Here is a 48,304-nt window from a genome sequence, read left to right as displayed (position 1 = left end):
CACGCTGACCACCCACGCCCCCGCGATGGTGGTGGTCGGGCGCATGGACGAGGGCATGAGCCACCTGATCCTGCTCGCCGTGCCGCTGTTCGTGTTCCTCGGCCTGCTCATCGAGATGACCGGCATGGCCCGCGCCATGGTCGGGTTCCTGGCGAGCCTGCTCGGCCATGTCCGTGGCGGCCTGCACTACGTGCTGGTCGGCGCGATGTACCTCGTGTCGGGCATCTCCGGGTCGAAGGCCGCCGACATGGCCGCCGTCGCCCCCGTGCTGTTCCCCGAGATGAAGGCCCGGGGCGCCAGGGAAGGCGACCTCGTGGCGCTGCTCGCCACCACCGGCGCGCAGACCGAGACGATCCCGCCCTCCATCGTGCTGATCACCATCGGCTCGGTCACCGGCGTGTCGATCACGGCCCTGTTCACCGGCGGCCTGCTGCCCGGCCTCGTGCTCGCCGCGACCCTCTGCGCGCTGGTCTGGTGGCGCTACCGCGGCGAGGACCTCAGCCACGTCGCCCGGCCGTCCGGACGCATCATCGGCCGCGCCTTCCTGGTGGCGATCCCGGCGCTGGCCCTGCCGTTCGTGATCCGCTTCGCCGTGGTCGAGGGCATCGCCACCGCCACCGAGGTGTCCACCATCGGCATCGTCTACGCGGCGCTGGCGGGGCTGCTGATCTACCGGCAGTTCGACTGGCGGCGGCTCTACCCGATGCTGGTGACCACCGCCACGCTGTCGGGGGCGATCCTGCTGATCATCGGCGCGGCCACCGGAATGGCCTGGGCGCTGACACAGTCGGGCTTCTCGCAGACGCTGGCCGAGGTGATGAAGAGCCTGCCGGGCGGCGCGCTCGGCTTCCTGTTCGTCTCGGCCCTCGCCTTCATCGTCCTGGGCTCGGTGCTGGAGGGCATCCCGGCGATCGTGCTGTTCGGCCCGCTGCTGTTCCCGATCGCCCGGGCGGTCGGGGTGCACGAGGTCCACTACGCCATGGTGGTGATCCTCGCGATGGGCATCGGCCTGTTCGCCCCGCCCTTCGGCGTCGGCTACTACGCGGCCTGCGCCATCAGCCGGATCCACCCCGATGCCGGGATGCGCCCGATCGTCGGCTACATCGTGGCCCTGCTGGTCGGGCTCCTCGTCATCATCCTCGTCCCCTGGTTCTCGATCGGCTTCCTCTGAGGCCGATCGATCGGGACGGGCGTGCCGGGCGCGGTCAGATCATGCCGGCGCCGCCGGTGCGGACGATCCGGTCGCGCTGCTCGGCGTAGCGCCCGGCGGCGGCGCGGCGCACGGCGACGCCGAGGCGGCCGGCGATCTGCGCGAGGAGCGGCGCGGCGCTGTCGGAGCGGAAGCCGACGAGGTTCGCGAGGGTGGTCATGGAGCCCGATCCCGGTCATGCCCAGGCGCATCGCCCGGCTTGCTGCAGCGCAATATGATCCTGCCGGCCCCGACGCGTGAGGGGTTTCGCGCGTGGGCTGTCATGCAGCGACGTCATGAGGCGGGTCGGGTACCGCAACCGGTTTGTGCCCCACGCCGGGATTGGGGCTGTCGCCGCGGGTGCGGCGCAGCAAACGCGGTGCGTGCGGTGCGGCGGGTGCGATGCGCCCGAGCGGCCACCCGGTTTCCGGGCAGCGGGCCGGCGGCGGCCTCCGGGCGGGCACCGCGACGCGATCCGGCCGGCGCCCCACGCCGTGCCGGCGCGCCCCGGTCACCGCGCTCGCGACGACGGGATGGCGTCGGGCCGAAGCCTTAGCCGCGCGGCGTCGAGGCCGGGTTCTCGAGGGGTAGGTCGCCCCGCGCCTCGAGGCCCTCGCGGATCGCGCGCTTCGTCACCTTGCCGTAGCCGGATTTCGGCAGGGCCTCCCAGAAGAACACCCGCCGGGGCAGCTTGTAGCGGGCGATCGCGGCCGACAGCCACGCGATCAGCTCGCCCTCCGCCACCGGCGCCCCGGGCCGCGCGACGCAGACCGCCACACCGACCTCGCCCCAGGCCGGGTCCGGCACGCCGAGGATCGCGGCCTCCGAGATCGCCGGATGCGTCAGGAGCTTCTCCTCGATCTCGCGCGGGTACACGTTCGAGCCGCCGGAGATGTACATGTCGGAGGCGCGGCCGGTGATGAACAGGAAGCCTTCCGCGTCGCAATGGCCGAGGTCGCCGGTCCGGAACCAGCCGTCGCGGAACGCCGCCGCGTTGGCCTCCGGGTTGTCGTAGTAGCCGGCGAACACCGCCGGGCCGCAGACGCAGATCTCGCCGGTCTCGCCCGGCGGGAGCGCACGCCCCGCCGCGTCCTGGATCTGGACCTGCATGCCGGTGCGCTCGATCCCGCAGGTGCCGACCTTGACGTCGGGCCCGTCCTCGGCCGCGTGCAGGCGGGGCGGCAGCACGGTGATGTTGCCGGTCACCTCGCCGAGCCCGAAATACTGCACCAGCACCGGGCCCAGGACCCGCAGCGCGTGCTGCTGATCCGCCCGGTACATCGGGGCGCCCGCGTAGATCACGTGCCGCAGGCTGGAATGGTCGTGGGCCGCGACCGCCGGATGCTCGGTCAGCAGCTTCACGATGGTGGGCACGGTGAACAGGTTGGTGATGCGCCAGCGCTCCACGAGCGCCCAGACCTCCTCGGGGTCCAGGCGGGCGCCGCCGGTCAGCACCGTCTTCGTGCCGGCCGCGACCTGGGCCAACTGGTGGATGCCGGCGCCGTGCGAGAGCGGCGCGACGACGAGGGACGCGTCGGCCTCGGTGGTGCCCGGCATCAGGTCGCAGAGGTGGTTGGTGACCACGAAGGCCATCTGGCCGTGGGTGAGGACCGCCGCCTTCGGGCGCCCGGTCGTGCCCGAGGTGAAGAAGAACCAGCACGGATCGTCGTGCTCCACGTCGGCGGTGGGCGCGGCCTCGCCCAGGTGCTCCGCGACGAGGCCGTCGTAATCCGTCCCGAAGGCCCGGCCGCCGATCTCGACGACGAGGCCGAGGTCCGGGCAGGACGCCCGCACGGCGGCGGCGTGGTCCGGAAAGCCGGCGTCGCAGATCAGCGCGGAGGCGCCGCTGGCGCGCGCGAGGTAGGACACTTCCGCGGGCGTCTGCCGGAAGTTCGTCGGCACCCAGACGGCGCCGATCCGGAAGCAGGCGAACATCGACTCGAACAGCGGGTTGCCGTTGCGCGCCTGGACCAGCACGCGGTCGCCCTTGGCGATGCCGCGGGCGGCGAGCGCCGCCGCCGCGGCGTCGACCCGGGCGTCGAGTTCCGCCCAGGTCCAGGACCGCGCCCCCCAGGCGAGGCCCACCGCGTCCGGGAAGCGGCGCGCGGACCGGCGCAGGAAGTGGGCGAGGTTCATGACCCGCCGGGAGCACGGCGCGACGCCGCCGCGCGGCGGCGTCGCGGTCCCCATCAGGTGAGCTTCCCGCAGGCCTTCTCCAGCAGCGACCAGCCCTCGTCGCCGTACCGGCCCTTCCACTCGGCGTAGAAGCCGGCCTTGCGCAGCTTCTCGCGGAAGGGTTCGGGGTCGGGCTTGTTGAAGACCATGCCGTTCTTCGAGAGGTCCGCCTGCAGGTTGGCGTTGAGCTGGGCGACGTCCGCGCGCTCCTTCAGCCCGGCGGCGTCGATGTGGCGGGCCACCATCGTGCGCAGGTCCGGCGGAAGGCGCTCCCAGGCGCGCCGGTTCGCCAGGAACCAGTAGCCGTCCCACATGTGGTTGGTGAGCGAGCAGTATTTCTGCACCTCGTAGAACTTGGTCGTGGAGATCACCGCCAGCGGGTTCTCCTGGCCCTCGACGATCTTGGTCTGCAGGGCCGAGTAGGTCTCGTTCAGGTTGATCGAGGCGGGGGCGGCGTCGAACGCCTTGAACATCGAGGTCCAGAGCGGCGAGACCGGGACGCGGATCCGGAAGCCCTTGAAGTCGTCGGGCGTAGCGATCGGCCGGGTCGACGAGGTGGTCTGGCGGTAGCCGTTGTCCCAGATCTTCTCCATGGCGACGAGGCCGGCCTTGGCGATCTGCTGCCGGACCCAGGCGCCGAGCTCGCCGTCCATGGCCGGCCAGACGGCCTCGTAGTTCGGGAAGGCGTAGCCGATGCCGTTGATCGACGCGTTCGGCACCAGCGTCGAGAGGATCAGCGGCGACATCGTGAAGAACTCGACGCTGCCCGAGCGGAGCTGGCTCAACGTGTCGGTGTCGGAGCCGAGCTGGCTCGTCGGGAAGATCTTGAGGTCGAACCGGCCGCCGCTCTCCGTGCGCAGGGCCTCGGCCATCTCGCGGGCGCGGATGTTCATCGGGTGCGTGTCGGGCAGGTTGTTGGCGTACTTGTAGGTGAAGTCCGCCCGTTGCGCCCGGGCCACGTGCGGCGCCGCCACGGTGCCGGCGAGGAGCGCCGTCGAGCCGGTCGCCAGGAATCGCCGGCGGGACAGGGCATAGCGGGACAGAAGCATGGCGGCCTTTCCTGAGCGGGCACGACAGGCCCGACGTTTCCTCCGGTCCGCGTCGTTCGTGCGCGGACTCGATCTGCAGGGTACGGCCTCTAGCCGCTGGCCACGCGCAGTCAACGGGGCGCCGGGGGCGGCCCTATCGGATCGGGGGACTTTCGTAACGGGTGCCGCGCCCAAGCCCCGGCCGCGCCCCCGCGACCGGCCGGGAGGGTCCGGCGCCCGGAGGCGCCGGGCCGTCCTCCCCGCCCGGCCCGGTCAGGCGGCGGCCTTCCGGGGCGCCCCCGAGAGGGCGTCGATCAGCTCGGCCTTGACGGCCTCGGCCCGGGCATTGGGAATCTGGCAGGTCCCGGCCGCCCGGTGACCGCCGCCGCCGTAGCCGAGGCAGAGGGCGCCGACATCGACCTGCGAGCCGCGATCCAGGATCGACTTGCCGATGGCGAAGACGGTGTTCTGCTGCTTCAGGCCCCACATGACGTGGGCCGAGACGTCGCAGTCGGGAAACAGGGCGTAAACCGCGAAGCGGTTTCCGGCGTAGATGACCGCCTCGTCGCGCAGGTCGATCAGGGCCAGCTTGCCGTGCACCGACGTGCAGCGGCGGAGCTGCGCCGCGAAGGGCTCCCGGTGGGCCTCGTAGAGCTCGACGCGCTCCCGGACGTCCGGAAGGGCCAGGACCTCCGCGATGCCGTGGTCGCGGCACTGCTCGATGAGCTGCATCATCAGCTCGTAGTTCGAGATCCGGAAGTCGCGGAACCGGCCGAGCCCCGTGCGCGAATCCATGAGGAAGTTCAGCAGCACCCATCCCTGCGGGTCGAGGATCTCCGCGCGGGTGAACTGCGCGGCGTCGGCCTTGTCGACCGCCGCCATGAGTTCGTCGCTGACCCGCGGGAAGGAGGCGGCGCCGAAATGCCGATAGACGACCCGGGCCGCCGAGGGCGCCGTCGGGTCGATGATGTGGTTCGGCAGGTCCCGCCCGGCATTGCGCGTCGTCTCGCTCGAATGGTGGTCGAAGGCGAGGTGGCAGCCCGCCACGTAGGGCAGGTTGGTGATGATGTCGCGGTCCGTGACGGGCACGAGGCCGTCCTGCATGTCCTTGGGATGGACGAACTTGATGTCGTCGATCAGGTCGAGTTCGCGCAGCAGCATGCCGCAGACGAGACCGTCGAAGTCGCTGCGTGTCACCAGACGGAATTTCTGCTTCGGCATCACGGGTCCCTGCTCAAACGGATGCGGGACTGTCCCAGCGCAGGCTGAAGGTCCGGTTACGGCCGCCCGATCCGTCGCGGGCGTGGTTTACAGTCGATGTCGCGGCCGGCCGGATCGGACCGCGCGGGGAGGATCCGTCGTCCTCCCCGCGCGGCGACAGCCTCTCCGCGCCAGCCGCGGTCCGGCCTCAGAGCCGTCCGGGCACCGCCTCGCGCAGGACCCGCTCGGCGGCGGCGTCCTCGATCTTGTTGATCAGCCGGCTCGCCTCGTGCTCGTCGCGCAGGGTCTTGGCCAGCGTGAAGGTCGTGCCGGTCAGGAAGATCGCCGCCATGGCGAGGTAGCCCTTGATCCAGATGTCGGCGGGCAGGAAGAAGATTCCCATCGCCAGCATGGCGGCGGCGGCGGCGAAGCTGACCAGCGTGAAGGTCTTCCAGGCGGCGGTATGGGGCATCTGCGGTACCATCTCGTGGGCTCCTCGCGTGCAGGCGGGTGTGAAGGCGGGCGATGAGGGCGGGTGAGGGCGGGGCGGTCAGGCCTGCGCCCTGAGGCGGTCGAGGACCGCCCGGGGGTCCGTGCGGCGGCGGCCGTAGCCGGCCGCGTCGAGGTCGGCCTCGACCCCGGCGGCCGCGGCGGCCTCCAGCTCCGCCAGGGCGTCGGCGACGTCCGCCTCCGCGGCCTGGCGCTCGCGCAGGCGCGCCAGCGTGCGTTCGGCCTCCGCGAATGCTCCGGCCGACAGGGTCGTGACCCGGCGGCCCTCCAGCCCGGCCCGCCGCAGCGCCTCGGTGGTGCGGGCGGTCTGGAGGCCGCGGTCGAGGTCCCGCAGCCGCTCGGTGCCCTGCGCCACGAGGCGCTTGAGCCGCTCGGTCTCGGCGGCGAAGCGGCCCGCGGCCTCCCGCCGGTCGGCCCGCTCGTCCTCCAGGGCCGCGATCAGGCTCGCCGCCTCGGTCCCGAGATCGTCGCGCCCGTCCCTGAGGGCCCGTCGGGCCCCGTCCGACAGGGTGTCGACGCGGGCGGTGATCGCGTCGAGCGCCCGGGCCTCCGCGGCATGGTAGGCGAGCGCCACGGCGAGTTCCCGGCGCGCGGTGGCGAGCGCCCCCGCGGCGTCGCGGATCTGCTGGCGCAGGATCGTCACGGCGTTCGCGTCGTGGATCGCCTGGGCGTTGTCGGCGATCGCGCCCCGCATCAGGATGGAGAGGGTTCGCATCACGGCTCACCTCGCGGAAGGGCGCTCCGGACCCGCTCCGGATTTTGTTGAACGCCGTTCATGAAACAATTAATCATGGGCCGGTCCCATCCGCAAGGCTTAAAATGAACGCCGTTCAGAAAAAATTGCGCGGCCGGCCGCGCAAGGGGCAGACCGACCGCGCCGCGGATCGGCGGGCTCTGATCGACGCGGCGGTGGCGATCCTGAACGCGGGCGGCGCGGGGGCGCTGACGGCCCGCGCCGTCGCGGAGCGGGCGGGCACCGCGGTCGGCTCGGTCTACACGCAGTTCGACAGCCTGGAGCTGCTGCGGCTGGAGGCCAGCGCGGTCACCATGCACCGCCTGCGGGATGCCCTGGCGGCGGCGCTGGCCGCCTGCCCGGCGGTCGGGACGGCGGACCGGCTCCTGTGCCTGGCCGACGCGTATCTCGCCTTCGCGGCCGCGAACCACCCGGCCTGGGCGGCGATCTTCGAGCGGCGCACGGTGGCGGCGCCCGACGCGGTGCAGGCGGACATCGCGGTCCTGTTCGGGATCCTGGAGGACGTGCTGCGCGACGGCGGCCGGCTCGCCGAGGCGGAGATCCCCGTCATGGCCCGGGCGCTGTGGTCCAGCGTCCACGGCATGGCCTATCTGGCCGATCTCGGCAGCCTCGGGCCCCTCGGCGTGGACGACGTGCGCCCGATGATCGACGCCCTGGTGCGCGCCGCGGTGCGAGGCTTCCCGGGCGGGGAGGGGCCGGGGGCGCATCAAGGGGGTCGGTGAGGCCGGCGGTCCACACGTCCCGTCCGGAGCGGGGAGCGCGGGGCGTTCCCCGAGCAGGCCCCGAGCGCGCGATGTCGGCCCGGGGCGCGGGGCGCGCCCGGCGCGCCGCCGCGTGAGATTTCCTGACACGACGCGTGAGACATCGGGAATTGTCCGGCTCGAACCCCGGGACTAGGGTCGGCCGGCTGCGGAAGGTATGCGCGGGGTACGGCGTGGGCGACGCGATCATCCGGACCGGCCAGTGCCATTGCGGCGCCGTGCGCTTCGCGGTCACGCTCAGCGACGGCTTCGACTCGATCCGCCGCTGCACCTGCTCCTTCTGCCGGATGCGTGGCGCCGTCGTCGGCATGGCCGAGATGGGCGGGATCACGATCCTGCAGGGCGCGGAGACGCTGACGCGCTACCGCTTCCACACCCGGTCGGCGGAGCACTTCTTCTGCGCCCGCTGCGGGATCTACACGCATCATCAGCGCCGCTCGGACCGGAACCTGTACGCCGTCAACGTGGCGTGCCTCGACGGGGTAAGCCCCTTCGACTTCCCCGAGGTGCCGGTCGTGGACGGGGTCAACCACACGAGCGACACCGGCCGGCCGGCCCGGCGCGCCGGCACGCTCCGCTTCATCCGCGCGGGACAGGACCCGCTCCGGCCGCCTTCACGGCCGCCAGGACCGCCTTGACCGTCTTGACCGTCTTGACCGCCGGATCGAGCGCCTCCGAGCCGTGCGCGAGGCCGCGCGGCCGTCAGCACCCGGTCCGAGGCCGCGCCGGCGCCCCGCGCACGATCTCGGGGATCGCCGCGTTCTGCTCCTCCGGGACGGCCGCGACCCCGACCGCGAGGCCGCGCCTCTCCGCGCCGCCACGCGGGGCTGCCTGTCGTCTAATCTGAACCATTCCCGGCTGTCGGAGCGCAGGGTCGTCCGGGGCCCGGATCGCGGCGGCCTGGCCTCGGCCGGGACAGGCGTCCGGCCCGCTCCTCGCTCGGGAAACAGGCCGCGACCCCGCAGGCCCCGTCCGTCAGGCCGCGGGTCTCGGCCACGCGACCCTGCTCGACCTGGAATTTCAGCCTGACGAGCCCGATCCCGAGACCGCGACGATGCCGACCAGCGCGGCGGCCGTGACGGCGTGGCGCTTCGCCCCGATGCCGGTCCTCACCCGCGCCCGGCACTCGGGGATGCACGGCGCGGGACAAGGCAGGTTCTGCGTTAGCGGGGCGTGGCGGCAGGCCTTGCGCGCGCCGGCCCAAGCCTGTCCACTTCCGGTCCGACGAAAGCCCGGCCCCGCCAGGGAGACCGCCGGGCCACAGGGAGAAGCCTCATGGTGCGTACGTCGCGGACGGGTTCGTTGCGGAGGGGCGGCCTTCGGCTCCTCCGGGCCGGGCCGGCCCTCCTGCTCGCCGGGCTGGCCTTCGCCGCCCCCGTCCGGGCCGACGATGCCAAGGTCCGGATCAGCCGGCAGCCGGGCTTCGTCTACCTCCCGGCGGTGCTGGCCGAGCAGCACAAGCTGATCGAGAAGCACGCCAAGGCGGCGGGCCTCGGGGACGTCACGGTGGAGTGGCTGAACCTGACGAGCGGCGCGGCCGGCAACGACGCGCTGCTCTCGGGCAACATCGACATCGTCGACAGCGGCTCCACCAACATGCTGCTGATGAACGACCGGACGCGGGGCGACGTGAAGGGGCTCTGCGGCGTCGGCTCGACGCCGATGCTGCTGCTGACCCGCAACCCGGACGTGAAGACGCTCAGCGACTTCTCCGGCAAGGACAAGATCGCGCTGCCCTCCGTGAAGGTCTCCTCGCAGGCGGTGCTGCTCCAGATCGCCGCCAAGAAGGCCTTCGGGCCCGAGGGCGCGACCAAGCTCGACCCGCTGACCGTCCAGCTCGGCCATCCCGACGCCGTGGCGGCGCTCGCGAGTCCGCACAACGAGGTCAACAGCCACTTCTCGCTGCCGCCGTTCCAGCAGCGCGAGCTGCAGGACCCGGCGATCCACAAGGTCCTCAACTCCTACGAGATGGTGGGCGAGCCGGTGAGCAACGCGATCTTCTACGCCCGGACCGGCTGGTACAACCGCAACCCCAAGCTCGCCGCCGCCATCGTGGCCGCCATCGACGAGGCCAACGCCGAGATTGCCCGGGATCCGCTCAAGGCCGCCAAGGACTACGTGGCGGCCACCAACGAGAAGACCCCGCCCGAGACCCTGGTCGAGATCATGAAGGAGCCGGGGACCAACTTCTCCACCACCCCCTACGGCATCATGCTCCAGGCCCGGCACTTCTACGCGATGAAGACCATCAAGGCCGAGCCCAAGGACTGGAAGGACACGTTCTTCCCGATCGTCCACAACCTGCCGGGAAAGTAGGCCCCCTGGCGGTCGGCTTGCCGCTCAGTGCGCCTCCACGGACCCGGTGGCGCGCGGGGGCTTCCTGAGGATCGCCACCACGGCGAGGCTCGCCACGAGGCTCACGCCAACCAGCCAGAATCCGTCCGCGTAGGCCATGACGTAGGCCTCGCGGCGGACCTGGGCGGCGAGCTGGCCCAGTGCGACGCCCTTGGCGGCCAGCGGGTCGGCGATGCGGGCATGCATCCCGGCGGCCATGGTGGCGAGCCGGTCCTGGGTCCGGGTCGCGTTGACGGTGATCGCCTCGGCCAGCATCGAGAAGTGGAAGTGCTCCCGCCGGTCGATCATGGTCGACAGGAGCGCGATGCCGATCGAGCCGCCGAGGTTGCGCATCATGTTGGACAACGCCGAGGCGTCGGCGGTGTCGCGCGGGCCGAGGCCCACGGTGGAGAGCTGCGAGAGCGGGATCGTGAACAGCGGCTGGCCGATGGCCCGCAGGATCTGCGGCAGGATCAGCTGGTCGGCCCCGACATCGTGGGTCAGGCCGACATTGATCCAGCAGCTCGCGATGAAGAACAGCGTGCCGGTGACGACGAGGAGCCGCGCGTCCACGGCGCGCATGATCAGCGGCATCATCGGGAACAGCAGCAGCTGCGGCAGGCCCGACCACATCACCACGTAGCCGATCTGCTGGGCGTTGTAGCCCTGGATCTGCGCGCAGTAGACCGGGATGATGTAGATCGACCCGTACGAGACCGCGCCCAGCACGGTCATCAGCACGCAGGCGCCGCCGACCGAGCGGTTGGCCAGCACCCGCAGGTTGATGAACGGCCGCTCGGCCATCAACTCGCGGACGATGAAGCCCGTGATGCCGGCCGCGGCCAGGAGGCTGGCCTGGACGATGATGGGGGAGCCGAACCAGTCCTTGCGCTGGCCTTCCTCCAGCACGTAGGTCAGGGCCGGCAGCCCGGTCGCCATCAGGCCGATGCCGATCCAGTCGCCCTTGAGCAGCTCGCCCCAGCGCGCGGGCACCGTCTCGAAGGCGCCGAGCTGGATCGCGGCCGCGATCGGACCGAAGATCAGGTTCAGGTAGAAGATGTAGTGCCAGGACAGGTTGTCGGTGAGCCAGCCGCCGACCGTCGGGCCGATGGCGGGCGCGAAGGTGGCGGTGAGGCCGAACATGGCGATGCCGATCGCCTGCTGGCTCTTCGGCAGCCGCGTGCGCACGATGACGATGGCGGTGGGGATCAGCACGCCGCCGGTGAAGCCCTGGCCGGCCCGGAACAGGATCATCTGGGCGAGCGTGGTCGACAGCGCGCAGGCGAGCGAGAAGGCGGTGAACAGGATCGTGTTCACCGCGAGGTAGCGGCGCAGGCCGATCACCGAGGACAGCCAGCCGGTGAGCGGGATCACGATGATCTCGGCCATCAGGTAGGCGGTGGAGATCCAGCTCCCCTCCTCGGTGGAGGCGCCGAGCGCTCCCTGGATATCGGCGAGCGACGCGTTGGTGATCTGGATGTCGAGGATGGCCGTGAAGGCGCCGAGGATCGCGCCGAACACGGCGAGCCAGTCCCGGGCGCTCGCCTTCGCGTCGGGAATGGGCATGGCCACGGCCGGAACGGGGCCCGTGGCGGCGTTCAGCGGGGCGTCCACCGGGGCGTTCATCGCGGCGCTCACCGGGGCAGGGCCTCGCTGACGAGGGCCACCGGGGCGGGCTTGGGTCCGCGCCGGGCCGGATCGACCGGCTCCACCGGATCCCGGGTGTGGACCGTCGCCTCCGCGGACAGGCCGGGGCGCAGGCGGGCGACGAGCGGATCCGACGGGTCGAGGGCGACGCGCACGGGCACGCGCTGCACCACCTTGGTGAAGTTGCCGGTGGCGTTCTCGGGCGGCAGCAGGGCGAATTGCGACCCCGTGCCCGGGGAGAAGCTCTCGATCCGGCCCTCGAAGTCATGGTCGCTGAGCGCGTCCACCGTGAAGGTGACGCGCGCGCCCTCGACCATGTGCCCGGTCTGGGTCTCCTTGAAGTTCGCCACGAGGTAGATGTCGCGGCCCATGGGCACCAGGGTCAGGAGCCCGGTGCCGGGGGAGACGACCTGCCCGATCCGGAGCGCCCGGTCGCCGGCGACCCCGTCGATCGGCGCCACGATGGTGGTGTAGCTGAGGTCGAGCCTCACGCCCTCGACCTTGGCCAAAGCCCCCGCGAGGCTCGCCCGGGTGCTGGCCTCCAGCGCCTTCAGGCTGTCGATCTGCTTCTGCGCGGCGTCGAGCGACGCGGCGGCCTTGTCGCGGGCGGCGTGGCGCTGGCGCAGGTCGGCATCCGCCTGCTGCTGGCGCTGCACCGTGCCCGAGCCGGTCTGCAGCAGGTTCTGGTAGCGGGTGTATTCCTGCTGCGAGAAGGTCAGCGCGGCCTCGGCATTGGCGAGGTCGGCCTTCGACGACGCGACCTGCGCCTGCTGCTGGATGATCGCCGCGGCGACGCCCAGCACGTGCGCCCTGTCCTTGTCGACCTCGGCCTCGGCCTGCTTGAGCTGGACCCGGTAGGAGCGGTCGTCGAGGCGGGCGATCACGTCGCCGGCCTTGACGGGCTGGTTGTCGCCGACCCGCACCTCCGCGACGATGCCGGCGATGCGCGGCGCCACCGTGACCTTGTCGGACTGAAGGTAGGCGTCGTCGGTGGTCTCGAGGAAGCGCCCGGTCGTCCACCAGTGCCAGCCGTAGCTCCCGGCGCCCCCCAGCGCGAGGAGCCCGACGAGGGGCAGGACGATCCGCGCCCGGCCGCGACGCGGCTTCGCCGCGGGACCGGCCGGTGCGCCGGATGGCGCTGCGCCGCCCGCGATCGGCTCGGCGCTCTTGAAGCGGTCGCTGCGACGTGCGTCCATCGGGTCTGGCCAATATTAAAACGGTACGGTATCGTTTTAATAATGCGAACGGCGAAGGCGGGCAAGGAGGATCGCGGGTGACGGCGACCGAGATCGAGGGGGCGGAGGTCGGGCCGCGGCGGGGCGGGCGGCCCACGCGCGCGGAGGCGACCCGGCGCGAGGTGCACCTGATCGCCGTGGCGACGGCCCTGTTCATGGAGCGCGGTTTCGACGCCACCTCCATCGACGCGGTGGCCGAGGCCGCCGGCATGAGCAAGCCGACGGTCTACGCCCGCTACCGCGACAAGCGGGCCCTGTTCGAGGCGGTCCTGCGCGAGCGGATCGCCGCGTGGCTGGCGCCCCTCGCCGCCGCCGCGGAGGCGCAGGCGGCCCGCGCCGGGGCCGATGTCGGGACCGACGACGTCGAGGCGGCCCTGCACGACCTGAGCCGCACCCTGCTGGCCCACGGGCAGTCGCCGGGGGCCGCGATGCTCAAGCGCAACCTCGTCGCCCAGGCGCTGCAGTTCCCGGAGCTCGCCCGCCTCGCCCACGAGGAGGGCTGGCTGCGGGGCGTGCGCGCCGTGGCGCAGCTCATCGAGGCCTTCGCCCGGCGCGGGCGGATCGCGGCGGCCGATCCCGAGATCGCGGCCGACCTGTTCCTCAGCCTCGTCCTCGGCCGGTCCTCCCAGGCGATCCTCTACGGCATCGCCACGGACCCGGAGACGCAGGAGCGGCGGCGGGCGGCGGCGGTGCGGCTGTTCCTCGACGGGGTGCGGCCGCGCTGACAGGCGACCGGACCGTCGCCGGGGGCCCGGGCCGCGTCCGGTTCGGGCGTGGGAGCGCGTCGGCCGGGCGCACGGCGCGAAGCTGCGCCGTATCCTTGGGGCGCCGAATCTTCAGGACCTGGAGAATCCGCGTCGACGCCCCGAAGCCGCGATTGCGCCCCCTCCGGCCCCGGCCTATAGTGCGGCATCCCCATTCAACAGCGTGAGACGGGACATCCGGATCGGTCATCCGGAGCCCGCGGCCCGATGCCCGGCCCCCGTCCCGCCAGGCCGGAGCACGAGAAGCATGTCCCAGGGTCCGCTGATGCCCAAGGCGACCGCCGTCTGGCTGGTCGAGAACACCTCGCTGGCCTTCGAGCAGATCGCCGATTTCTGCAAGCTGCACCCGCTGGAGGTGAAGGGCATCGCCGACGGCGAGGTCGCGGCCGGCATCAAGGGGCTCGACCCGGTCTCCACCGGCCAGCTCACCCGCGACGAGATCGAGAAGGCCCAGAAGGCGCCGCACTACAAGCTGAAGCCCGCGGTCTCGAAGGTGAAGCTGCCCGAGGTGAAGCGCACCACCAAGGGGCCGCGCTACACGCCGCTGTCCCGCCGGCAGGACCGGCCGAACGCCATCCTGTGGCTGCTGCGCAATCACCCCGAACTGAAGGATTCGCAGATCATCCGGCTCGTGGGCACCACCAAGTCGACGATCCAGCAGATCCGCGAGCGCACCCACTGGAACTCGGGCTCGCTGCAGCCGATGGACCCGGTGACGCTGGGGCTCACCACCCAGATCAACCTCGACTTCGAGGTCCAGCGCGCGGCGGCCGACCGCCCGGCCGCGGTGGCGGCCGAGTCCGGCGCCTCGCTGCTGCCGGCCGAGGTCTCCACGGCCCGCGACGAGCCGGATCACGCGCACGAGGACGCCCATGGCGGCCGCGAGGAGCGGATCGACGCCGATTCGGTCTTCGCCAAGCTCAAGGGCCGGCATCAGGACGAGGACGACGAGGAGTAAGGCGACCCCGCCTTCTCTCCGAGGGCGGGGCCGGGTGGCGGAGACGTCACGTCTCGATGCCCCATCCCTGCCCCATCCCTGCCCCCCGAAGATCCGGTCACGGTCGTGATGGGTTCTCCGGCCTCCGTCATCCCGCCGTCGTTCCGGGGCCGCGGCGCCCGGGATCCAGGGCCACCGCCCGGGCCGGCCCCGCAGCCTCCGCGGCTCTGCCGTCCGGGCCCGCCCGGGGTGCCCCGGAACGGCGGGGCGCAGAGGTGGCCGCCCGAGCGGCGCCCGGCAGCGCACCGGATTGCCCGCGGCGTCCCGCGTCCTGGCGGCTCACTCCGGCAGCGGCCTGCCCGCGGTCTCCGGCATGAACCACGGCACCACGAGACCGATCCCGTAGACGCTCGACATCGTCAGCGCCGCCGCGGCCACGCCCCCGAAGGAGGTGACGATCTGCCCGGCGATGATCGGGAAGATCCAGGCGATCAGCCGCGCGCCGTTGAACACGGTGCTCGCCGCGGTCGCCCGGACCGCCGGGGTGAACAGCTCCACGAGGTAGATCGCCATCCACGAGAAGGCGAAGCCCAAGGTGAAGAACCCGTTCAGGAAGGCGAGCCCCATGAACGGCACCAGCCCGCCGGTCCAGAGGTAGCAAGCGAGCGACGTGGCGATGCAACCGACATAGGTCACGAGCAGGAAGGCGCGGCGGCCGATCGCGTCCGCCACGAAGCCCGAGACCACGTAGGCGGTGATCGCGCCGAGGTTGTAGATGATGCCCATGCGCGGGCCCCAGACATCGGCCGGCTCGCCCGCGGCCCTGGCCAGCCCCTCCGTGTAGGCCGGCAGCCACGACGAGACCGCCCACCAGCCCACCGTGGTGGCGAAGGACATCGCGGTGGCGAGCAGCACCCGCCGCCGGCTCTCCGGCTCGCGGAAGATCTCCGCCAGGGTGAAGGGGCGCTGCGCGGCCCGCGGGGCGTGGCCCGCATCCTCCGTGGTGGCGGCCCAGCGCTGTTCCTTCAGCGCCTGCATCCACTGCTCGGATTCCTCCAGCGCCCGCCGCAGGTAGAGGCAGACGAAGGCCGGCAGGGCGCCCAGCGCGAACATGATCCGCCAGGACTGGTCGCCCATCGGGTTCGTGGCCGCCAGCACCGCCCAGACGATGGCGGCGAGCACCGCGCCGCCGCCGAAGCCCGATTGCAGGAAGCCGCAGCCCTTCGGCCGCGCCCGGTTCGGCCAGGTCTCGGCCACCAGCGCGATGCCGGTGGACCATTCCGAGCCGATGGCGAGGCCGGTGATGAACCGCAGGACCGCGAGCTGCGTGAAGCTCCCCGCGAAGGCGGTCAGTCCCGTGAAGACCGCGTAGCCCAGGATCGAGAGCATCATCATGCGCTTGCGGCCGATGTAGTCGGCCGCGATCCCGCCCAGCAGCCCGCCGAGCCCCCAGCCGAGCAGCGTGATGCCGATGGCCGCGCCGACGTAGAAGGCGGGCGCCTGGGCCTGCTCGGGGGTGAGGAGGGTGTTGAGCGCCGGACGCAGAGCGTAGACGAGGGCCACCGCCTCGTAGCCGTCGAAGATCCAGCCGAGATAGCTGCCCCAGAGGATCCGCCAGTGCCGCGGGGTGAGGCCCGCGTACCACGGCGCGGACGCGTCCTCGTGCAGCACCGCCTCGCCCGAACTCATGCCATCCTCCCAGCGGCGGGGCCGGCCGGCGGCCTCCGCGGTTGTCCCTGCGGCCGGCCGCTCCCCCTGTCCGCCCGTCCGACCGGTCCCTCGGCCATCAGGCGACGGCGCGGGCCGGCTCGGCCTGGATGCGCCCCCGCAGCCCGTTGATGACCCCGCCGGCGAGCAGGATCCCGATCTGGCGCGGCGACAGGTCGTGCCGCAGACGGATCGTCGCCTTGCCGGCGCGGGACCGTCGCGGTGATCTCCCGGCCCGCCGCCAGCGCGTCGGCGACGCGAGCGATCTCCACCGTGGCGCCCATCTCCAGCCGGCCGTAGTCCGACGGATCCTGGAAGGTCAGCGGCAGGACGCCGAAATTCACGAGGTTCTGCCCGTGGAGCCGGGCGAAGCTCTTGGCCAGCACCGTCTCCAGGCCGAGGTAGCGCGGGGCGAGCGCGGCGTTCTCGCGGCTCGATCCCTGGCCGTAGTTCAGGCCGCCGACGATGGCGTGGCCGGCACGCTCCGTGCCGCCCTGCCTCGCCCGCTTCGGGTCGGTGTCGTCGATCGGCTCGACGGTGAATTCGCTCGTCTTCGGGATGTTCGGCCGGTAGCGCATCACCCGGGCGCCCGCCGGCATGATGTCGTCGGTGGAGATGTCGTCGCCGGTCCTGAGCAGGACCGGCACGCGGATGCCGGGCCCGAGCTTGCCGAGGTCGGGCAGGGTGGTGATGTTCTCCGACTTCTCCAGCCGGACCGCGCGGGCCTCCGCCTCCGGCAGGGGCGCCACCAGCATCGTGGTGTTGCCCGGCACCATCGCGGGCGGCGCGATCCGCGGGTCGGGCATGTCGAGGGTGCGGGGGTCGGTGATGGTTCCGGAGAGCGCCGAGGCCGCCGCCGTCTCCGGGCGGCACAGGAACACGCTGTCCGCGCGGATGCCGGAGCGGCCGGGAAAGTTGCGCGGCACCGTCCGCGGGGAGTTCCGGCCCGAGGCGGGGGCTTGGCCCATGCCGATGCAGCCGTTGCATCCGGCCTGGTGGACCCGGGCGCCGGCGTGGATCAAGTCGGAGAGCTGGCCGTCCCGGATCAGGGTCTCCAGCACGACGCGGGTCGAGGGATTGATGTCGAAGGACACCCGGTCGTGGGCGGTGCCACCCTTCACGATCGCCGCCGCAACCGCGAAATCGCGAAAGCCCGGCTTGGCCGAGGAGCCGATATAGGCCTGGTGGATCTCCGCGCCGGCGACCTCCGAGACCGGCACGACGTGGCCGGGGCTCGACGGCTTGGCGATCATCGGCACGAGGACGGACCGGTCGATCGCCGCGTGGCCGTCGTCGGCGCAGCCCTCATCCGCCGCGAGGGACGTCCAGTCGCCGCCGCGTCCCACCCCCTCCAGGAACGCCTTGGTGGCGGCGTCGGAGGGGAACACGCTGGTCGTGGCGCCCATCTCGGTGCCCATGTTGGCGATGACGCGCCGGTCCATCGCGGTCAGGCCCGCCAAGCCCGAGCCGTAATACCCGATGATCCGGCCGACCCCGCCCTTGACCCCGTGGCGGCCCAGCAGCGTCAGGATCACGTCCTTGGCGCTCACCCAGTCGGGCAGGGTCCCGGTGAGCTTCACCCCCCAGACCCGGGGCATGCGCAGCGGCAGGGGCTCGCCCGCCATGGCGAGCGCCACCTCGACGCCGCCGGCCCCGAGGGCCAGCATGCCGAGCGAGCCGGCGGCGGGGGTATGGCTGTCGGAGCCGACCAGCGTCTGGCCGGGCTTGCCGAAGCTCTGCATGTGGACGGGGTGGCTGATGCCGTTGCCGGGCCGCGAGTACCAGACGCCGAAGCGGCGGCAGGCCGAGCGCAGGACCCTGTGCTCGTCGGCGTTGAGCCGGTCGTTCTGCACGAGGTTGTGGTCGATGTACTGCGCCGCGAGCGCGACCTTCACGCGCTCGACGCCCATCGCCTCCAGGTTCAGCATGACGGGGCCGCCGAGCACGTCCTGCAGGAGCGTCTGGTCGATCGTGAGGGCGATCTCGCCGCCGGGGGTGAGGTCGCCCGCGGCGAGGCGCGCCTGGACGAGCTTCTGCGTCAGGTTCAACGCCACCATGTTGCGTCCCCGTGGTTGCGCGGCGCGGTCCTGCTGGCTTCAGACTAGTGTCGGTGACGGGGCGAGGAAGCCGGCTCGGTTACAGGCCCTGAACTGTGTCGGGCCCAGCTGAAGGGTGTCAGCCCTCGGAGAGACCTGCCGGCCTCGCGCATCATCGCGGGCGCGGCGGCGCCCCCAGGCCGGCGCGGCCTCCGCGGGCGCGGCCCGACGCATGGCTCCGCTCGCGGAGACACCCGTTCCTGGGCTTCTCAGGACTCGAGGCCCAGAAAGTCGGCCACCGCCTTCGAGAATTCCGGGGTCCGCAGGTAGCCGTACGACTTATGCCGGTTCTCCGTGCCGTCCGGGCGCCGGTAGGCGTTGATCACCGGCACGTCCCGCACCCGCAGACCGGCGGCGTTCGGCGCGAAATGCACCGCGAGGTCGTCGCCCACCGTGGCGATGTCCTGGCGGTCCATCAGGTTGGTCCATGCGGTCAGCGCGGCCGGCACCCGGAGGCCGCCATGCTCGTCGGCGAGCTTCAGCTTCAACTCGGCGAGCCCCAGCGGCGAGCCGAGGGTGACCAGGGCGCAGCGGGGCAGGGGCGTCCGGTCCGCCTCGGCGGCGCGCAGCACGTCGTACGCGATGAGGCCGCCCATCGAGTGCGCCGCGATGAGCACGTCGTCCTCGGCGGCCTCGGCCAGGGCGACGCGCAGGCGCTCCTGGGCGGAGGCCCGGAACGCCGCGTCCTCGTAGTAGCCCCAGAGATCATCGAGGCGGTATTCCAGGATCAGGTCGTCCACCGGGGTCAGCCCGGCGGCCTCCTCCAGGTACGAGACGCCGCGGTAGATCCGGTCGGTGAGCGTCGGCTCGGCTTGGCCGGGGTCCCCCGCCGGGGAGGGGAACGGGCCGAGGCCGTAATCGGGCCGATACGGCTCGCGGTTGCGGTCGCCGGAGAGCGGTTGCGGGTAGCGGAGGTCCGCCCAATAGACGAACGTGAAGGCGAGGTCCGCCTCCGCCACCTGTAACCCGCGGTTGCGATCCAGCCCCTCGCGGATCGCGGTGCGCCACCAGCCGGCCTTCTCGTCGCGCGGCGGCTTGTTGGCGAGCCCGTGGATGCCGATGATGCGCGTCCGCCCCAGTGTCCGCTCCCCGATCGATGTGTTGGCCGGCTGAGCCAGATAGGGCCGTCCGGCCCGGGTGGTACTGCGGCCAAGTCTCCGGCCGGATCATGATCGTGTGCGGGCGACGCTCGGAGGCCCCCGAGTACGCGATCCGGGTGCGGGATCCGGGCGCGGGATCCACCCGGAACCTCGAGCGCATCCCCGGATCCCGAAGCCCGCCCGCGCCCGAGCCCCCTGCGGCGGGCCTCGGAGAAGTCCTCGGCAAGGCCCCGCGATCCCCGACCGTCCGCCTCCGGGGCCTCCGCCGCGCTTCGGCTCCCGGCGGACGACGGGGCGGCGACGGCGCCCCGTCGAGCAGACCGGGGCGGTGAGGCGGCAAGGTGAAAGCCGTGCCGGTGAGCCGAGTGAAAAGGCTGGCGGCCACCCCGCGGGTTTCGATGGAACGGTTCGACCCGGCAAGCCGTCTCTGGACCGTGGTCGGGGGTATTCCGGCACGAAGGAGGCACTCGATGTTTCGCAAGCCCATGCTCGCCGTGATCGGTGCGCTGACACTGGCGGGCGGCGTCCTCGGGACGTCCACGGCGGCCATGGCCGACCCGCCTTGGGCCAGGGGTGAACGCGGCTTCCGTCACGGCGGCCCCCCACCCTGGGCTCCGGCGCACGGCTATCGCCGCCACCGCGAGTTCGGCGGTTACGGGCGCCGGGACGTGCGCATCTACGAGGGGCGCCGCTACGGCGGGTACGGCGGCTACGGTCGCTACTGAACCTCGGTCGTCGAGCGGCTGCGGCGCTGACCCGGTCTTCGCGGGGCCGTCCTGTGATCCCGCGTCCCGGGCAAGCCGGCCCCCCCGTGCCCTGCGGTCGGGCTGTCCGTCGAATACCCGACCGGGTCGGCGCCGGGCGCACCGCCTCCGGTGAGGCCTCCGGGCAGGCGCCGTCCGTTCCAGACCGGCACGCCCTTGACCCCGGCGACCTCGGCACCGTCGGATCGCCGGCCCTGGCCGACGAGCCGGCGGCCCGGCTCGACCCCTCCGTCGTGCAGCCACCGGAGACGCGATGCATTCCCGAGCATCCTCCCCGAGCATCCTCCCCGAGCCTCCTCGCTTCGGGCTTACGGCGCACATCCGAATCCGGTCACGGGCCGGCAGAGGGACGCCGTCGCATTCAACCCGTCGGGTCATGACGGCGCCAGGCGCCGGCGCCCTTCGAGGTGGCGGCGGACAGTGAAGGAAAGGTATTTTTGGCATTCACCCGTCGTTAATATAAGCAGATTGCGCATTTTTGCAGCATAACTGTGGAACGGTTTTCTTTCACTGCCCGTTTTTAAACCCGTACGACAGGAACAACCGGAGTCTTTTCATGCTGAAGCACGTTCGCGTCGCCGCTCTCGCGACCACCTTCGTCATCGGCGGTGCGGCCATGGCGCTCGCGCAGTCGTCCTCCACGGTCGGCACCGGCGGCTCCTCGGCCGGCGGCGGCACGAGTTCGTCCACGGTCGGCACCGGCGGATCCGCGGCCGGCTCGGGCAGCGGTTCGGGCTCGTCGACCGTGGGCACCGGCGGCTCGTCGGCCGGCGGCGGCACCAGCTCGTCGACCGTGGGCACCGGCGGCTCGTCGGCCGGCAAGGGCACCAGCGGCTCGTCGATGGGCGCCGGCGGCTCGTCGTCCGGGATGTCCGACAGCGCGGGCAAGTCGGGCAGCGCCCCCGGCCATGACCGGAGCGGCCCCGGCAACTCCGAGAACGCCCCGGGCCACACCAAGCGCTGAGCCCGGAGCGGGTGAATGCATCGGGCGCGGTCCGTCGGGGCCGCGCCCGCCTTGTCTTTGAGGAGACCGGACCATGCCTCGCCTGATCATGCCGCTTCTCGGCGGCGCCCTCCTCCTGGCCGGCGTCGCCGCGAGCGATGCCCAGACCAGCACCGTCACGACGGGCCCGAACGGCGTCTCGGGGAGCACGACCCTGACGACCGGCCCGAACGGCAAGCGCTGCACGGTCGTGCATTCCGACGCCGCGCGGAACACCGGGCCCCTTTCGAGTTCGGTCACGGCCGGGCCGGACGGCGTGACGAGCTCGACCACGGGCGGCCCGTCGGTGACCACGAGGTCCGGCGCCGGCTCGACCAGCAGTTCGGCATCGAGTTCGAATCCCGGCGGCAGCACCATGACGACCACCGGCGACGGCGACTGCGTCGTCACCGTTCCCAAGGACAGGAAGTGAGGCCGACATGACGACAAGATTCATCGTTCCCCTCGCCGCCCTCGGGCTTATCGTCCTCCCGGCGCTGGCGCAGGCACAGGGCAGCGCCACAGGCGGCACCGCCGGATCGGCCGCGGCCGGGGGCACGTCCGCCTCCACGGTCGGGACCGGCGGCACCTCGACCGGCGCGAACGGAGCGACCGGCTCGTCCCTGGCCACCGGCGGCAGCGCGGCGGGCGGCAAGACCATGGACCGCTCGCACGTCAACGAGACCGGCAACGGCGGGCTGAACGGACAGTCGAAGGCGATGGCCCACGACGGCGGGACCTTCTCGAAGTCGCACACGCAGACGAAGGTGCGCGACGGCGAGGTCGAGTCCCGCACGAAGACCATGGCGCACGAGCCCGGCTCCAAGCCGGTGAAGTCGACGACCACGACGGGCTCGACGACCGGTCGGTGACCGAGGGCCGCCGGCCGAAGGTCGGCCGCATGACCGAGGACATCGCCGCCGAATGGGGCAAGAAGCGTTATGGGTGCGCTCGCCCCGCTCAGGTGGCTTGTCGGGAACGTCGTCGATGGTGAGGCCGCCGCACCCGGATCGGGTTCGAACCAGCGCCCTGGACTTCTGGTTGGCCCGGGGCGCAATCGCCTGCGTGGCCGGCCTCCAGCTGCTGATCGTGAACGACTTCTCCCTCGGACCGCGCTGGCTCGCCCCAACGCTCGAACTCACCCTGCTGGTACCGCTCTCGGCCGCCACGGCCTGGAACCAGGGTCGGGCACGGCGCGCCACGACAGATTCGCACTGGACCGAGGTCCACCGCCATCACCGCCTGATCCGCGGAATGGCCCTGTTCATGACGGCGCTCGTCACCGCGGCGAACACCGCGGCCCTCGCAGCCCTGGTCCACGCCCTCCTGAACGGCAAGGCCGCCGGCGGCTCAACCTTGCTCGTGGATGCCCTCAACATCTGGGGCACCAACGTCGTGATCTTCGCCCTGTGGTTCTGGACGACAGATCGCGGGGGCGCGGCCCTGCGCGGCCATCCGCGTGCGCGGGATCCCGATTTTCTGTTCCCACAAATGACACTGCCGCAGCAGGATGCGGCGGACCCGTTCGTGCCGGGTTTCGTGGATTACCTATTTCTGGCCTTCACCAACGCCACCGCCTTCTCGCCCACCGACACGCTGCCGCTGACGCCGCGCGCGAAACTGCTGATGATGTCCGAGGCGCTGATCTCCCTGCTCACTGTGGCGCTGGTCGCCGCGCGCGCCGTCAACATCCTCGCTTGATCAGGCGGTCCGAGACGTCGCGCGGGTGGCGGGACGGGCCGAGCTAGGCGGCGAAGGTTTGCGACCCGACGACATGAAGAACGCCGGCGTGGCGAACAGGGACGAGGCGCGCCGTGAGGCCACGGTTCCGACGAGCCTGGCCAGGCCCGGTCTTGAGCATTCGGTCGCCAGCCGAACGCGCGCAAGACGCGATGATGTTTCTATCTTGAATGTATTGTTGAATCCGTGCAATGATCGTCATTCAAGACATGGTCGAAACACTCATTTCGCACGCATATCGGGTGAATATGATCGATATATAGTGGAGACATCAATGAGAAATGTCATTTGGGCTTGTGCTTTGATGATTCCCGCCTGCTTCGGTGCCGAAGCAGGGGATTTTCCGAAAGAAGGCACCGCACTTTATACGACCCACTACGTCAACGTCTCCGCGACCCCGATCAAGATGGGGGACCGGACCGCCTCTATTTATGAGAGCGCCGGTATTACGCGCAATGATGCGGGCGAAGCGCCGTTCAACGACATGGGCACTCGCTGCATCGGTATGCGCGAGGCCAACGGGAACGACGTAGTCAATCGCGGAAGCTGCATCGATACCGACAAGGACGGCGATCAGGTGTTCTCGACCTACGAGGCGAACGCCAAGAACGGCCGCCACGTCTTCGTTGGCGGCACGGGGAAATACCACGGCATCGCGGGGTCGGCGGACTACACCTTCCAGTCCGTGAAGGTACCTGAAGGCGCCCGACCGATGACGATCGTGCCGCATAAGGCAACCTGGAAGCTCCCCTAGTGGCTGGCGCCCCGCGGCGTGATGGACCGCCCCACAGCCTCAATCCGCCCGCCGGACACCCTCCCGCGGGCGGGCGGTGTGGAGGCGGTCTGGTCTTACCTCGGCGGGCGCAGAGTGGCGGGGGCCGAAAGGCTGGGAGGCAGGGGCCGCCGAACAGGTCATGGAGCGCCTTCCGCTGAGAGGGCGGACGGCAGCGCCGCCTCCGAGGCCCCGGTTGACCGTGGATCTGCGGCACCGCGGGCAGAAGGCCGGGAGGTCGCCGTCCGCGTTGTTCGCGGCGCCCTGGTCCCGATGGCCCGCGGCCAGCACCCCGCAGGTTTGACCGGCATGGCTTAGGATGTCGGCCCTAGCCGATCCGCCCGCCCCGGCCAGGGGGCCACCGACCGGCCGCTGCGCCCCACCCGTGGCCATCGCCGAGGGGGCGGATCATCCGTCGAGGCGGCCGCCCTGCGGGGGCGCGTTTAAGTGATCCTCGCCGCAGCCACGTCGCCGCCACCGCCGGGTCACAGCCCCCCGACGCCCTCCGATCGTGTCCCGTGGGTTCGATCGAAGGGCGCCGCCGCCTCGACGTCAGGACGCTAGAGCTGCTTGACGCGCCGGGACGTGTCGCGGGTCCGGTAGAAATCCCAGAGCAGGAATGCCGGGAAGGGCAGCATGATGGCGAAGAAGATCCAGTCGAACATCTGGGGCATGGGGCAGGTCTCCTACAACTTATAGGAGGGTCAACCCGCGTAGGGCCCCGCAGGTTCGACGGGCGCGCTCGCTTCCGCCCGGGCGCGCACGCCCACCGGCTTCCGCCAGCAATGCGCCCGCGCGGCGCGGCGCCCCCCCCTGGAACTTCGCGAGCGAGGTCGGCCACGTGCGCGAGGTGCCGGAAGCGGGCGCTCGGGCGCATCACACCGCGCGCCTAACCATGATGATACAAGTCATGGACGACAGGGCCATGATCCGAGACGCCGACGAGACTGATGGACGGATGCGCCGCCTCGTCGGGACCGTGAGCGGCGGCCGGTGGCGGCGCGTCGTGATGGGCGTCGTCGTGGAAGACGAGGCTTCCCTTTGAATCGATGGCCGCGCGGGGCGGGGCGGAGTCCGACGGGCCCTGGGATGGCAGCGTCGCGGCTTGGACGGGCTTGCCGTCATCGGAGGGATGCTGGGCCTCGGCGCTCGGGAGTCTCTCGGGTGCCCCTCCCTGCGCTCCCTGATCGACGCGGTGGGATACAGCATCGGGGGCATCAACCTGCCCGCGACCGGGATCGGCCGTCGCGCTCGGGCCGCCACGGGGCGCGGGCGGACCGCCGGCGTCCCCGTGGTTGAGCGCGTCCTGGCTGCCGGCCGGGGCTGGCGTGCCGCGTTCGGGCGGCGTGGCCTCAGCGTGGGAAGCCTCATGTCTGCCCGACCCCGCCGGGACTGCCGAGCTGGCTGGCATGTCGGCATTGGGATGATCCTGCGCCCCCGCAGGCTCGCCCCCGCTCTGAGTCGTCGAGCCGCGATTGGCGGCGTCTGGACCCTGCCCTTGGGACGCCGCCGACCCATCGGAATGCGGCCCCAAGTCCCGCGAAGCGGTGTGTTGAGGCGTGGGCGACGCGGCGTCGTCCGGGGCCGCAGCCTGCGCAGGCGCGTTGTCCAGACCTCCGTGAGGAGACCCCGATGACGGGGCCGCCGCCTGGGCTGGGTCCGCACTGGAGGATGCCCCCGGCCCGTGTCCCGAAGACGGCCCGTGTCCCGAAGACGGCCCGTCCCCCCCGCCCGACCCGCGGTCGCTCGCGCTGTCTTCCGGTCCATGGACGGAAGCCGCGAGCGCGACGGGTGCGTGAGACGGCGGCGCGCCTGGCGCCGAGCCGGAGTGCATTCCGGCGTCTCCCGGCGGCGTGCCCGGCTCGGAACCGGCCTCGATCGAGTGGGCGTCGCGCGGCGTTGCCCCCCGGTGATCGCTCTGCTCGGCGGGGCCTGTCGCGTGGACGTCCCTGTCGGGATCGACCGGCGAGCCGGCCCCGGACGCGGGCGCGGCTTTCTGCAGGGCCGAGCCGTGATCACCAGTGGCGCTTCCCTGCGGACCCGACCCGGTCTCCTGGTGCGCGACCGCCCGGGCCTGCCCGTCTTGGTGCATGCCGGCGTGGCCGTTCTCCGCCCGCTCGACGTGAGAACTGTCCGCCGCGGCGTCGGCGCGGGCGCCATGGCCGCGGTCGCTGCCCCGGTCATCCGGGTCACGGGACGCCGATGCTGCCGAGGCCGCCGAGGTTCGGTTCGCCTCGGCTTGTCCTGCCGCAGGGACCCACCCCGGCGAGCCCGCCCCGGATCCGGCCTCGGCCCGGGCCGCCTCCGCGAGCCGTGGCTGAGCGTTCGAGTCCGGCGTCAGGGATTGATTGCCATGGCCGCGCTGATCGCCACTGTCCGCCCCCAATCCGGCCGACGACTCGGCGGCACCGTCGCTTCGGCCGGTCGCTGATGCCTGCTGGCCGCCGGTTCCCACGGCCCCCGTCTCGGCGGCGGCCCGGGCGAACCCGATGTCGTTGCCCATACTCGGCGCATGAGACTCGGTCTCGCGGCCGGGCAGCCCTGCTCGGTCGCCGTGGACATCGGCCCGGATCGCGGGCGCCGGATCGATCCGGCCTCCCGGGGCGGCGGTGTCCTGGCTCGCGCCGCTGCCCTGCGCGGTCAGAGCGGTCGGCTGAACCGGGGCGGCTGTGGGCCCGGCATTGCCTCCGCCGCCCGTCCCCGCCGCGAGATCGCTCTGCCCCCCCTGGTGCGCGCTGCCGCTCGCCAGATCCGCCAGCAGAGGGGCAAGATCCGCGCTCGCGGCGGCGTGGCCGCCGGCCAGCGCTTCCGCCGCGAAGATCATCGTGGACAGGATGATCGCCTCGACCTGCTTGCGGCCGTCGCCCTCTTCGCCCGGCCCGGACGCGCCCCTGGCCCTGGCGGGCTGCGGCTGGCCTTGCCCAGCCCCGCCACCGCCATCGGCCGGGGCAAGGGGGTCGAGACCGGGCGCGAGCTCGCCCGCATGCGCCTCCTCGGAGGACAGGCTCAGGGCTGCCGCGGCGACCAGGGCCGCCAGCAGGGCGGCGGGATGCACGACCAGCTTCGTGCCCCTGGCGACCGCCGGGATCGGGAGCAGGTTCGGGTGAAGCCGGGCGATCTGGTCGATCAGGGCCCGGAAATCCGCGCCGCGCACGGGGCGGTCCAGCACGTCGGAGGCGATCAGGTAGCTGCCGTCGATCCGGGCGAAATGCATGATCACGTCGCCGTCGGGACGGCAGAAGACGAACCAGGGCTCGCCCTCGTCGGTGACGCCGTGCTCGCTGGCCATCCCGATCCCGGCGCGGAGGAGGGCGGCTTCGACCCGGTAGAACTCGGCGAGTTCCTGCTGCGACCAGCGGTCGGATCGCGCCGCCGGGCGAAGGAAGGGAATGACCGCGCTCATCGTCCGCTCCCTCTCGTGGTGCCCGTGTTCCCCTCGCCGAGGGGGCCGTGCGCCTGTCCGGCCGCCATCTCGCTGCCGAGCGCTCTAACGTTCATGGAAGGCGCGTCCCATCGCGTCGAAGAAGGGGGCGAACATGTATTCGAGCGCCGTCCGCTCCCCGGCCGAGACGATCACCTCGGCCGGGAGACCGGCGAGGAGACGGTGCCGGACCTCGGCCGGAAGCGCGTGCTCGTCGATCTCGACGGTGCCGGCGAAGTAGGGCTGTTTCGTGCCGTCATCGACGAGCCGGTCCCGCGACACCGTCGCGAGCGTCCCGAAGAGCGTCGGCGTGCGGCGGGCCTGGAAGCTCGGGAACTTGATCTCCGCCCGCATCCCCGCGCGGACGGTCTCGAGGTCGTTGGGCGAGAACTGCACGGTGACGACGAGGCGATCCGTGGTCGGAACGATCTCCATCAGCGGCTCGCCCGACCGGATGACCTGCCCGATCGCGTAGACCTTCAGCGCCTGGATGACCCCCTCGTGCGAAGCGCGGATCTCGTGGCGGCGAAAGACGTCCTGCGCGACGACGAGCTTCTCCCGCAATTCGCCGATCTTCTGGCGCGTCTCGAGAAGCTGCGTCGTCACAGCCTCCTGAAGCTTCTGCTTCAACTGGGTCCTCTGCAGCCCCGCTTCGTTGATGGCGTTCTCGGCCTTCGCCCGCTCGGCGATCGAGCGCCCGATCACGCCCTCGAGCCGCGTCCGCTCCCGCTCCATGACGAGGAGGCGCGAGAGGGGAATCAAGTTCTTCTGGTGAAGGCCGCGGAGGCCTTCGAGCTCCTGGCGGATGAACCCGACCTGCGCCTCGACCGAGGATTTCTCGACGGCGAGGCCGGAGATCTCCGTCCTGAGCTGGGTGACCTTCGCGTCGACGAGGGCGAGCTGGCCGTTGAGCGTCTTGCGCCGCTCCGACATCTCGCCGGTCTGGTCGGCGATCATGCGGGCCAAAGCGGGCTCGCCGCGGCGCGCGGCAAGCTCGGCGGGGAGGGGCAGGTCGTCGGTCTGGTCCTGCTCGGCCCGCAGGCGCGCCTCGAGCACCCGGGCCGCGTCGAGTTGGTTCCGGAACAGCTCCGCGCTCGCCTGGGACTGGACGGGATCGACGCGCAGAAGGACGTCGCCGGCCCGGACGGCCTGCCCATCCTTCACGAGGATCGCCTGGACCATGCCGCCCTCGAAATGCTGGACGGTCTTCCGGCTGCTCTCCGTGACGACGACGCCCGGGCTGATGACGGCGCGGTCCAGACGGATGAAGGCCGCCCAGAGGACCACGAGGCCGAAGAACGCGGCGATGAGGGCGTAGCCCGCGATCGCGTAGCGCCGCCAATCGATCATGGCGCCATCCGCGCGGCTCCCGCCCACCGGGCGCACGCTCGGCACCGAGGCGTCGATCAGGTTCGGGACGGCGGGCATCGTCACGGCTCAGCCCGCGCTGCGCTTGGGCTCGGCCCCGCGCCGGCCGTCGGGCGGCACCGCGGGGCCCGCCTTGACCAGCGCCGGGACCGGTCGGGGCCCGGAAAGCTGTGCGAGGACTTGGTCCGGCGGCCCCGCCGCGCCCAGGGTCCCTCCCTCCAGCATCAGGATCAGATCGGCCCCCGCTAGGAGGCCGACTTTGTGCGTGATGACGAGAACCGTCGTGCCCCGCTGCCGGAGGTCGGCCATCGCCTCGATCAGGGCGGCCTCGCCGGTCTGGTCGAGGCTGGCATTCGGCTCGTCGAGGACGATCAGGCTCGGCTCGCCCGACATCGCGCGGGCCAGGGCGATGCGCTGCCGCTGGCCGCCGGAGAGGCCGTGCCCGCCGGCCCCGAGGCGGGTGTTGTAGCCGTCCGGCAGGGCCTGGATCAGGTCGTGGCAGCCCGCCCGTCGCGCCACCGAGACGATCGCGGCATCGTCCTGCGGGCCGAACCGCGCGATGTTCTGCGCAACCGTGCCGTCGAACAGCTCCACATCCTGCGGCAGGTAGCCGATATGCCGGCCGAGCGCCTGCGGATCCCAGTGGCGCAGGTCCGAACCGTCGATGCGCACCGCCCCTGAGGCGGCCGGCCAGACCCCCGTGATCGCCCGGACCAGGGTCGATTTTCCCGCCCCGCTCGGACCGATGATCCCGACGAGACTGCCGGCCGGCAGACGGATGCTCACATCCTGCAGGATCGCCTTCGACGAGCCCGGCGCCGTCACCACGAGGCTCTCCGTCTCGATGAGGCCGCGCGGCCGCGGCAGCGCCACGCGTTCCGGCTCCGGACCGACGCGCGCCATCAGCTCGGCCAGCCGCGCGTAGCTGCCGCGGGCCGCCGTGAGGGATTTCCAGTGGCCGACGACGGCTTCGATCGGTGCCAGCGTCCGTCCCATGATGATCGAGGCCGCGATCATCGAGCCGGCGGAAATCTCGCGGTGGATCGCGAGATAGGCGCCGAGGCCGAGGACCATCGTCTGCAGGAACATGCGGGCGAATTTCGTCGCCGCCGCGAGGAGCCCGGCCCGGTCGCTCGCACGAGCCTGCAGCAGGATCGCTTCCGCGTGGCGCCGGTTCCACCGGGTCTGCAGGGCGCCGAGCATTCCCATCGCCCGCAAGACCTCGCCGCCGCGGAAGGTCGCGCGGGCCCGGTCCCCGGCCTCGCGGGCGGCGTTGCTCGCCGCGTCGAGGGCGCGCCGGGTGGTGAGATCCGTGAGGAGGGTCAGCCCGAGGAGCGTTCCGCCCCCGAGCAGCGCCATCCAGCCGAACCACGGATGCAGGATGAAGCAGGCGACCAGAAACAGCGAGGCCCATGGCAGATCGCAGAGCGCGAGAAACGCCCCGCCCGTCAGGAACTCGCGCAGGACGCCGACGTCCCGCAGGATCGATTCGTGTCCCGCCTGCGGACGCAGCAGCGTGGCCCGGTGCACGATGGCGAAGACCGGTCCGGCGACCGTCCGATCGAAGATCACCCCGCCCCGGACCAGCAGGCGCGACCGGAGCATTTCGAGGAGCGCGTAGACGGCGAGCGCCAGGGCCGCGATCGCGGTGATGCCGACGAGCGTCGCCTCGTTGCGGCTCAGGAGGACGCGGTCGTACACCTGAAGCATGTACAGGGGCGCCGCGAACAGGAGCAGGTTCGTGAAGAAGGCGAAGACGAACACCGTCGACAGAACCGGCCGGATCGCGCCAAGGCCATCCCTCAAGACAGACTCGGTCGTACGACCGCTCATAGCGACTCCCTGCGCGCGGGCCCGGGCCTCACGGCCGACGGCCGATCGCGCCGCGTCCGGGGGCTGGTCCGATCGGCCCCTGCGCGAGGATCCATCTTAGAGCAGACTTTTCTCTTTCCAAGGTTGTACAGGTACCGAGCGGCTGGACGTTCCATGCCGCGGGTCCATATAAGGATCACTGTACCCTTCCGTGAGAGCCCTCATCGCACGGTGGCGGGAGATCAAACGCGTGTACGTTCATCAGCAACGTCTCGGCTCGGAAGAAGTGCAGGAGCTGCGCCGGGAAGGGGGGCGATTTCTCAAGGAATTGCGCGAGAAGCGGGGCCTGTCGCAGAGGCAGCTCGCCGTGCAGGTCGGCGCCGACTACTACACCTTCATCTCGCAGCTGGAGACCGGGCGTGGCCGCGTTCCGCCGGACCGGTACCGGATCTGGGCCGAGGCCCTCGGCGTGGATGTACGCGATTTCGTCAAGAACCTGATGCGCTTCTACGATCCGCAGACCTTCGAGATCTTGTTCGGGGATTGATCGCCGCCCGCGCCAAGGCTCGAGCACCTTCCGTCATCCCGGGATGACGAGACGTCTTCGCTCGCGATGCCCGCATCACGCGGCCCGGGGACGAACCGGCATCCGCGTCGGCGCGCGAGGTCCCAGGAGCCGGCGACGACCGGTTCATTCCGCCGCCAGGCCGAGTGTCGGTTCCTCGACGAGTGAAGCTCCGCAGGCGGCCATGAGATCGCGCAGAAGCGACAGGGCTTCATCGACTTCCGCCGGGGTGGCAAACCCCTCGCGCGCGTGGGTGCCGCCGCCCGTCAGCGTCACGGTGATGGCGAACCGCCCGTCGGGGCGTTCGATAATCCGATACGACGCGCGGCGAGGCATAAGCACGGAGTTGCGAGGGCTGTCGGACGCGAGACAATCCTCGTCATGCTTGGTCCAGTCCTGAAGTTCAAGATATGGCCTTCACTGTATAAGCGCCTGCACGCTGGCGTTCGCGACGCGGTCGAGAGCAGGATCTCTCCGCCCGCGCCGAACCTGTATTTCCTCTGATCGCATCGTTCCGGACTGGCTTCTGCGGCCTGTCTACCGGCCGACGGCCTGTGCTGCCCCGTCGATCTCCATCTCACGTCATCGCGAGAGTCGAACGGGCTTCCAGATGCTCATGCAGATACGCCCGGGCCCGGCTCACGCGGCTCTTCACCGTGCCGGTCTGACAGCCCAGGACCTCCGCGGCGGCCTCGTAGGTCAGCCCCTGCGCGCCGACGAGTAACAAAGCCTCGCGTTGCGGCGCGGGGAGCTGCTCCATGCGGGAGAGAACCACCCGCAGGTCGGAGCCATGCTCCTGGGGAGCGGGCGCGACCAGTTGGTTCGCGATCGCGCCGTCCACATCCTCGATCTCGCGCCGGTACCGCCGGCATTCGCTGTAGAACTGGTTGCGCAGGATCGTGAACAGCCACGCCTTCAGCCGGGTGCCGGGCACGAAGCGGTCCTGGTTGGCCCAGGCCCGCAGGAGCGCTTCCTGCACGAGATCGTCGGCCCGCGCCGCGTTTCCGGCGATCGACTGCGCATAGGTCCGGAGGGCCGGAAGCGTCGCCATCAGTTCGTCGCGGAAAGCCGCGCCGCTCGCAACCGTCCGGGACGTCAGCTTGAGATCGAGATTCGCGATGAGATCGAGCAGGCCGTCCGGCGGATCGGACCGGATCACTCCACGATAGGCGTCCTGCAATTGCATACCGAGATGGCGCCGCACCGACAGGGGCAGCGTGGCCGGCTCCGGCGGCGCTTTCCGACTTGGGAGAACCGGATCAAGTTCGATGGCCTGCAGCAACTGGCTCAAGCGACGTCCCTCCGACTCGTGAGCCGCAGGCTGACGCCACGATCGGCCCATCCGCTGTACAGTGAACTTCTAACTCGCTGGATCGGCGGATCGATCCCGGGCGCGATGGCGTTTCACACGGCCCTGAAGCCGGCACGAGGGGCGGATGGCGCATCGGGTGACTTACAGCATCGTCGATTGCGCCGACGGGCGGTTTGCGGTGGTCGTCGTGGCGGCCTCCGGCGCCACGTACCGGCGCGGCGGGCTGCTCACGTTGGCGGAGGCCGAGGCGTGCGTCGAGGTTCTGCGCGTGGCGCTGGCCGATTGCGGCGTTGCGCTCGTGCATCTCGACCGCTCGGCCGAGACGCCGGAGATAGGGCCAGACTGATCCGATCCGGGACCGGCGCTGCCCGGCCCGGCCCGGCGGTCGGCGAGCGGGCGCTCGGCAGGAATGCCAGGACCCCGGGGCCACGCGGTTGGCCGCGCGGGCGGGTGTCGGGAGACGGCCGTCCGGACCCCGCGGGGACGATCTCCGGAATCCGGTCTACGCCGTACGCCGCCGCGACAAGGCGTCCGGGCCGCACCGGTTGGCAGGAGCGGGGGAGCTCCGCCGGTCGGCTTCGGAGCGGCCCCGCGAGGCTGCAGACGCCGGGATCCCACCCGCTCGCGCTCCATAACGGACGCGGCCGGGACGGATTCATCCCGGGTCCCGAGGACGTTGCCCCATTCGAACCTGCGGCGCGGGCCCTTATCGCCCCGGCGGACCCGATACCTGCTCGCGCATATAGGCCTGCGGACTGGTCCCGAGCCCGATCCGGAACGCGTACACGAACGCGGACGTCGAGCCGTAGCCGAGTTGCATCGCGGTCTCGGTCACGCTCAGGCCTCCCCCCATCAGCTCGACGGACTTGAACAGGCGCAGGCAACGCCGCCAAGACCGCAGGCTCATGCCGATATCGGCCTCGCAACGCCGCGCCAGGGTCCGCGCGGACAGCCCGAGTTCACGCCCCCATTCCTCCGGTCCGCGGGCATCGGCCGGATCTGCGTAGAGGGCTTCGCAGAGACCGACCAAGGGTCCTTCTCGCGGCCAGGGCAGCGCTCCCGGCAGCGGTCGCGCCCGCCGGAATTGATCGAGGATCAGGGCGGTGACGCGGCCGGCATAGCCGCCATCGTCCGTTGCGTCCTCAAGCGCGACCGCCTCCAAGATCAGGGCTCGCAGCAGCGGTTGGACGGCAAAGACCGTCGGGCGTTCCGCCACGTCGTGTCCGGCCTCGTCGGCGACCCACAGGCTGCGGAACTGGGCGCCCAGGAGTGATCCGACCCGATGGCGGACGCCGGTCGGCAACCACACGGCCTGCTCCGGCGAGATCACGAAGGACCGCCCCTCCACGGCGACCGTGAGCACCCCGGACGTGGCGTAGACGATCTGGTGCCAGCGGTGCGCGTGCTCGGCGAAATACCCGCGTGCCGGGATGGTCTGGGCACGCACCGTGATCGGCTTGGGCGGCCCTAGCCCGGGCGGCGCGTCGATCGGCTCCCACAGCATCGCCCGCTCCCAGGTTGGCAGCTATTCTACACGAGTTGGCCTCTCGTTGAGATACGGACGGGCATCCCTCGTCTATAGCCCTTGCGACCCGCCGAGCCCGGCGACCCGTGTTCGCTGCGCGCCGTCCGACCCTCGGGCAGCTATCTGTCGAAATCCGAGCGCCTGATGTCCTACGCCTCCCCGTCGACCGTCGACCGCGCGCCTCCTCCCTCGGCCCGCCCCGGGGCAGCCAACGTTCTGAGGCTCGCCATCGCGCAGGCGCTCGCCGGGGCGAACTCGGTGGTCGTATTCTCGACCGGTGCGATCGTCGGCAACATGCTGGCACCGAGCAAGGTCCTGGCGACGCTACCGATCTCGATCTTCGTCGTCGGCATGGCCGCCTGCTCCCTGCCGGCCGGCAGCATCGCCCGCCGCTACGGCCGGAACGCCGCCTTCACGACCGGGACGGGCTGCGGCGTGCTCGTCGGGCTGCTGTCGGCCCTGGCCATCCTGACCGCCAACTTCTGGCTGTTCAGCGCGGCCATGTTCTTCGGCGGCGCCTACGCCGCCGTGGTCTTCTCCTTCCGCTTCGCCGCGGCGGAGTGCGTCGCACCGGAGCGGCGCGCGCGCGCGCTGTCCACCGTCATGGCGGGCGGGATCTTCGCGGGCGTGATCGGCCCGCAACTGGTCACGCACACCATGAACCTGTGGCCGCCCCACCTGTTCGCCGCCACCTTCCTGGCCCAGGCCGGGGTCGCCGCCCTGGCGGCCGTCATCCTCTCCGGCGTCCGCCTGCCGCGCCCCGCCGCGGACGATCTCGACGGCGGGCGGCCTCTGGCCGAGATCCTGGCTCAGCCGCGCTTCGTCATCGCGGTGGTCTGCGGGGCCGTGTCGTACCTGCTGATGAACTTCGTGATGACGGCGGCGCCGCTGGCCATGCACTTGTGCGGCCACGCGCAGGAGGACGCGAACCTCGGCCTTCAGTGGCACGTGATCGCCATGTACGGCCCGAGCTTCTTCACCGGACGACTGATCACGCGCTTCGGTGCCTCCCGGGTCGTAGCGGCCGGTCTCGCCCTGACGGGCGCGGCCTCGATCATCGGCTTGGCGGGCGTGGACGTGGCGCATTTCTGGCTGTCCCTGATCCTCCTCGGCCTGGGCTGGAACTTCGGCTTCGTGGGCGCCTCGGCAATGGTGCTCGAGTGCCACCGGCCCGAGGAGCGGACGCGGGTGCAGTCGGTCAACGACTTCATCGTGTTCGGGATGGTGGCCCTGGGTTCGTTCTCGTCCGGAGGTCTGCTGACGAGCTACGGCTGGGACGCGGTCCTCTGGGTCTCGTTCGGGCCGCTGACCCTGGCAGCGTCGGCGCTGGCGTTGATGGCCGTGCGAACGGCACGCCGGCCGGCTTGAGGCGGCGGGACGGCGGCCCCTCCGGTCTGTCAGAATGTCCGCGCGCGCCCCTGAACCGCGCGGGTGCCGGCCAGGACCGCGAGGCCGGACGCCGCCGCGGCCGACCTACAACGCCTTCTCGACGGTCCCCTCGATCCACTCCGGCTGGGTCTCGCCCACCGAGCGTCCGGTCTCCTTCTCGCCCTTGAAGGTGATCAGCGTGCTCTGCATCGTCGCGCCGAACCGCCGCAGCACGTCCTTGCGGCTGTCAAAATCGACGTCGAAGACCTGCAGATCTTTGAACCGAGGCTGAGCTTCCAGCTTGGCGAGGATCGGTTTCTGCGCGGCGCAGACGGTGCACCACGGCGCGGTGATGTGCACGAGGATCGGCTTGCCGGCCTTCTGGGCCGTTTCGAAGTCGGCCGGCGTGTAGGGCCTCTCGGAAGCGATGGCGCGGGGGCCGATCAAGCAGGCGGTGGCGGCGAGGGCGCCGAGCAGGAGGCGGCGGGTCGTCATGGTTCAGCAAGCTCCATGAAATTGCGCGGATGCGGGATGGGGATCAGTTCGACGCCTGGGTGACGGCGCGATCGGCGTTCACGCGCTCGGCCCAGTCCCTCGCTTCGCGCTGACCCTTGAGGTCGATCAGCCGGGCACCACCGACATCGACGTTCTTGAAATCCGCGCCCGCGATCGTGGCACCGGTCAGGTTCGCCCCGGACAAGTCCGAGCCCATCAGCACCACGTCGGTCAGGTCGGCATCCTTGAGATTGGCATATTCCAGGCGCGATCGGCCGAGGTTGGCTCCCCTGAGGTTGGCGCCCGCGAGGTTCACCGAGGTGAACACCGCTCGCATCAGGCCCATGGACTGGTTCTTGATGTCGGCGCCGCCCTTGAGGTCGACCAGCGTCGCGCCGCTCATGTTGGCGCCCTTGAAGTCGCCGATCGGCACGGAGCGGCTGAGGTCGGCGCCCCGGAAGTCGGCGTCGCGAGCGGTGATGCCGAACATCTTCGCGTCCGCGAGCTTGGCGCCCGACAGGTCGGCCTTCAGGAACCACGCCTGTTCGAGATTCGCGCCGCTGAGGTCAGCGCCGCGCAGATTGGCCTTGTTCAGGCGCGCGGTCCGCAGGTTGGCACCGCGGAGGTTCATCCCGGAGAGATCGAGGCCAGACAGCGCCTTGTCGTGCAGATCGACGGGCTTGCCGTCCGCGGCCTTGATCATCGCCGCGATGTCGGCGCGGCTCATCTCCGCCTCCGTCATCGCCGGCGAGGACATGTCGGCCCCGAGCAGCAGATCCTGTTCGGCCGCCGCAGGGCCGGCGGCGGCGGCGAGCAGGAGGCTGAGGGCAAGGTGGCGCATCGGTTCACTCCCGGCGGGCGCCGCGCAGGGTGGGCGCTCGTATCGTGTTCGTTGTGACGCGATGCTATGCCGGGCACCGCATCCGGTCGGTGACCCAGGTCACACAAGTCCGGTGAGGCGGCCGAGAAACGCAACGCGCGCCGGACGATCAGCCCGTCGTCCTGGCCGGGGACGACGCCAATCATGACGGACGCGCAGAAGGTCGAGCGCTGGATCGACCGGTTTCCGCTTCTCCAAGCGCTCAACCCGGCGCAGCTTCAGATCGCCCGGGGGACCGTTCACTTCCCGGTGCTGGACGCCGGTGCCATCGCGTACGAACTGGATGGCGAATGCGCCAATTACCTGATGTGCCTGGAGGGCCGCACGCGCATCTTCCGCATGTCGGAGGGCGGGCGCGAGGTCCTGATCTACAAGGTCGGCCCGGGGGGCACCTGCGCCCTGACCACGCAATGCCTCCTGTCCGGTGGCACCTTCCCGGCGCAGAGCGTGGCCGAGGAACGAACCGAACTCGCGGCTCTGCCGGTCGGCACGTTCCAGCACCTGATGGGCGAGAGCGCCGCCTTCCGCAGCTTCGTCATGGAGGATTACACGCGGCTGATGTCCGGCCTCTTCACGCTGATCGACGCGGTCGCTTTCGCACCGCTGAAGCAGCGCCTCGCGCAACGCCTCGTCGCGGAGGCCGACCCGCGGGGCATCGCCGCCGTGACCCACCAGAAGCTCGCGGACGACGTCGGCAGCGTGCGCGAGGTGGTGAGCCGCATCCTGGCGCACTGGGCCGAGGCGGGCCTGATCGAACTGCGCCGGGGCGCGGTCGCGATCGTCGACCGTACCGGCTTGGAGGCCGCGGGCCGGCGGTGAGCTGGCAACGGCTTCGGTGGCCGAGGCGAAGCGAGCTTTTCGACCGCGTTGGGCCGGCGGTGGACCGTCTGCGCGGGGCCGAACAGCGAAGATCCGGTACCCGCCTGTTGCAGAAGCCCGGACGGTCCGTGCCCGTCACGGGGTGAGAGCGGCCCGACGAGGTCGCGTGGCAGGCTGCCGGAATCCCGGATGATCGCGTTCTACCGCCAAATGGCGCATAAGGGGTCATCACTGGCTTTGGTCCCGGCTGCCAGTGCCTGAGAGCAGCGTGCGCTCCCGCCCTGATCGCGCGGAGCACGTCTGTGTTCGACAGTAGACCTTTAGCCATCCTCATCGCGGAGGCCGATGAGCTTGTCCGAATGGTGACGGCCGACATGCTGGCAGATGTCGGCTTCCAGACCATGGAGGTCCGTTCCGCCGCTGAGGCGCTGGCCGTGCTCCAAGGACCCGTCGCCGTGCGCATGCTGATCACGGGGCGAGGCATCGTGGGCGATGGCGTTGCCCTCGCCCACCTCGTTCATCACCGTTGGCCCGCCGTCGGCATCATCGTCACCTCGGGGCTCGGAGCGGATCTCCAGCACGAGTTGCCGCCGGGCACGCGCCTGCTCAGCAAGCCGTACGCCTTCGCGGATCTCATCCGCGAGGTCGAGGCAGGCGTCGCTCCCGTGGAGGAGGAGCCCTCATCGGCCGCCGTCGTTCCGAGCGGCGTGCCCCCCCATACCGGCACCTCCATGAGCAACGGCCTGGGCGCTGTCGCCGCCCCCACGACCGAACCGGATAAAACCTAACCCCGCTCCCGGACAGGGCATTCCGGTTACCCGCCTTGGCGAGGGCGGCCGAGATCCGTCGATGCGGCCCCCATCGCGCGCCGCTCCGCTCGTCCGCCTCCGAGAACGGAGCGCACCATCGTCCCCGGCCGCCAGGGGTCGGAGGCCGCATGGCCGTTGAGGGCCGGAAGCGGGAAGGCCGCTCAGAGGGTGGTCATCCGACGGCCTGCCCCCGAGCGAGGCGTGAAGAAGCAGACGTCGCCGTCGCACCCACGCACGATCCGAAGCGGACCGTGGCGCTCAGCGCATCCCGCGTCCTCGGCTCCCGGAGTCAGCGCCCGCTCCCCGGCCGCGCCCTCAGCCAGCGCGCCAGCTCCAGCGCGGTCGCCTCCAGACGGCCCGGGCGCATCGCGGGCGTCTCCCGCCCGCGCCGCTAGACCCGGGTTCGACGTGCCGCAACGACGGATCGCGAGCGCCACCTCTCAGGCATCACGCTCCGCACCGCTGTTCACAGGTACGCTTCCCCCGCGCGTCCCAACCGCGACACCGGGACAGCAGAAGCGCGTTACCCAGCATCCATCCGATCGATCATCGGAGACCTTCCGAAGGCGCCGGGACCCCTGATCCTCAGTCGAACAGGCTGGAGACGCTGGATTCCGTCGCGGTCCGGCCGATCGCCTCGCCGAGCAGCGGCGCGATCGTGGCGACCCGGATGTTGCGGGCGAGCTTCACCGCCTGGGTCGGCTGGATCGAGTCGGTGATCACCAGTTCCTTCATCCGCGAGGCGGCGATGCGCGAGACCGCGCCGCCCGACAGCACGCCGTGCGTGATGTAGGCCGAGACGTCCTTGGCGCCGGCGTTGAGCAGCGCCTCGGCGGCGTTGACCAGGGTGCCGCCCGAATCGACGATGTCGTCGACCAGGATGCAGGAGCGGCCCTCGACCTCGCCGATGATGTTCATCACCTCGGACTCGCCGGGGCGCTCGCGGCGCTTGTCGACGATGGCCAGCGGGCAGTCGATGCGCTTGGCGATGGCCCGGGCGCGGACCACGCCGCCGACGTCGGGCGAGACCACCATCCGGTCGGCGTTCGGCAGCCGCTCCTTGATGTCGCGCACCATCACGGGGGCGGAGAACAGGTTGTCGGTGGGGATGTCGAAGAAGCCCTGGATCTGGCCGGCATGCAGGTCGAGGGTCAGGACGCGGTCGGCGCCGGCCTCGGTGATCAGGTTCGCCACCAGCTTGGCGGAGATCGGGGTGCGGCCGGAGGTGCGCCGGTCCTGCCGGGCGTAGCCGAAATACGGGATCACCGCCGTGATGCGCCGGGCCGAGGACCGGCGCGCGGCGTCGATCATGATCAGCAGCTCCATCAGGTGGTCGTTGGCCGGGAACGAGGTCGACTGGACGATGAACACGTCCTCGCCGCGCACGTTCTCCTGGAGCTCGACGAAGATCTCCATGTCGGCGAAGCGCCGGACCATGCACTTGGCGAGCGGCAGTTCCAGATAGGCGGCGATCGCCTCGGCCAAGGGCCGGCTGGCATTTCCGGCGACGATCTTGATCGACGATTTCATGGGCGGCCGCTCACTCGCGGCCGGTCTGCCCGCCGCGCTCCGATGACCGGTCCCAGGCCGGGCCGGAACGATGCGATGACGGGCGAGGCTCTTAGCAGCGGGCAGGAAGTGTCACAATGCCTTCACGCGGCCTGTTCGCGCGATCACCACGCAGGCCGAGCCCCGTTCAGGGAACCTGGGGCTCCAGCAGCCGGTGCAGGTGGACCACGAAGTAGCGGGTCTGCGCGCTGTCGACGGTGGCCTGGGCCTTGGCCCGCCACGCGGCCTGCGCGGAGGCGTAGTCCGGGTAGATGCCGACGATGTCGAGGTTCTTGATGTCCCGGAAGCGGACGCCGTCGAGATCCTGCAATTCGCCGCCGAAGACCAGGTGCAGCTTCTGGTCGCTGTCGATCGCCGTCGCCATGGCCGATGCTCCGCTCTCGCCTGCGTAACCCGCCCGGGGGCTCGCAAATGGCGGGCCTCCGGTCAAGCCTGAACGTCCGCAGCCGGGCGTTGACGCCCGCGCAGACCGCCGCGACCGGCTGCCCGCGGCGTCGATACGGGGCGCAACCGCGGACGCGCCGTGGTAGGGAGCCGGGCATGACAGGCAGGCTTCTCCGCATCGCGGCCCTGGCGCTCGCCCTCTCGGCGGTGCCGGCCCTCGGCCAGCAGGCGGGCCGGGCACCGGGCCGGGCCGGGTCCGACAAGGGCGGTCCGGACAAGGGCGGGACAGACAAGGGCAATACGGACCGCCGCGGTGGGCCGCCGCTGATCGGCTGCCCCTCCCTGGCGAATTACCGGATGCTGATGCGCGGCGGCGCGCAGGCGGCCGCCGCGCAGCTGGCCGATCCGAAGGCGGATCATCTCGGCTGCGCCACGCTGCCCCGCACCGAGATCACCGGCATCGCCGACCGGGTCTCGCTGGGCGGCCAGAGCTACGACTGCGCGGGCGTGCGCGGCACCACGGCCTGCCACTGGGTCGAAGCCGGGACGACCGGCCGCCCCGGACCCGCCGGACGCTGACGGCCGGAGCGTCTCACGCGAGCCTCACCCCCGGCCTCACCCGAGGTAGCCGCCGGCGCGCAGATCCCGCTCCACGGCCTCGTGCACGGTCTGGAGCGGATTGTCGTTCGTGGCGGCCGGCGCGTGCAGAGGCGGCATCGCCGCGGGCTTCGTGTCGAGGCCGGGCAGGATGGTAGGCCCGGCTTCGGCCTGACGCGCCGGCCGGCGCGCGGCCAGGGTCCGCAGGGCCGCGCGGGCGCCGGACGGGAGGAGCGTGGCGAGCCGGTCCAGCATGGCCGGCCTCGGCGCGGGGCCGGCAGCCGGCGGGACGAGGGCGTCGGGACGGTACTTCACAGGATCACCAGCAGGACGACCGATCACGGGAAACGAGGCAAGAGACCCGCCGTTCCGATCAGCATTATTGCCAGTTTTCCGAAGCTTGTCGCCCCGACAGCACCGATAATTGATGGATCGGTTCAAATCGCATGAAGATGGATGGCGGGATACCGCCTCGGAGAGGCGGATCCATCCGGCACCGACCTGCGCCGAAACCCCCGCGGGTCATCTCGCAGTCACCCCGCAGTCATCCGCGATGCTTGGGGTCGCCGCGCGCCGGTCTCGGGTTGATCGCGGCACCGTGACGGGGATCCTCGCCGCAACGCTCCGCGGCGGTGGGGATAACCCGCCCGCGGCGGTCGCTGCCCCGCCGGTCCCGGCCCGGATCGCCCCGCCGGGAACGCGGCTCAGGCGGGCACCGCCTGGATCACGTTGCGCAGGGTGCCAAGGCCGACGATCTCGGTCTCCATGACGTCGCCCGGCTTGAGGAATTCCGGCGGCTTGCGCGCGTTGCCGATGCCGGGCGGCGTGCCCGTGGCGATGATGTCGCCCGGCACCAGGGTGAGGCCGTGCGACAGCTCGGCGATGATGCGGGCCACCTTGAAGTACATCTGCTGCGTCGAGGCATCCTGCTTCACCACGCCGTTGACCCGAGTGATCAGGTGCAGGTTCGCGGGATCCAAGTCGGAGGCCGGCACGATCCAGGGACCGATCGGGCCGTAGCCGTCCAGGCTCTTGCCCTTGAACCACTGACCGCCGTGCAGCTTGATCTGCAGGTCGCGGGCGGTTGTGTCGTTGATGACGCTGTAGCCGAAGACGTGGCTCATCGCGTCGGCTTCCCGGATGTTGCGCCCGCCCGTGCCGATGATCACGGCGAGTTCCACCTCCCAGTCGATCGCGGTCGAGACCTCCGGGTCGTACGGGATCGGGTCGTAGGGGCCATTCACCGTGTTGACGCCCTTGGTGAAGAACACCGGATGGGCCGGGTACTCGGCGTTCGTGCCGCGCACCGCCTGTCCCTCGGCGAAGTGCTCCAGGTAGTTCCAGCCGACCGCGTAGATGTTGCGCGTTGGCGCCGGGATCGGCGCGAGGAGCCGGACGGTCTCCACGGAGGGGCCGTCGCCCGCGGCCGCGGCGCGGCGGACGGCGTCGAGCGCCGCTGGGCCGGCCTCGATCAGCGACACCATCCGGGCCGGGTCGAATCCGGGCAGGGCGGCGCGCGACAGGTCGACGACGCGCCCGTCAGCGCGCACGGCGCCGAGGCGGGGGGCGGCGCCCGCGTCGGGCAGGAAGGTGACGAGGCGCAGGGCATCGCCCCCCGCGGGCGGGATCGGGCGGCCCGGACCGCCGGCGGGGGTCTGCGCGGCGGGCGTCAGGGCGGCGGCCGGTGTCGCCAGCGCACCGGCCGCCGTCACGGCCGCGGAGAGGTGCAGGAAATCGCGCCGGGTGCTCATGGGTCGTCCTCCTCCGCGCCCGCCGCTCGCCGCTCGCCGGGGCGGTGCGCGCGGGCAGCTTCGAATACGTGCATTCAAAATGCAATCGCCCGTCCGAGGCGTGGTCTCGCCTGCCGATGACCGGTTGAGCCGAGGGGGACGCCCGGTGGGGGGACCCCGGATCAAAAGCGCCAATGCGCCATCGGCTGGCCCGCCACGGGGGATCGGAAGGCGGGCAGGCGGTCACCTTTCAGGCTCCCGAGGTAGACCGTCCGCAGATCCGGTCCCCCGAAAGTCACGCTCGTGATCAGCGGCGCCAGCGTTCCCCCGCAGCCCAACATCGTCTCGAACGGAACCGGGCGGCCGGTGGCGAACGCGGCCTCGAAACGATCCAGTCCCGCCCTGTCGCCGTCGTCGAGCAGCTCGATCAGGTCGCCCCTGGGCGTGAGCGCGATCAGGCGGTCGGCCAGGATCATGGTGCCCCAGAGATTGCCGCAGGCGTCGAATGCGATCCCGTCGATCAGCCCGCGACCGAGGCTCGACGGACCGAAGATCTCGCGGTCGACGAGCGACCCGTCCGCCGTCACCCGGAAGCGGGTGATCCGCTTGGCGGTCGTCTCGGCGATGTACAGCCACGCCTCGCGGGCATCCAGGCGCAGCTCGTTGGTGAAGTGGAGCCCGTCCGCGACGATGCGCGCCCCGCGCGCGTCGATGAGGACGACGTAGCCGTCGTCCAGATCCTTGCGGATGGCGTCGCTCCAGGGATTCACCCGCGTCGAAACCGTCACCCACAACCGGTTGCGGCTGTCGCGCAGCACGAAGTTGACCTTGCCCAACGGCGTGCCCTCGATGCTGTCCAGCAGCACCGTGGTGCGGCCGGTGCCGTCCATCCGCTCCAGCCGGTCCGTCCCGAAATTCGAGATCAGGAAATCGCCGTTCCGATCGAAGGCGAGCCCGTTCGGCAAGGTGCCGTCGAGGAGGCTGGGGGACGCCGCCGGCGCGTCGGGCGGGTGGGGGCCTTCCTGGGCGATCAGCCGCTGCGTTCCGTCAGGCGCGATCCGCATGACGCCGCCGCGGGCGTCGGCGGTGAACAGCGTCCCGTCCGGGACCGCCAGGATGCATTCGGGCCGCTGCAGGTCCCGGCCCACGAAGGCGATGGCGGACGGGTCGGGCCGCCAGTCGAGGAGGGGATTGTGACCGCTCGCATCCTTCGACGCCATGACCTCGTTCCTCCCCCGGCCGTGGTGGCCCGTTCTCGCTGTCGGACCTTGCCCGTGACGACGCCGGCGTCCGCGTATCGACCGTACGGGTCCCGCCAGGGCGGCCGGCGCATGGATCCCCGCGGGATGCTGGCTTCAGATCCCCAGTTTTTGCAAGCACATCATTTTCTTACCGGAGCATAGGTGCCGCGCACACGATCTCATCCTCGCCATGCTACGCTCTTTGGGAAGTGTTTTATCGATCACGTCGCAAGCCAATATCGCGCAGGATGTTAGAAGTGCGCATCGACACGGAGATCTCCGAAATGGAGTCTTCCTGCGCGCGTATCACGTCCGGCAATTTCGCCGGCACGACCCCCATCATCGCCCGGCGGGCGGCCGCGAGCGACATCGCGCGTCCGGCCTCGGGAACCTCGCTTGATCTGCGGCCGACGACGGCGCGCCCGATAGGGCGCCGTCGCGCCGGCATCGCCCCATCTCCGGGACGGGGGCTCGAACCTGTCCGTTCCTGCGGCGAGGGTGACAGCCGGCGGCGTGTAACAGTATCTAAGATCTAAAATACGATTCGCGCGCAGACGCAGGATCGAACTGGGAGGATGCCATGAGAATCCCGTTCCTCGGCCCGCTCGCCCTCGCGACCGCCCTCGCGACCCCGGCCGCCGCGCAGGCGCCGATCGTCATCAAGTTCAGCCACGTCACCACCACGGACACGCCCAAGGGGCAGGGTGCCGAGCGCTTCAAGCAGCTCGCCGAGGCGCGCACGAACGGCGCCGTGAAGGTCGAGATCTACCCGAACAGCACGCTCTACAAGGACAAGGAGGAGGTGGAGATGCTCCAGCTCGGCGCCGTGCAGATGCTGGCGCCGTCCACGAGCAAGTTCGGCCCCCTCGGCGTGAAGGAGTACGAGGCCTTCGACCTGCCCTACATCTTCCCCAACGAGCAGGTGCTGCGCCGCGTCCAGGACGGGCCGATCGGGCAGGGGCTGTTCAAGAAGCTCGAGTCCAAGGGCATCACGGGCCTCGGCTACTGGGACAACGGCTTCAAGATCCTGACGTCGAACAAGCCGATGCACGCGCCGGAGGACATGCGCGGCTTGAAGTTCCGCATCCAGTCCTCGAAGGTGCTGGAGGCCCAGTTCAAGCAGCTCGGCGCGCTGCCCCAGGTGCTGGCCTTCTCGGAGCTGTACCAGGCCCTGCAGACCGGGGTGGTCGACGGGCAGGAGAACCCGCCCTCGAACGTCACCACGCAGAAGCTCAACGAGGTCCAGAAGCACGCCACGCTGACCCATCACGGCTACGTCGGCTACGCCGTGATCGTGAACAAGGGCTTCTGGGACGGCCTGCCCGCCGGCATCCGCACCATGCTGGAGGGCGCCATGACGGAGGCGACCGCCTACGAGCACGAGATCGCCGACAAGCAGAACGCGCAGGCGCTGGCCGACATCCGCGCCACCGGCAAGACCGCGGTCTACACCCCGACGGAGGCCGAGAACGCGGCGTGGCGCAAGGCGCTCGCCCCGGTCCAGCGCGAGATGGCCTCCCGCGTCGGCAAGGATCTGATCGCCGCCCTCAACAAGGAGGCCGGGGCAGCTGGGGCGGCGCCGAACAACTGATGCCGCGCCCCTGATCCCGCGCCCGGCCGCCCGACCATGCTGCTGAAGATCCTGAACCGGCTCGAAGAGGTGCTGATCGGCACGCTGATGGCGGCGGCGACCGTCATCACCTTCGCCACCGTGGTGCACCGGTTCCTCTCCGGCATCCCCGCCCTGCAGGACTACACCGACTGGATCGACTTCGGCTGGTCGCAGGAACTGTGCATCTACATGTTCATCTGGGTCGCCAAGTTCGGCGCGGCCTACGGCGTACGCACCGGCATCCACGTCGGCGTCGACGTGCTGGTCAACCGGCTGCCGCCGGGGGCGCGACGGGTCATGGTGCTCCTCAGCCTCGCCGCGGGGGCCCTGTTCACCGGCATCGTCGGGACGCTCGGCGCGAGCTTCGTCTGGCGCATCGGCCACACCGACCAGACCACGCCCGACATGGAGATCCCGGTCTGGATCGTCTACCTCGCGATCCCGCTGGGCTCCTACCTGATGTGCTTCCGCTTCCTCCAGGTCGCCTGGACCTTCCTGAGGACCGGGCACCTGCCAGCGCGCGACCACGCCCATGTCGACGGGGTCGCGACGGTCGAGGGCGTCGACCCGATCCAGCTCGGCCGCGAGGGAGGCCCGGCATGAGAGGACCCGCATGAGCGGCCTGATCATCTTCGGGCTCCTCATCGCCCTCATGCTCACCGGCATGCCGATCTCGATCGCGCTCGGCCTGACGGTGCTGACCTTCCTGTTCACCCTGACGCAGGTGCCGGTCGAGAGCGTGGCCCTCAAGCTGTTCACTGGGATCGAGAACTTCTCGATCATGGCGATCCCGTTCTTCATCCTGGCCGGCAACTTCCTGGCCCAGGGCGGCGTGGCCCGGCGGATGATCGCCTTCACGACCTCGCTGGTCGGCCACTGGCCCGGGGGCCTGGGGCTCGCGGGCGTCGTCGCCTGCGCGATGTTTGCCGCCGTGTCGGGATCGAGCGTGGCGACCGTGGTGGCGATCGGCTCGATCATCCTGCCGGCCATGGTGGCCGAGGGCTACCCGAAGCGCTTCGGCGCCGGTGTCATCACCACCTCGGGGGCACTGGGGATCCTGGTCCCGCCCTCGATCATCCTCGTGCTCTACGGGGTGTCGACGAATTCCTCGATCGGCACCCTGTTCCTCGCGGGCGTGATGCCGGGACTCGTGCTCTCGTTCATGCTCGGCGCGGTGACCTTCGTCATCGCCAAGCGCCGCGGCTACCCGCGCATGCCGAGAGCCTCCTGGGGAGCGCGGCTCCGGGCGTTCCGCGAGAGCGTCTGGGGCCTGTTCCTCGTCGTGATGGTGATCGGCGGCATCTATGCCGGGATCTTCACGCCCACCGAGGCGGCGGCCACCGCCGCGGTCTACGCCTTCGTCATCGCGGTGTTCGTCTACCGCGACCTGAAGCTCTCCGACGTGCCCCGGGTGCTGCTGGCCTCGGCCAACATGAGCGCGATGCTGCTCTACATCATCACCAACGCGGTGCTGTTCTCCTTCCTGATGACCTCGGAGAACATTCCGCAGACGATGGCGGCGTGGCTGATCGCGATGAACTTCAGCCCGCTGGTCTTCCTGCTCGTGGTCAACATCATCCTGCTGATCGCCGGCAACGTGATGGAGCCGTCCTCGATCCTGCTGATCATGGCGCCGATCCTGTTCCCGATCGCCGTCAAGCTCGGGATCGACCCGATCCATTTCGGGATCATCATGGCGGTCAACATGGAGGTCGGCCTCTGCCACCCGCCGGTGGGGCTCAACCTCTACGTGGCGAGCGGCATCGCCCACATGGGCATCTCGGAGCTGACCGTGGCGGTGCTGCCCTGGCTGCTGACGATGCTGGCCTTCCTGGTCCTCGTGACCTACTGGCCGGCCCTGTCCCTGTGGCTCCCGCGGGCGCTCGGAGCGATGTGAGATCCGGGCGCCGCCGGATCGGGCCGGCGGGTGACGGGTCCTGGCGGAAGCGGATGGGAATCGAACCCACCGTACGCTGTTGGCGTACCGCTGGTTTTGAAGGCCGATCCGGTCTGCTATGTCGGGGCAAGTTCAGGCGAAATCTCTCGCTCGCGCAATGGTTTGGTCGAACGTCGGCGGGTCGGCAGAAGCTTCCTGGGCGCGGGCTTGGTCGGCACAGAGCATTTTCGGCGACAAAGCCTCTGTGATCGTCCAGATGCGAGGTTGGCCGATGCGCCGCAACCACGATCACCAGGATCTCGCAGGGTCCTTGATCAAGGTCGGGATCCAGACGCACGCCGTTGAAGTGGACGGTTCGGCCTCCCCTCCCGCCTGTCCGCGATGTCGGTGCTCGGCCAGAAGCGCCAAGATCCAGGCTGCGACGTCGTCCAGGAGTTCGACGCCACGATCCGCACGACGGTCTGGGTCGATCGTACCGGCGACGATCAGCAGGATGATCCCGAGCAGCCGGACCGACGGCGTCCGCGGCTTGTGCCGGCGCCTGTCCACCGAGCCCTGGGGTCATGACGGGATGCCAGCGGTGAAGCTGCCGCCCTTCCAGGACTAGCCTCGATCTTCCCGAACGAGCGAACGCGCGCGCACCTCGCCGTAGACCGCCCTCGACGATGCCTCAACTGTGACGCTCGCGGTGATGTTCTCGTCCACCGGGCCGGTGAACGTCCGAGACAATCCGAATTGAGGTCCGACCTTCAAGAGGGAGACTGAGAAGGTGGTCGAGCGCTAGGGGCAGATCCTGGATCGCCGGTAGGGCGAGGAGGCGTCGGCCAAGATAAGGCGGTGGGAGCGCGCGTGATCGTTGCCGCGGAGGCGGCGGTCATGCCCGAGATCTTCACTGGGATGGCGGTTCGCCGAGGCGGCGCATCCAAGGAATGCATGCGTGTAGGGTGTGTAGGCGGAGGAGGCCCCGAACCCATTCCTCTAACCAGTTCGTCTTTTTCTTCCAGAGGAATGAAGAGGTCTACATCTCCTACATTCCCTACATCAAAACCGCCTCACACCCGCCTCAAACGAAAGACGCAGGGCCTCTCGACCCTGCGCCTGAACCCTCAGCGAACCGTCGCGCCGATCATGTTCACCAGCTTCAACATCGCACTGGACGGCGGTTGGCCGCCAACGTAGCGGTAGAATTTGCCCTTCGAGGTTCG

General features: G+C 70.9%; 46 protein-coding genes. 21 read left to right on the top strand and 25 right to left on the bottom strand.

Annotated features, from left to right (window positions below; genetic code table 11):
- The coding region (locus MKK82_RS12535; protein WP_243985887.1) for a TRAP transporter large permease at nt 1-1,171 on the top strand (1,171 nt) is incomplete at its 5' end.
- A 34-nt stretch (nt 1,172-1,205) separates the two neighbouring features.
- On the opposite strand, the gene MKK82_RS12530 is transcribed toward MKK82_RS12535, so the two are convergent.
- From MKK82_RS12530 to MKK82_RS12505, 6 genes are all read right to left on the bottom strand, one after another.
- Entirely contained in the window at nt 1,206-1,370 is a 165-nt protein-coding gene (locus MKK82_RS12530; RefSeq protein WP_238291297.1) for a hypothetical protein, read from the bottom strand.
- 371 nt (nt 1,371-1,741) lie between these two features.
- Nucleotides 1,742-3,379 (bottom strand): acyl-CoA synthetase, encoded by a 1,638-nt coding sequence (locus MKK82_RS12525; RefSeq protein ID WP_243985885.1) that lies wholly within the window; start codon nt 3,377-3,379, stop codon nt 1,742-1,744.
- On the bottom strand, nt 3,379-4,413 hold the full coding sequence (locus MKK82_RS12520; protein ID WP_238291295.1) for a TRAP transporter substrate-binding protein: 1,035 nt from the start codon (nt 4,411-4,413) through the stop codon (nt 3,379-3,381). The genes MKK82_RS12525 and MKK82_RS12520 overlap by 1 nt, the downstream gene beginning before the upstream one ends.
- Nucleotides 4,414-4,665: 252 nt before the next feature.
- Entirely contained in the window at nt 4,666-5,613 is a 948-nt protein-coding gene (locus tag MKK82_RS12515; RefSeq protein ID WP_238291293.1) for an exopolyphosphatase, read from the bottom strand.
- A gap of 187 nt (nt 5,614-5,800) precedes the next feature.
- Nucleotides 5,801-6,076, bottom strand: coding sequence for a YiaA/YiaB family inner membrane protein (locus MKK82_RS12510; protein WP_238291292.1), 276 nt, complete (start codon nt 6,074-6,076; stop codon nt 5,801-5,803).
- Between the two features lie 66 nt (nt 6,077-6,142).
- Nucleotides 6,143-6,817 carry a PspA/IM30 family protein gene (locus tag MKK82_RS12505; protein ID WP_238291291.1) on the bottom strand — a complete coding sequence of 225 codons (675 nt, stop codon included), beginning with the start codon at nt 6,815-6,817 and terminating at the stop codon, nt 6,143-6,145.
- Between the two features lie 104 nt (nt 6,818-6,921).
- On the opposite strand from MKK82_RS12505, the gene MKK82_RS12500 reads away from it, so the two are divergent.
- From MKK82_RS12500 to MKK82_RS12490, 3 genes are all read left to right on the top strand, one after another.
- Complete coding sequence (locus tag MKK82_RS12500) at nt 6,922-7,578, top strand: TetR/AcrR family transcriptional regulator (protein ID WP_243985884.1); 657 nt, start codon at nt 6,922-6,924, stop codon at nt 7,576-7,578.
- 212 nt (nt 7,579-7,790) lie between these two features.
- Nucleotides 7,791-8,255, top strand: coding sequence for a GFA family protein (locus MKK82_RS12495; RefSeq protein ID WP_238291289.1), 465 nt, complete (start codon nt 7,791-7,793; stop codon nt 8,253-8,255).
- Nucleotides 8,256-8,892: 637 nt separating this feature from the next.
- Nucleotides 8,893-9,933, top strand: a complete 1,041-nt coding sequence (locus MKK82_RS12490) for an ABC transporter substrate-binding protein (protein ID WP_243985883.1) — start codon at nt 8,893-8,895, stop codon at nt 9,931-9,933.
- A gap of 24 nt (nt 9,934-9,957) precedes the next feature.
- Here the strand turns inward: MKK82_RS12490 and MKK82_RS12485 are convergent, their stop codons facing one another.
- Both MKK82_RS12485 and MKK82_RS12480 read right to left on the bottom strand, forming a co-directional pair.
- Nucleotides 9,958-11,517: a DHA2 family efflux MFS transporter permease subunit gene (locus tag MKK82_RS12485; protein WP_313902094.1), complete on the bottom strand. Its 1,560-nt coding sequence runs from the start codon at nt 11,515-11,517 to the stop codon at nt 9,958-9,960.
- A 68-nt stretch (nt 11,518-11,585) separates the two neighbouring features.
- The gene (locus tag MKK82_RS12480) at nt 11,586-12,794 is read right to left on the bottom strand and encodes an HlyD family secretion protein (RefSeq protein WP_243985878.1); all 1,209 of its coding nucleotides are present in this window, start codon (nt 12,792-12,794) and stop codon (nt 11,586-11,588) included.
- Between the two features lie 77 nt (nt 12,795-12,871).
- Between MKK82_RS12480 and MKK82_RS12475 the strand changes: the two genes are divergently transcribed.
- Both MKK82_RS12475 and MKK82_RS12470 read left to right on the top strand, forming a co-directional pair.
- Nucleotides 12,872-13,558, top strand: coding sequence for a TetR/AcrR family transcriptional regulator (locus MKK82_RS12475; RefSeq protein WP_243985877.1), 687 nt, complete (start codon nt 12,872-12,874; stop codon nt 13,556-13,558).
- Between the two features lie 286 nt (nt 13,559-13,844).
- The gene (locus MKK82_RS12470; RefSeq protein ID WP_238291285.1) at nt 13,845-14,555 is read left to right on the top strand and encodes a DUF1013 domain-containing protein; all 711 of its coding nucleotides are present in this window, start codon (nt 13,845-13,847) and stop codon (nt 14,553-14,555) included.
- Between the two features lie 318 nt (nt 14,556-14,873).
- Here the strand turns inward: MKK82_RS12470 and MKK82_RS12465 are convergent, their stop codons facing one another.
- From MKK82_RS12465 to MKK82_RS12455, 3 genes are all read right to left on the bottom strand, one after another.
- Nucleotides 14,874-16,223 (bottom strand): MFS transporter, encoded by a 1,350-nt coding sequence (locus MKK82_RS12465; protein WP_238291284.1) that lies wholly within the window; start codon nt 16,221-16,223, stop codon nt 14,874-14,876.
- Entirely contained in the window at nt 16,220-18,298 is a 2,079-nt protein-coding gene (locus MKK82_RS12460) for an aconitate hydratase (RefSeq protein WP_243985876.1), read from the bottom strand. Before MKK82_RS12460 ends, MKK82_RS12465 begins: the two co-directional genes overlap by 4 nt.
- Before the next feature lie 248 nt (nt 18,299-18,546).
- The gene (locus MKK82_RS12455) at nt 18,547-19,296 is read right to left on the bottom strand and encodes a hypothetical protein (protein WP_409566796.1); all 750 of its coding nucleotides are present in this window, start codon (nt 19,294-19,296) and stop codon (nt 18,547-18,549) included.
- Nucleotides 19,297-19,907: 611 nt separating this feature from the next.
- Between MKK82_RS12455 and MKK82_RS12450 the strand changes: the two genes are divergently transcribed.
- The 6 genes from MKK82_RS12450 (at nt 19,908) to MKK82_RS12425 (ending at nt 23,677) form a co-directional block, all read left to right on the top strand.
- Nucleotides 19,908-20,162 (top strand): hypothetical protein, encoded by a 255-nt coding sequence (locus tag MKK82_RS12450; protein WP_238291282.1) that lies wholly within the window; start codon nt 19,908-19,910, stop codon nt 20,160-20,162.
- A gap of 595 nt (nt 20,163-20,757) precedes the next feature.
- The gene (locus MKK82_RS12445) at nt 20,758-21,165 is read left to right on the top strand and encodes a hypothetical protein (RefSeq protein WP_238291281.1); all 408 of its coding nucleotides are present in this window, start codon (nt 20,758-20,760) and stop codon (nt 21,163-21,165) included.
- Nucleotides 21,166-21,238: 73 nt separating this feature from the next.
- On the top strand, nt 21,239-21,616 hold the full coding sequence (locus MKK82_RS12440) for a glycosyl hydrolase (protein WP_243985875.1): 378 nt from the start codon (nt 21,239-21,241) through the stop codon (nt 21,614-21,616).
- 7 nt (nt 21,617-21,623) lie between these two features.
- Nucleotides 21,624-22,055: a hypothetical protein gene (locus MKK82_RS12435; RefSeq protein ID WP_238291279.1), complete on the top strand. Its 432-nt coding sequence runs from the start codon at nt 21,624-21,626 to the stop codon at nt 22,053-22,055.
- Between the two features lie 115 nt (nt 22,056-22,170).
- A complete protein-coding gene (locus MKK82_RS12430) occupies nt 22,171-22,884 on the top strand; it encodes a hypothetical protein (protein ID WP_243985873.1) in 714 nt (237 codons plus the stop codon).
- A 313-nt stretch (nt 22,885-23,197) separates the two neighbouring features.
- Nucleotides 23,198-23,677, top strand: a complete 480-nt coding sequence (locus MKK82_RS12425) for a hypothetical protein (protein ID WP_238291276.1) — start codon at nt 23,198-23,200, stop codon at nt 23,675-23,677.
- A gap of 907 nt (nt 23,678-24,584) precedes the next feature.
- On the opposite strand, the gene MKK82_RS12420 is transcribed toward MKK82_RS12425, so the two are convergent.
- The 3 genes from MKK82_RS12420 to MKK82_RS12410 all read right to left on the bottom strand — a co-directional run bounded on the left by MKK82_RS12420 (nt 24,585) and on the right by MKK82_RS12410 (nt 30,317).
- Complete coding sequence (locus tag MKK82_RS12420; RefSeq protein WP_243985872.1) at nt 24,585-27,098, bottom strand: hypothetical protein; 2,514 nt, start codon at nt 27,096-27,098, stop codon at nt 24,585-24,587.
- An 84-nt stretch (nt 27,099-27,182) separates the two neighbouring features.
- Nucleotides 27,183-28,544 (bottom strand): HlyD family type I secretion periplasmic adaptor subunit, encoded by a 1,362-nt coding sequence (locus tag MKK82_RS12415; protein ID WP_238291274.1) that lies wholly within the window; start codon nt 28,542-28,544, stop codon nt 27,183-27,185.
- 9 nt (nt 28,545-28,553) lie between these two features.
- Nucleotides 28,554-30,317 (bottom strand): type I secretion system permease/ATPase, encoded by a 1,764-nt coding sequence (locus MKK82_RS12410; protein WP_238291273.1) that lies wholly within the window; start codon nt 30,315-30,317, stop codon nt 28,554-28,556.
- A 229-nt stretch (nt 30,318-30,546) separates the two neighbouring features.
- Between MKK82_RS12410 and MKK82_RS12405 the strand changes: the two genes are divergently transcribed.
- Nucleotides 30,547-30,843: a helix-turn-helix domain-containing protein gene (locus tag MKK82_RS12405; RefSeq protein ID WP_238291272.1), complete on the top strand. Its 297-nt coding sequence runs from the start codon at nt 30,547-30,549 to the stop codon at nt 30,841-30,843.
- A 144-nt stretch (nt 30,844-30,987) separates the two neighbouring features.
- Here MKK82_RS12405 and MKK82_RS12400 read toward each other — a convergent pair whose 3' ends face one another.
- Together MKK82_RS12400 and MKK82_RS12395 are read right to left on the bottom strand one after the other, a co-directional pair.
- Nucleotides 30,988-31,197 carry a hypothetical protein gene (locus MKK82_RS12400; RefSeq protein WP_238291271.1) on the bottom strand — a complete coding sequence of 70 codons (210 nt, stop codon included), beginning with the start codon at nt 31,195-31,197 and terminating at the stop codon, nt 30,988-30,990.
- A gap of 241 nt (nt 31,198-31,438) precedes the next feature.
- Complete coding sequence (locus tag MKK82_RS12395; RefSeq protein ID WP_409566797.1) at nt 31,439-32,143, bottom strand: sigma-70 family RNA polymerase sigma factor; 705 nt, start codon at nt 32,141-32,143, stop codon at nt 31,439-31,441.
- A gap of 154 nt (nt 32,144-32,297) precedes the next feature.
- On the opposite strand from MKK82_RS12395, the gene MKK82_RS12390 reads away from it, so the two are divergent.
- The gene (locus MKK82_RS12390; RefSeq protein WP_238291270.1) at nt 32,298-32,519 is read left to right on the top strand and encodes a hypothetical protein; all 222 of its coding nucleotides are present in this window, start codon (nt 32,298-32,300) and stop codon (nt 32,517-32,519) included.
- Between the two features lie 360 nt (nt 32,520-32,879).
- On the opposite strand, the gene MKK82_RS12385 is transcribed toward MKK82_RS12390, so the two are convergent.
- Nucleotides 32,880-33,677: an AraC family transcriptional regulator gene (locus MKK82_RS12385; protein WP_238291269.1), complete on the bottom strand. Its 798-nt coding sequence runs from the start codon at nt 33,675-33,677 to the stop codon at nt 32,880-32,882.
- A 165-nt stretch (nt 33,678-33,842) separates the two neighbouring features.
- Between MKK82_RS12385 and MKK82_RS12380 the strand changes: the two genes are divergently transcribed.
- Nucleotides 33,843-35,066: an MFS transporter gene (locus MKK82_RS12380; protein WP_243985871.1), complete on the top strand. Its 1,224-nt coding sequence runs from the start codon at nt 33,843-33,845 to the stop codon at nt 35,064-35,066.
- Between the two features lie 105 nt (nt 35,067-35,171).
- Here the strand turns inward: MKK82_RS12380 and MKK82_RS12375 are convergent, their stop codons facing one another.
- Both MKK82_RS12375 and MKK82_RS12370 read right to left on the bottom strand, forming a co-directional pair.
- On the bottom strand, nt 35,172-35,561 hold the full coding sequence (locus MKK82_RS12375) for a thioredoxin family protein (protein ID WP_238291267.1): 390 nt from the start codon (nt 35,559-35,561) through the stop codon (nt 35,172-35,174).
- A 43-nt stretch (nt 35,562-35,604) separates the two neighbouring features.
- The gene (locus MKK82_RS12370) at nt 35,605-36,402 is read right to left on the bottom strand and encodes a pentapeptide repeat-containing protein (RefSeq protein ID WP_243985870.1); all 798 of its coding nucleotides are present in this window, start codon (nt 36,400-36,402) and stop codon (nt 35,605-35,607) included.
- Nucleotides 36,403-36,585: 183 nt separating this feature from the next.
- Here MKK82_RS12370 and MKK82_RS12365 point away from each other — a divergent pair, with 183 nt between their 5' ends.
- Together MKK82_RS12365 and MKK82_RS12360 are read left to right on the top strand one after the other, a co-directional pair.
- Nucleotides 36,586-37,260, top strand: a complete 675-nt coding sequence (locus MKK82_RS12365; protein ID WP_243985869.1) for a Crp/Fnr family transcriptional regulator — start codon at nt 36,586-36,588, stop codon at nt 37,258-37,260.
- Nucleotides 37,261-37,619: 359 nt separating this feature from the next.
- Nucleotides 37,620-38,048: a response regulator gene (locus tag MKK82_RS12360; RefSeq protein WP_243985868.1), complete on the top strand. Its 429-nt coding sequence runs from the start codon at nt 37,620-37,622 to the stop codon at nt 38,046-38,048.
- A 606-nt stretch (nt 38,049-38,654) separates the two neighbouring features.
- Here the strand turns inward: MKK82_RS12360 and MKK82_RS12355 are convergent.
- The gene (locus tag MKK82_RS12355; protein WP_238291262.1) at nt 38,655-39,599 is read right to left on the bottom strand and encodes a ribose-phosphate pyrophosphokinase; all 945 of its coding nucleotides are present in this window, start codon (nt 39,597-39,599) and stop codon (nt 38,655-38,657) included.
- A gap of 166 nt (nt 39,600-39,765) precedes the next feature.
- Entirely contained in the window at nt 39,766-40,002 is a 237-nt protein-coding gene (locus tag MKK82_RS12350; protein ID WP_010687153.1) for a DUF4170 domain-containing protein, read from the bottom strand.
- A 176-nt stretch (nt 40,003-40,178) separates the two neighbouring features.
- Here MKK82_RS12350 and MKK82_RS12345 point away from each other — a divergent pair, with 176 nt between their 5' ends.
- On the top strand, nt 40,179-40,601 hold the full coding sequence (locus tag MKK82_RS12345; protein WP_238291261.1) for a hypothetical protein: 423 nt from the start codon (nt 40,179-40,181) through the stop codon (nt 40,599-40,601).
- A 36-nt stretch (nt 40,602-40,637) separates the two neighbouring features.
- On the opposite strand, the gene MKK82_RS12340 is transcribed toward MKK82_RS12345, so the two are convergent.
- From MKK82_RS12340 to MKK82_RS12325, 4 genes are all read right to left on the bottom strand, one after another.
- Nucleotides 40,638-40,874 carry a hypothetical protein gene (locus MKK82_RS12340; protein WP_238291260.1) on the bottom strand — a complete coding sequence of 79 codons (237 nt, stop codon included), beginning with the start codon at nt 40,872-40,874 and terminating at the stop codon, nt 40,638-40,640.
- A 449-nt stretch (nt 40,875-41,323) separates the two neighbouring features.
- Entirely contained in the window at nt 41,324-42,370 is a 1,047-nt protein-coding gene (locus MKK82_RS12335) for a fumarylacetoacetate hydrolase family protein (protein ID WP_243985867.1), read from the bottom strand.
- A 161-nt stretch (nt 42,371-42,531) separates the two neighbouring features.
- The gene (locus MKK82_RS12330) at nt 42,532-43,569 is read right to left on the bottom strand and encodes an SMP-30/gluconolactonase/LRE family protein (RefSeq protein WP_243985866.1); all 1,038 of its coding nucleotides are present in this window, start codon (nt 43,567-43,569) and stop codon (nt 42,532-42,534) included.
- Nucleotides 43,570-43,804: 235 nt separating this feature from the next.
- Nucleotides 43,805-43,960, bottom strand: coding sequence for a hypothetical protein (locus MKK82_RS12325; protein WP_238291257.1), 156 nt, complete (start codon nt 43,958-43,960; stop codon nt 43,805-43,807).
- A 210-nt stretch (nt 43,961-44,170) separates the two neighbouring features.
- Between MKK82_RS12325 and MKK82_RS12320 the strand changes: the two genes are divergently transcribed.
- The 3 genes from MKK82_RS12320 to MKK82_RS12310 are packed head-to-tail and all read left to right on the top strand — an operon-like array spanning nt 44,171 to nt 47,099.
- Nucleotides 44,171-45,181, top strand: coding sequence for a TRAP transporter substrate-binding protein (locus tag MKK82_RS12320; RefSeq protein ID WP_243985865.1), 1,011 nt, complete (start codon nt 44,171-44,173; stop codon nt 45,179-45,181).
- Nucleotides 45,182-45,217: 36 nt separating this feature from the next.
- Complete coding sequence (locus MKK82_RS12315; RefSeq protein WP_243985863.1) at nt 45,218-45,805, top strand: TRAP transporter small permease; 588 nt, start codon at nt 45,218-45,220, stop codon at nt 45,803-45,805.
- Nucleotides 45,806-45,815: 10 nt separating this feature from the next.
- Complete coding sequence (locus tag MKK82_RS12310) at nt 45,816-47,099, top strand: TRAP transporter large permease (RefSeq protein ID WP_243985861.1); 1,284 nt, start codon at nt 45,816-45,818, stop codon at nt 47,097-47,099.
- Nucleotides 47,100-48,304 lie beyond the last annotated feature (1,205 nt).

Origin of the sequence: Methylobacterium sp. E-046, from assembly GCF_022829625.1 — a bacterium.
Taxonomy (GTDB): Bacteria; Pseudomonadota; Alphaproteobacteria; order Rhizobiales; family Beijerinckiaceae; genus Methylobacterium; species Methylobacterium longum.
This window is presented reverse-complemented; position numbering and strand designations above follow the sequence as displayed.

What these genes read in the sequence shown, in the direction of transcription:
- MKK82_RS12530 (WP_238291297.1), bottom strand. Translation starts at nt 1,370, where the DNA reads ATGACCACCCTCGCGAACCTCGTCGGCTTCCGCTCCGACAGCGCCGCG.
- MKK82_RS12525 (WP_243985885.1), bottom strand. Translation starts at nt 3,379, where the DNA reads ATGGGGACCGCGACGCCGCCGCGCGGCGGCGTCGCGCCGTGCTCCCGG.
- MKK82_RS12520 (WP_238291295.1), bottom strand. Translation starts at nt 4,413, where the DNA reads ATGCTTCTGTCCCGCTATGCCCTGTCCCGCCGGCGATTCCTGGCGACC.
- MKK82_RS12515 (WP_238291293.1), bottom strand. Translation starts at nt 5,613, where the DNA reads ATGCCGAAGCAGAAATTCCGTCTGGTGACACGCAGCGACTTCGACGGT.
- MKK82_RS12510 (WP_238291292.1), bottom strand. Translation starts at nt 6,076, where the DNA reads ATGGTACCGCAGATGCCCCATACCGCCGCCTGGAAGACCTTCACGCTG.
- MKK82_RS12505 (WP_238291291.1), bottom strand. Translation starts at nt 6,817, where the DNA reads ATGCGAACCCTCTCCATCCTGATGCGGGGCGCGATCGCCGACAACGCC.
- MKK82_RS12500 (WP_243985884.1), top strand. Translation starts at nt 6,922, where the DNA reads ATGAACGCCGTTCAGAAAAAATTGCGCGGCCGGCCGCGCAAGGGGCAG.
- MKK82_RS12490 (WP_243985883.1), top strand. Translation starts at nt 8,893, where the DNA reads ATGGTGCGTACGTCGCGGACGGGTTCGTTGCGGAGGGGCGGCCTTCGG.
- MKK82_RS12485 (WP_313902094.1), bottom strand. Translation starts at nt 11,517, where the DNA reads ATGCCCATTCCCGACGCGAAGGCGAGCGCCCGGGACTGGCTCGCCGTG.
- MKK82_RS12480 (WP_243985878.1), bottom strand. Translation starts at nt 12,794, where the DNA reads ATGGACGCACGTCGCAGCGACCGCTTCAAGAGCGCCGAGCCGATCGCG.
- MKK82_RS12470 (WP_238291285.1), top strand. Translation starts at nt 13,845, where the DNA reads ATGTCCCAGGGTCCGCTGATGCCCAAGGCGACCGCCGTCTGGCTGGTC.
- MKK82_RS12465 (WP_238291284.1), bottom strand. Translation starts at nt 16,223, where the DNA reads ATGAGTTCGGGCGAGGCGGTGCTGCACGAGGACGCGTCCGCGCCGTGG.
- MKK82_RS12460 (WP_243985876.1), bottom strand. Translation starts at nt 18,298, where the DNA reads ATGGTGGCGTTGAACCTGACGCAGAAGCTCGTCCAGGCGCGCCTCGCC.
- MKK82_RS12450 (WP_238291282.1), top strand. Translation starts at nt 19,908, where the DNA reads ATGTTTCGCAAGCCCATGCTCGCCGTGATCGGTGCGCTGACACTGGCG.
- MKK82_RS12445 (WP_238291281.1), top strand. Translation starts at nt 20,758, where the DNA reads ATGCTGAAGCACGTTCGCGTCGCCGCTCTCGCGACCACCTTCGTCATC.
- MKK82_RS12440 (WP_243985875.1), top strand. Translation starts at nt 21,239, where the DNA reads ATGCCTCGCCTGATCATGCCGCTTCTCGGCGGCGCCCTCCTCCTGGCC.
- MKK82_RS12435 (WP_238291279.1), top strand. Translation starts at nt 21,624, where the DNA reads ATGACGACAAGATTCATCGTTCCCCTCGCCGCCCTCGGGCTTATCGTC.
- MKK82_RS12430 (WP_243985873.1), top strand. Translation starts at nt 22,171, where the DNA reads ATGGTGAGGCCGCCGCACCCGGATCGGGTTCGAACCAGCGCCCTGGAC.
- MKK82_RS12425 (WP_238291276.1), top strand. Translation starts at nt 23,198, where the DNA reads ATGAGAAATGTCATTTGGGCTTGTGCTTTGATGATTCCCGCCTGCTTC.
- MKK82_RS12420 (WP_243985872.1), bottom strand. Translation starts at nt 27,098, where the DNA reads ATGAGCGCGGTCATTCCCTTCCTTCGCCCGGCGGCGCGATCCGACCGC.
- MKK82_RS12415 (WP_238291274.1), bottom strand. Translation starts at nt 28,544, where the DNA reads ATGCCCGCCGTCCCGAACCTGATCGACGCCTCGGTGCCGAGCGTGCGC.
- MKK82_RS12410 (WP_238291273.1), bottom strand. Translation starts at nt 30,317, where the DNA reads ATGAGCGGTCGTACGACCGAGTCTGTCTTGAGGGATGGCCTTGGCGCG.
- MKK82_RS12400 (WP_238291271.1), bottom strand. Translation starts at nt 31,197, where the DNA reads ATGCCTCGCCGCGCGTCGTATCGGATTATCGAACGCCCCGACGGGCGG.
- MKK82_RS12390 (WP_238291270.1), top strand. Translation starts at nt 32,298, where the DNA reads ATGGCGCATCGGGTGACTTACAGCATCGTCGATTGCGCCGACGGGCGG.
- MKK82_RS12385 (WP_238291269.1), bottom strand. Translation starts at nt 33,677, where the DNA reads ATGCTGTGGGAGCCGATCGACGCGCCGCCCGGGCTAGGGCCGCCCAAG.
- MKK82_RS12380 (WP_243985871.1), top strand. Translation starts at nt 33,843, where the DNA reads ATGTCCTACGCCTCCCCGTCGACCGTCGACCGCGCGCCTCCTCCCTCG.
- MKK82_RS12375 (WP_238291267.1), bottom strand. Translation starts at nt 35,561, where the DNA reads ATGACGACCCGCCGCCTCCTGCTCGGCGCCCTCGCCGCCACCGCCTGC.
- MKK82_RS12370 (WP_243985870.1), bottom strand. Translation starts at nt 36,402, where the DNA reads ATGCGCCACCTTGCCCTCAGCCTCCTGCTCGCCGCCGCCGCCGGCCCT.
- MKK82_RS12365 (WP_243985869.1), top strand. Translation starts at nt 36,586, where the DNA reads ATGACGGACGCGCAGAAGGTCGAGCGCTGGATCGACCGGTTTCCGCTT.
- MKK82_RS12360 (WP_243985868.1), top strand. Translation starts at nt 37,620, where the DNA reads ATGGTGACGGCCGACATGCTGGCAGATGTCGGCTTCCAGACCATGGAG.
- MKK82_RS12355 (WP_238291262.1), bottom strand. Translation starts at nt 39,599, where the DNA reads ATGAAATCGTCGATCAAGATCGTCGCCGGAAATGCCAGCCGGCCCTTG.
- MKK82_RS12350 (WP_010687153.1), bottom strand. Translation starts at nt 40,002, where the DNA reads ATGGCGACGGCGATCGACAGCGACCAGAAGCTGCACCTGGTCTTCGGC.
- MKK82_RS12345 (WP_238291261.1), top strand. Translation starts at nt 40,179, where the DNA reads ATGACAGGCAGGCTTCTCCGCATCGCGGCCCTGGCGCTCGCCCTCTCG.
- MKK82_RS12340 (WP_238291260.1), bottom strand. Translation starts at nt 40,874, where the DNA reads ATGCTGGACCGGCTCGCCACGCTCCTCCCGTCCGGCGCCCGCGCGGCC.
- MKK82_RS12335 (WP_243985867.1), bottom strand. Translation starts at nt 42,370, where the DNA reads ATGAGCACCCGGCGCGATTTCCTGCACCTCTCCGCGGCCGTGACGGCG.
- MKK82_RS12330 (WP_243985866.1), bottom strand. Translation starts at nt 43,569, where the DNA reads ATGGCGTCGAAGGATGCGAGCGGTCACAATCCCCTCCTCGACTGGCGG.
- MKK82_RS12325 (WP_238291257.1), bottom strand. Translation starts at nt 43,960, where the DNA reads ATGTCGCTCGCGGCCGCCCGCCGGGCGATGATGGGGGTCGTGCCGGCG.
- MKK82_RS12320 (WP_243985865.1), top strand. Translation starts at nt 44,171, where the DNA reads ATGAGAATCCCGTTCCTCGGCCCGCTCGCCCTCGCGACCGCCCTCGCG.
- MKK82_RS12315 (WP_243985863.1), top strand. Translation starts at nt 45,218, where the DNA reads ATGCTGCTGAAGATCCTGAACCGGCTCGAAGAGGTGCTGATCGGCACG.
- MKK82_RS12310 (WP_243985861.1), top strand. Translation starts at nt 45,816, where the DNA reads ATGAGCGGCCTGATCATCTTCGGGCTCCTCATCGCCCTCATGCTCACC.